A 57671-nucleotide genomic window follows, 5' to 3' on the forward strand; every position below is an offset into this window, starting at 1 on the left:
CAATCACCATAATAATGTAAGTTCTTTAGATCCTGCATTTGCCAGAGATATTCCTAATATATGGTCTACCAATCAATTATTTAATAGTCTTGTACAATTAGATGATTCTCTTCATATCATTCCTGATATTGCAAAAAAATGGGAGATTTCTAAAGACATGTTGACGTACACTTTTACCCTGCGCAACGATATAAAATTTCATAAACACAAATTATTTAATACTCAAGACAGTACTCGTACTGTAGTTGCTAAAGATTTTGCATATAGTTTTGACAGACTTATAGATCCTAAAGTAGCCTCACCAGGCAATTGGGTACTTAAAAGTGTAGAAAATTACAAGGCTATTAATGATACTCTTTTCGAGATACGTTTAAAGAAACCCTTTCCTGCCTTTTTAGGTTTAATGAGTATGCGTTACTGTTCTGTAGTACCAAAAGAAATTGTAAACTTTTATGGAAATGAGTTTCGTTCAAACCCCATAGGAACGGGTCCTTTTAAGTTTAAGCTTTGGGAAGAAAATGTAAAATTGGTATTGCGAAAAAACGAACTTTATTTTGAAAAAGATAGTAACGGAAAACAACTTCCTTACCTCGAAGCTGTAGCCATAACCTTTTTACCTGATAAACAGAGTGAATTTTTACAATTTGCGCAAGGTAAAATTGATTTATTGAATAGTCTTGATGCTTCGTATAAAGATGAATTACTAACACCGAGTGGTAAATTACGTGATCAATATAAACAACAGGTACATATTAGTAAAGGTCCTTACCTAAATTCTGAGTACCTTGGATTTTACTTAGATTCGGAAAAAGAAGAAATTCAGTCTATTTTGCTTCGCAAAGCAATCAATCATGGTTTTGATAGAGAAAAAATGATCACGTACCTTAAAAATGGTATTGGGATCCCTGCTATTAATGGTTTTATTCCTAAAGGTATTCCCGGATTTACTAATCGCTCTGGATATGAATATAATCCAGAAAAGGCTCGAAAACTTATTGATAGGTACAAAAAAGAGACTGGTAACGACACACCAATGATCAGAATTGCAACTGATGCCAATTACCAGAGTATATGCGAGTTTATTCAGAGAGAATTAGAAAAAGTAGGGCTAACAATTATAGTTGATGTGATGCCTTCTTCAACTATACGACAAAAGAAATGGGCCGGAAAACTAGAATCCTTTCGAGCGAGTTGGATCGCCGATTACCCAGATGCCGAGAATTTTTTATCACCTTACTATAGTAAAAATCATACTCCAAATGGTCCCAATTACACACATTTTAAGAACGACTATTTTGACTCCTTGTATGAAGAAAGCTTTTTAATAACAGACACCAAACTAAGAGAGCAACACTATTCTAAAATGGATTCTATTATTATTTCTGAAGCTCCAATTGTTCCTTTATACTATGACGAAGTTGTTCGCTTTACACAAAAAAATGTAAAAGGCCTTACAAATAATCCGCAAAATTTCTTGATTTTAAAACGGGTATGGAAAGAAAAGTTTAAGTAAAATTTAAAAAACAAGTGCTTCAGCTGTATTTTTTTGCTTTTTGTCGATTCATTTTTCTTATATTCGCTTTTCATTAGTTAAAATTTAACATTTAAATTAACCCAAATTTTATGAAAAAAATTAATCTAATTTTGCTCGCATCTTTATTTTTAGGAGTAATATCCTGTAGTAGTGATGACGAAAATCCAGACTCAAACCCTAATCAAGTTGATCCAAATCCTGTAGAAGATGTGGTTTTAGAAGCAAATTCGGTTTCTCAAGGCTTAACCGTTGATGGCGCCAATAGAATTACAGGTAATGCTCCTACTCCAACCGGAAATATACCTTTTGCTATTGATGAAACCAATCAATCTGGATTTTTAAATAGTGGATTTGATATCACCTTTGATGCCCCTCAAAATTTTGCAGGAGCATATCTTCAAGTAAGATCAAATGATGGAACTTTTGCTCCAGATTACCTTGATATTCCTTCATCATCTATTAGAGCAGGTAGAAATAAATCTGGAATTTTATCCAAATCCAATCAAAAGATGGATAATGAAGTAGAGATTGATGTAAACTTTGGTAATGACATTCCTCCAGGTAAATTTTGTTATTTGATTTGTATTTATGATGATCAAGGTAATATTAGTGAGCCTGTTGAAGTATGTGTTGAAATTGAAGCTTGGGGTGGAAATTCTGCTCTTGTAGGTACTTGGAATTATACTAAACAAATAGAAAACAGTGTAACCATTTTACCTGGTGAAGAAAGTGATTGTGGAGATGCTACTATAGTATGTGCAAACGAACAAGAATTAGTTATTGATAATGCATATTGCTACGTACTAGAATCTTTCGCATTAACAATTAATAGTGATGGTACTTATGAGTATCGCAGCGATGATACTGAAAAGAATTTTGACTATAGTGCTAGTGTTGAAAATTGTGAAGCTACTTTTGGAGCTGAAGGAAGTGGATACTATATATCAAAAGGTAATTGGGCTTATGACGAAGAAGAAGGTAAATTATCTTTAGTAGAATTTGAATATGTAGAAGCATCAGGAGATCAAATTTTTGACGGAACTCTAGAAGATGGTGAAGTTGATTTTGATGGTGATGTTACTATAGATGGATCTAATATGGTTGTTAAATTTTCGTATGAAGATGACATCGTATATAATGTAGAATTTTTTCTTTCTAAATAACTTTTAAAAATTAAAAAAACGCTATCTATTTATAATAGATGGCGTTTTTTTTTATGCATTATCCTATTTTTAATTTTTACGCCATTGTTTTGTCTCTTCAAAAACATGTTCTAATATTTGCTCTTCCTGTTCGTTAAATTCAAGATTTCTTCGAGACATCACCACTTTTGCTACTTCAAAAGCTTTTCTGGTTAAATAGGTTGTAAAACCAGCGCTCCCACCCCAACTATAACTTGGGATAAAATTACGCGGAAATCCACCACCAAAAATATTTGCGTTTACACCTACAACGGTTCCTGTATTAAACATTGTATTAATACCGCATTTAGAATGATCTCCCATCATTAAGCCACAAAATTGTAGCCCTGTCTTAGCAAAGCCTTCGGTTTCATAACTCCATAATCGTACTGGTGCATAATTATTTTTAAGGTTCGATGTGTTGGTATCTGCACCGAGATTACACCACTCGCCTAACACAGAATTACCTATAAAACCGTCGTGTCCTTTATTCGAAAATCCAAAAATCACAGAATTATTAACCTCTCCTCCAACTTTAGAATGTGGCCCAATAGTAGTTCCTCCATAAATTTTTGCTCCCATTTTTACGGTTGCAGATTCACATAACGCAAAAGGGCCTCTAATCATGCTACCTTCCATGATCTCTGCATTTTTTCCTATATAAATAGGTCCATTACTAGCGTTAAGTGTTGCAAATTCTACAGTAACCCCTTCTTCTAAAAATATTTGTTCTTCTCCTAATATATGATTTGAGCTTGAAAGGGGTTCGCTCTCCCTATCTTTTGTTAATAGATCAAAATCCTGACGAATTGCTTCTTCATTTTTCGAGAAAATATCCCACGTGTGCTGCACAGTCAAGGTTTCTTCTTCAAATTGTAATATATCATACTTATCAAAATCTATTTCTTGCCCTTCTTTAACATAGAAAGCAACTACTTCATCTTTGCAAAAAATAGCTTGATCCGTTTTAAGTTCTTTAATGTGAGCAACAAGTTGATTTGTTGGCAAGTAAGATGCATTAATCATTACGTTATCTTCTAACTCCACCATCGGAAATTTAGCATTAAGATAATCTTCTGTTATGGTAGATGTAGTAAAACCTAGATGCTTTTCCCATTTTTCTCTTATCGTTAAAATACCTATTCGTATTTCTGCTACTGGTCTGGTATATGTAAAAGGCAATAGTGCATTACGTGAAGCACCATCAAAAAGAATATAATTCATGATTTGATTTCAAAAAATTTATAATTCTGAACTACTGCAAAAATAAAGACGTTCATGTTAAAAAGAATACTGTTTAGCTATTTTATTTGTAAAATAAATTTTTGTAAAAAATATAAACCATAAAAAAAGCCTTTCTAAACAGAAAGGCTTTTTAAGATATTGTAAAGCTAAATTATTTTTTGAATTTAGCATATTTGTTTTTGAATTTGTCAATACGTCCTGCAGTATCGATAAGTTTAGATTTCCCAGTATAAAAAGGGTGAGAAGATCTAGATATTTCTAATTTTATCAAAGGATACTCAACACCATCAACTTCTAACGTTTCTTTTGTATCTGCTGTAGATTTTGTTAAAAAAACATCATCGTTAGACATATCTTTAAACGCTACTAATCTATAATTTCCTGGGTGTATATCTTTTTGCATGGTATTATCTTTTCATTTTTCGAGCTGCAAATTTACAATTATTTTTTTAATTGCAAAATATTTTGAAATAAAGAATGTAAAATTTTGAAGGTTATGAAGCTGCTTGAGATTCCTCACAGCCACATGCCCATTTAAAAACCGAACCAAGTGGATTACCATTACTTTCAAGTCCTCCTGAAATTTCACAACAAATACGCCCTTTATTTAGTTTAAAATTATTATCAATTCTGAGATAATCAAATTCACTAGCAATAATAGAGAATTCCTCTGAAGTAAGATTTAATTCTGCTAACTTATAATACAATTGTTGAAATTCTTGTGTTTGTTCTTTAAGAAATTCATCTACCAAAAGATCTAATTCTTCAGGCGTTAAATCACTTATATTTGACTTCCGAGATAACTCATTAATAAAAACCTTGTATTTCTTAGTCTTAACAGCGCTATTATTAAATGAAATTAGAGTCTGTTTTACTACATTCTCTTTCTCTGATAGTAAAATCTCGCTAGATTCTTCTTTTGAACAAGAAATTATGGTAAGCAAAAAAAATCCAACTATAAAAAGTAAATGTTTTTTCATAATTCATAGTTTCGTTAATAAATTTTTATATAATTCTATTTTTGGGTATTCTTAATTTAGTCTAAATTTCACATTTCGATCCAAATCTTGTAAAATCAATTAATTACAAAATTTAGTTTTTTTTAACACTAACCCGCTATTTACACAGGTTAACACCATCTATACACTACGGTTTTACCGTAATACAAAAACGAATATACGATAAAATAACGGAATAGCCCGATGAAGTGCCTTTTTTTCAGTAAAACTGTAACATTTTATTATATTTGTATACTTATCTTTACTAAACAACATAAAAAAGTAGTATGAATGAAACCAGTATACCTGTAAAAAAACATATCCTTAAATACGGATTAATTCTTGGGGTAACTTCTATTTTTTATGGTTTAATTTTATTTTTAACTAAAAATTACACCCAACAAAACTGGGTTAACACTGCTATAACTGCCTTAATTCTTGTTTTAATTGTTGTATATGGTATTTACAAATATAAATCTGCAAATGAAGGTTTTATAAAACTAATAGAAGCTTTAAAAGTAGGCATCGGAATTGCTGTAATAGGAGGTATCATTAGCATAATATCTCATATACTAATAACAAGCGCTATCGAACCAGATATAATAACTCAAACTATTGATATTCAAAAAAATGAGATGATTAAACGTAATCCTAATCTTTCTCAAGAAGAAGTCGATAAAAGTATTGCTTTAATAGAAAAATTTAACTCCCCTTCCATAACAGCAATTTTTGCTTTAATTTGGAATTTATTTGCTGGTTTTTTAATTTCATTAATCAGTGGAGCTATTATGCAGAAACAAAGAAACCCTTTTTAATACGTAATTGGTAATTCTAGTTACTTCTTTTAATCACATTCGATATTACTCTACATCCAACAAAACTTCTTCTATCTAATCAATAATATTAATTTATATTATCACATTGTAACATTTTAGTATCTTTATATACTTATGGTGTATAGATAATCAAAACAGATAACAAATGGAAAATGATCAAGCATCTACTAAGAAAATTATTATTAATTATGGCGTAATCCTAGGTGTCCTATCCGTCTTAATGGGAGTTGTAATATACATCATGGATGGATATGCCGAACAAAACTGGATACATACTGTAATTGGTTTGGCTATCATAGCAGGTGTTATTGTATATGGTATCAAAGCATTTAAAACCGTAAATGGTGGATTTCTTAAACTTGGCGAAGCTATAAAAGTAGGTATTGGTATTGCACTTATTGGAGGAATTATTGGTGTGGTTTGGACCATTCTACTAATGAACGTTATAGAACCAGGTATTGTTGACCAAATCAATGATGTACAACGTGAACAAATGTTAGAACGTTTTCCTGATATGCCAGAAGAACAGCTAAATCAAAGTTTAGAAATGGCTAAAAAATTCACTTCGCCTTATATCATTTCTGCATTTGCATTAATATGGAACCTATTTATGGGACTTATCATTTCTGTTATTGCGGGATTTGCGATGCAAAGAAAACAAGATTTACATTAAGCCCACACTTACATATCAAAATATAAAAATGGATTACAAAAAAATGTAATCCATTTTTTTTTGTAATCTTTTTACAAATCTCTCATTTGGTATATTAAAAACCAATATCGCTTTTCAGTATTTATCCAGGTTTCATTTTTTATCATATCATATCCATTTTAGCTTAATACCATCATCTACATTTTGGAGTATTATGATCACGTTACATGTTAAGTTTATCCATATATCCAACGAAATTTCCTCGTTGAAAACAAAATACAACCCCATATAAAATCAAAACTGAGTCAAAAACACAACACCTTAATAATCAATTTATTAACCAGAAAAATGCAATGTAAAAGCAAGTCTAATTTTATAAAAAACGACCTATTACTCTTGTGTTTTTGATTGTATTCCTTATACATTTGTGATGAACAAGCAACTCATTAAATTTTATATCAATTCAATAAAAGATGCTTTTCTACTATATCATTTCAAGAAGGTAAACTTAAAACTATGGCGTTAAAAAGTGAACAAGAAATCATAGACGGAATTATGTTAGGAGACGAAATTACTTTAGCCTCATTTTATCGTCAACATTTACCCTACATAAAAAATCATATTCTAAAAAAAGGAGGATCTAAAGAAGATGCCGAGGATATTTTTCAGGATGCACTATTGGTAATGTATTTAAAGTTAAAATCAAACGATACATTAATAAGTACTACTATTGGAGCCTATTTTTATGGTGTTTGCAAAAACTTATGGTTAAACCGCTTACGAAAAGAACGAAAGTGGTTAATGGCCGATATCCTTGCCGATGATTTTAAAGATCCCCAAACAGCGATAACAGATCAAATACAACAAAAAGATCGTAAAAAACTCTTCAACACCTATTTTTCTACTTTGCATACCAGTACAAAACAATTGTGGAGTCTTTTTTTTGAAGAAAAAAACAGTAAAGAAGTATCACTAGCAATGGGATATACCGAAAAATATGTACGGAAAAAGAAATGCGAAACCAAAAAAGAGCTTATTCAAACTATATCTAAAGATCCATTATATAAGGAATTGGCAGATACCTAAGAAAAATTAAATGTTTTTTAGTTTTTTAATAAAAGATGAAGGATAAATTCCTGTTTTTTTATGAAACGCTTTTGCAAAAGATTCACTGCTCTTGAACCCTATTTCTTCAGAAATACCTTTAATTGAATATAACCGAAACTTTTTATCATCTTTTAATCTCTCTATAGCATATCCAATCCTAAGGTCATGCAAATAACCAGAAAAACTTTTTTGTTTATAGATATTAATGATCTTAGAAAGATAAGTTGAATTAGTATTTAATTCTTTTGATAAAACTTGAAGACTATATTTTTTATCTAAATAACGCTTACTCTTTTCAAAATCTTTTATCCCATTTAAAATTCTTTCTATAACTTCTTCTGAGATATTTAAATCATTAAGTTGATCTTCATTATTTTTTTTAAGTTTTGTTTCGTTTTCTTTTATTTTATTCGTGTGGGAAACTATAGCCCTAAAACTTTTTTGATACCGCTTTCGATCGTTATAAAAATAAACTAAAAATGCTATAAATATAATAAACAGAAAAGTTGAAAAAACCATCAAACCTCTTAATAGCATATTTTCATCATTAAGTTCAGATAATTTAATATCCTTTTTAGTAACTATTGAAGAAGTATCATATTCTTTAAGCATCTTTGTAACCGAACTCGTATAAACAGTCTTATATGTACTATCCAGTGTAATTTTCCTTTTAGAATACCTAGATTGCCTTTCGTAGTGTTTTCTTTTTCTATAGTAATTACTCAAAATATCATAACCTTCCATCATATTTGGTAATATCTCCTTACGAATTTGAACAATAGAATCCATTTTAAGAAAGTAATTAATACTTTTCTCTTTTAAACGAATTTCTGAATATGCTTTTCCTAAATAAAAGTAAGATACTGATAAATTCAACGAGTCCTTTTCATATTTAAAAGACGGTAACACTTTTGTAATGCTATCAATAGATTGTTTATGGTTCTTTTTATAATAATTAGTTATTCCAGAATTAAGTACAAATAAATTATAAAGTTGTTTATCCTTATTATTTAATGATTCTTGAACACCTAGTTTGTTATAATACGTAGCAGAATCCAACTCACGCATATGATTAAACTCTCTAGCCAAATACAACATATCTCGACAGCTCTCTTCTAAATCATTCTCATAAGAATACATATAACATTCTTTAAAAATACGAAAGGCTTCCTTATGCTGACCAATCTTACTCCTAAGTTTCCCTATAGAATGATTACAATCATACAAGATCCTTGTATTTGATCTTTCTAATGCCAGAAAATTAGCCCTTTTATAATTATCAAATGCTACTTTAAAAAGACTTTTTTGCAAAAAATAGTCTCCTTTCATTAAATATGCTCTAGCTGGATATTCCTTGTTTTTTAATTCCTTAGTTAAATCTATAATACTATCCGCATAACTAAGAAAGATTTCATCTTTACATAAATGAGCCATCAAAAAATAACCATGCGCAACGTTCAGTTTTTCGTTTTCAATTTTTCCTTTTTCTAAGTATGCACTAGCATACATAAAGGCTTTTTCTTGATTATCATCACGATTCTGATAAAATCTTTCATATAGATGAAAATAGTTTTTCGACAACAGAGTATCTTCTAGCTTAATATCAATTTCTTGAGAACACAAACAAAAAGGTACTAGGAAAAATAATACTCTTATCATTATTTTTTAATATATGGAAGTCAGTTTTTAAGCCAATATAATAATTTAATACACTAATAAGTCAGCTAGTTTTTCTAAAGCTAAAAACAAAAAAAACAACACCTTGAATATAAGTGTTTTAAAAAACATTATTCTTTAAAGATCCTATTCACTTTTATAAGAAACAATTCGCTTTACCTATTTTTAATTAATAAATCAAAACACATTTGCAATAGTCACCTTACACAAACCAGTTAAGTAAAAACTGTAAATACAATATTAAAGACTAATTATGAAAAGGTTATTAGAATATATAAATGACCATGAAAACTTATGCGAAATTATATTTGGAGATAAAATTATTTTAGCTTCGCTACGTCATCAACACTTACTATGTACAAGAAATATTCTTGAAAAAAAAATTGTTTAAAAAAAGAATCATAATAATGAAAAAAAACAATACTTCTATAATAAAGCAAAGTACTAAACATGGAATACTTCAAGGTTTATTAATTATCATAACAACTAGTTTTAAGGACCCCTATGACCTTGACCCGCATTGGATTTTTTTTTACGTACAATTGTTTGTTCTTATTATACCAATTTCTTATAGTATATATAATTACAAAAAATTAAATAGTGGTTTCCTTAAACTAAAACAAGCCATAAAAATAGGGCTTATCATTTCTCTAATTGGTGCAATTATAGAGGTTTTTTGGACAATAATACGTTTAAATATTATTTACCCCGACTGGCTCAATTACCGTATGGATATTAATCGTGACCAAATGTTTCAAAATAATCCAGATATGTCAATTAAAAAAATTAATGAAGAAATAGAATGGGCTAAAAAAATTAGCTCTACTTATGTATATTTGGCTGTTATAATTCTGAACTTATTTCTAGGGTTCGTTATTTCCTTAGTAACTGGAGTTATTATCTATAAGAAAAAAGAAACATGAATCTTTTCTTGAATTAATGGCTAACAACAATCCTTCTATAGTAAAACAGAGTATTAAATTTGGAGTAATTCAAGCGTGCTTAAGCATTCTACATAGTATTACCCTCAACATAACAGATATTAATCTATCTAAAAAAACTAACACCCTCGTTAATTTGCTTATTCTTATCATTCCCATATTTTACGGAATTTATAAGTACAAAAACACAAATAATGGTTTTCTAAAATTAAAAGAAGCTATAAAGGTAGGATTCATTATCTCTTTAATTGGAATAATGATAACTATGATTTGGATTATTTTTGAATATAATGTACTTGAACCAGGAAAGCTTGATCAATTAATGGATAAAGAAAAAGATGAAATTCTTTTAAACAATATGGACAAGTCTTTTGAAGAAATAAATCGAAGTATTGAATTTGCTAAAAAATTCAGTGTTCCGGGATACTTAGGCTCTTCGATACTAGTTATTGCTCATATCTTTTCTGGACTTATTATCTCCTTAATAGTTGGAGCCGTAATTCATAAGAAAAAAGAGCTTTAAACAAGCAATAATAAATTAGGAAACTGTACATATCCCAACTTATAACATTTTACTATATTTGAATATTGGTTTCTTTTTTGTTTTACGTCTGTGATGTTATTCAAAATCATAGTAGTGCTAGAAAGAAGCTTATCTTAAATTTATCTATGAATATATCTGTGGTCATACCGCTGCTTAATGAGCAGGAATCACTTAGCGAATTATACAATTGGATTGCAAAAGTTATGCAATCCAATTCTTTTTCTTATGAAATTATCTTTATCGATGATGGTAGTACCGATAAATCCTGGAGTACCATCACCCAACTCTCAGAAAAAGATAACAATGTAAAAGGAATACGATTTCTTAAAAACTTTGGAAAATCTCAAGCATTACATGCAGGTTTTGACGCAGCTCAAGGTGATGTTATCATTACTATGGATGCCGATTTACAAGATAATCCAGAAGAAATCCCTGAAATGTATGATCTTATAGTTAACGAAAACTATGATCTTATTTCGGGTTGGAAAAAGAAACGATATGATTCTGTAATTGCTAAAAATTTACCCTCAAAGTTATTTAATGCAGCTGCACGAAAAACCTCGGGAGTAAAACTTAATGATTTTAATTGTGGTCTTAAAGCGTATAAAAATATTGTTGTTAAAAATATCGATGTGCATGGCGAGATGCATAGATACATCCCTGTTTTAGCAAAAAATGAAGGCTTTTCTAAAATTGGTGAAAAAGTAGTACTTCACCAAGCTCGAAAATACGGTAGTACAAAATTCGGAATGAGTCGTTTTATTAATGGCTTTCTAGACCTAGTCACCATTTGGTTTATGTCCCGCTTTGGTAAAAGACCCATGCACTTTTTTGGATTAATTGGTACCATATTGTTTATTATAGGTTTTTGCTTTGCTTTATATTTAGGAATAGACAAACTATTTATTGAAACCAAAGGTAGATTAATAGCACAAAGACCAGAATTCTATATTGCTCTTACAGCAATGATATTAGGAACACAATTTTTTCTTGCAGGATTTCTGGGAGAAATTATATTAACAAGTAAAAGAGATAAAAAAAGATATAACATCTCAGAAAAAATACATTTATAATCTCGGTAAACAAACTAAGCATTGTCAAGTAAGCATTACCCCATTTTTTTAGTATTTATCCTAGAAATTATATAGTATTTTTGCAATTTAAAACCATATAACATGCAAGTCGTAGCTTCTGAAATTAATAAAAGAGTCAGTGAATGGCAAACCGATACTTTTGATAAGAAAACTCAAGAGGAAATTGAAAATTTAAAAAACACAAACCCAGAAGAGTTAACTGAGAGTTTTTATAAAGATTTAGAATTTGGAACCGGTGGTATGCGTGGTGTAATGGGGATTGGAACCAATAGAATCAATAAATATACTTTAGGAAAAAGTACACAAGGATTAAGTAATTACTTACAAACACAATTTACTGGAGAAGAAATTAAAGCTGTTATTGCTTATGATTGTAGACATAATAGTGACACACTAGCGCAAATAGTAGCAGATGTATTTTCTGCAAACGGAATTAAGGTTTTTCTATTTTCTAGCCTACGTCCAACTCCAGAGTTATCATTTGCCGTAAAAGAACTCGATTGCCATTGTGGTATTGTATTAACAGCAAGCCATAACCCTCCAGAATATAATGGCTATAAAGTATATTGGCAAGATGGCGGGCAATTGGTACCACCCCAAGATGGAGAAATTATTACTGAAATAAATGCATTACAATATTCTGATATAAAATTTCAGGCAAATACAAGCCTTATTAAGAAAATAGATTCTGAAATAGACTCTGTTTTTATTGATCAAAGTGTTAAAAACGGGAGTTTTGCTGCAGATCAAGAAGCTAAAGACAATACAACGATTGTTTTTACCTCTTTACATGGTACATCTATTACTGCTGTTCCTGAAACATTAAAAAAAGCAGGATATCAAAACGTACATATTGTAAAAGAACAAGAAGTTCCTGATGGTAATTTTCCTACTGTAAAATCTCCAAATCCAGAAGAACCAGAGGCGTTAGCAATGGCTATGCAACTCGCCAAAGAAGTAAACGCTGATATTGTAATTGGTACAGATCCTGATTGTGATCGATTAGGAATTGCAGTTCGCAATACTAAAGGAGAGTTACAGTTGCTAAATGGTAACCAAACCATGATTGTAATGACATGGTTCTTACTAGAACATTACAAAAATAAGAAAGGATTATCCGGTAACGAGTTTGTAGCTTCTACAATTGTTTCGACTCCTATGATGAGAAGTCTTTCAAATGCATATGGTGTTGAATACAAAGAGGTATTAACTGGTTTTAAATGGATTGCAAAGCTCATAAAAGACTTTCCTGAAAAGCATTTTATTGGTGGTGGTGAAGAAAGTTTTGGCTTTATGGTCGGGGACTTTGTTAGAGATAAAGATGCTGTTACCTCTACCTTATTGGCATGTGAAATTGTTGCTTTTACCAAATCAAAAGGTAGTTCTTTCTATACCACTCTACTTGATTTATACGTTAAACATGGTTTCTATAAAGAGAACTTAGTATCCTTAGTAAAAAAAGGGATTGATGGTGCTGCAGAAATCAAAAAGACGATGATTGATTTAAGAAATAACCCACCTAAATTTATCAATGAAGAAAAGGTAGTATTAATTGAAGATTACCAAACTAGTATTGCTACAAATATTCAAGATCATACCGAAAAAAGTATCGATGTACCTAAATCAAACGTACTTATATTTTATACAGAAGAAGGGAGTAAAATAGCTGCTCGACCAAGTGGAACAGAACCAAAAATCAAATTTTACATGAGTGTTCAGGGGACATTAACGACTATCGATGACTTCGAAAATACACAACAACAATTGGATGACAAAATAGTCGCCATTAAGAAAGATTTAAATTTAACTTAACCAATGGCTTGGCCATTACAAATAATTAATGAATTACTTTAAACAAATTCTTCGCTTTGCGAGACCTTATAGAATATATGCTATACTAAATATAATTTCTAATATTTTCTATGCACTTTTTGGTACATTAGCAATGGTATCTTTATTTCCTATGCTAAATGTATTATTTGGTAATACTGTACCTGTAAAAGTAGAACCTAAATGGGAAGGTATCCTTAAGGTGAAAGAATACTCAGAAAATTACCTCAATTTTTTTGTCACTCAAAAAGCCGAAGAAGGGAATCAGGACGTACTTATTTTCATGGTAATTCTTGTTATTAGTATGTTTTTTCTGAAAAATATATTTAGCTATATGGCTATGTATTTTATAACATTTTTAAGAAATGGTGTTTTAAAAGATATTAGAGAAGAGCTTTATGAGAAAACTATGGATTTACCACTCTCCTACTTTTCTGAAAAAAGAAAAGGAGATACTATTGCAAGAATTACTACTGATGTTCTAGAAATACAACATTCATTTTTATCTATACTGGAACTTATAGTAAGGGAACCTTTAATGATTCTGTTTACCATATTTGCAATGTTATTGATAAGCCTTAAACTTACCATATTTGTATTCATATTTATACCTGTATCTGGTTTTTTAATTTCTCTTATTGGTAAAAAGTTAAAAAAACATTCAGATAATGTGCAGAAAGAGCAAGGCTATTTCTTAAGCATCATTGAAGAAACCCTAGGAGGTTTAAAGGTTATTAAAGGATTTAATGCAGAGCATATCTTTGGTGGTAAATTTAAAGAATCTACTACTAGGTTTTTTAAATATGGAAACTCATTGGCAAATCGCCAAAACTTAGCATCTCCAACTAGTGAATTTTTAGGCATTACTGTTATTGCGATATTATTATGGTACGGTGGACAAATGGTGTTAATAGAAAAATCTTTAGCTCCAGGTTTGTTTATTGTTTACATGGGACTGGCATATAATATTCTCACACCAGCCAAAGCAATTTCTAAGGCCAGTTATGGTGTGAAACGAGGTAATGCCGCGGCAGAACGTGTTCTTGAAATATTAAATGCATCTTCACCTTTAGAGGATAAACCTGATGCTACACATAAAGTAGACTTTACATCAGATATATCTTTAGAGAATATTTCGTTTAAATATGAAGATGAATATGTTCTTAATGATTTTTCTTTGGTAGTTCCTAAAGGAAGTTCTGTAGCCCTTGTTGGACAATCCGGAAGTGGTAAATCCACTATTGCCAATTTAGTTACTCGTTTTTATGATGTGAATAAAGGAAGTATTAAGATTGACAACTTTGACATTAAAAACCTTACAAAGAAATCGTTACGAGATCTAATGGGCCTTGTAACACAAGATTCAATTCTTTTTAATGATACAATTAAAAAGAATTTATTGATAGGACGTGAAAATGCAACAGATAAAGAAATAATAGAAGCTCTTAAGGTTGCTAATGCTTGGGAGTTTGTAAAAGAATTACCTAAAGGAATTGAGACCAACATTGGAGATAGTGGTAATAAATTAAGTGGTGGGCAAAAACAACGATTATCAATCGCAAGAGCAGTCCTAAAAAATCCACCTATAATGATTCTAGATGAAGCTACTTCTGCTTTAGATACAGAAAGTGAGCGATTGGTACAATCGGCTCTAGAAAACATGATGAAAAACAGAACAAGTATAGTTATTGCCCATAGACTATCTACTATACAAAATTCAAATTTAATCGTTGTATTGCAAAAAGGAAAAATAGTTGAAAAAGGAACTCATGAAGAGCTTATATCCAAAAATGGGGTCTATCAAAAATTAGTAACAATGCAATCTTTTGATCAATAAACACAGGTAAATCAATATTTACAAAACAAAAAAGAGTGCCTCCGCACTCTTTTTCTTCACACAAATCATCTTAATTTAGGGGCTTACTCTAAAAATTAAAACTCACTCTTATTAAAAGCTTTCATCTTGGGGAGAATGAAAGCGTTAATTCTTTATTACAATGTAAAGATACTATTTATTTTTAATTACACAAACAAAAAACGTATTTTATCTAAAAAAAGTAGATTTCATCTAATAAATATATCAATAAACATAATTTTTATAAGTATTTTCTTACAAATTTTAAAATTATTAAAATACTGTAAACTAAAAAAGAGTGCCTCCGCACTCTTTTTCTTCACACAAATCATCTTAATTTAGGGGCTTATTCTAAAATCAAAACTCACTCTTATTTAAACTTTTCATCTTGGGGGAAATGAAAATATTAATTCTTTATTACAATGTAAAGATACTACTTATTTTCAATTATCCAAATAAAAAATGTATTTTATCTAAAAATAACACATTTGATCTGTAAAAATTAATTTTTATTATTAATAAAAGTAATACTTTTCTTACTTATTAAAAAATATACAAAAACAAAAAAGAGTGCCTCCGCACTCTTTTTCTTCACACAAATCATCTTAATTTAGGGGCTTATTCTAAAATCAAAACTCACTCTTATTAAAACTTTTCATCTTGGGGAGAATGAAAATATTAATTCTTTATTACACTGTAAAGATACTACTTATTTTCAATTATCCAAATAAAAAATGTATTTTATCTAAAAATATCACATTTCATCTGTAAACATTAATTTTATTATTAATAAAAGTAATACTTTTCTTACTTACTTAAAAATACACGAAAACAAAAAAGAGTGCTTCCGCACTCTTTTTCTTCACACAAATCATCTTAATTTAGGGGCTTACTCTAAAAATTAAAACTCACTTTTATTAAAAACTTTTCATCTTGGGGAGAATGAAAATATTAATTCTTTATTACACTGTAAAGATACTACTTATTTTCAATTATCCAAATAAAAAATGCTTTTTATCTAAAATAAATGCGTTTTAATAAAGATTATAACCAAATATTACCAAAAATAGTAGTCTATTTCCTACTTTTAGAAAAATACAAGACTATATAACATTATGGTATAACCATAAAAAAAGAGTGCTTTCGCACTCTTTCTCTTCACACAAATCATCTTAATTTAGGGGCTTACTCTAAAATTAAAACTCACTTTTATTAAAACTTTTTCATCTTGGGGAGAATGAAAATATTAATTCTTTATTACACTGTAAAGATACTACTTATTTTTAATTATCCAAATAAAAATGCTTTTTATCTGTATAAATATTCGTTTAATCTTTATTTTTGTTTTAATTCCTACAAATTCTTACAATAATTGTGATTTAATTTATTTACTATATTCAATTAAACCTTTTTTAATTAAATTAGTCTAACCTGTACATCCTTTAAATTAATTGTATTTGGATACCGAAGAAGAAAAAATTTTACTAATTGCATTACAGTCAGATAAGGACATTGATAAGGCATTTACTAAACTAGTGACGATATATCATAAACGATTGTATTGGCACATCCGTAATATGGTCAAGAATCATGCTGACGCAGATGATATATTACAAAATGTATTTCTTAAGGTTTATAAAAGCATAAAAAAATTTAAAGGTGACAGTAAATTATATTCATGGTTATATAGGATTGCGACAAATGAATCTATATCTTTTTTGACTCAAAAAGCCAAAAGGTATAATATTAGTAATGAAGAACTAAGTCAACAACTAATTCAAAATTTGGAAACAGATGTATATTTTGAAGGAAATGTAATTCAAATGAAATTACAAATGGCTATTGCCTCTTTACCACAAAAGCAACAACAAGTTTTCAACATGAAATACTTTCAAGAATTAAAATACAAAGAAATTTCGGAAATTCTAGAAACTAGCGAAGGGGCGCTCAAAGCATCCTATCATATTGCTACAAAAAAAATTGAAGCTTTTTTAAGAGACGATTAAACCTTTTTATATCTTTTAAGTCATATATATAGTGAAAGACAAAAAAACACATAAAAACGATAGTGGATTTAAAACACCAGAAAACTATTTTGAAAGTTTCAACCATAGACTTTTAGAAAAAATAGCTCTTAGTGAAAAACAAAAAACCTCAACACTAAAAAAAATGGATTCAGGTTTTAAAGTTGCTGATGACTATTTTATATCAGCACATGATACTATTTTACAAAAAACTATTGCACCTAAACCAAAAAGCAAATTAAGGACCTTAATATCAACTAAAAATATTATATACGTATCAGGAGTAGCGGCTATGATAGCCTTAATTTTATCTATCTCTATTACTAAAAAATCACCTCTAGATTTTGATACTATTGAAATGACGGCTATTTATGAATATTTAAATGAAGAAAATATTGAATTAAGTACTACGGATATAGCAGGTTTATTAGATGAGGACATTAACTACATACAAACTTTTGAGGATGAGCTAGGTAACGATGATAACTTACTAGACTATTTATCTGAAGAAGATTTAGAAAATGAAATTATATTTACCGAATAATTGTTTAAACATGAAAAAGATACTATTACTTACATGTATTATACTTATTTCTAACATTTCCTTTGCTCAAAAGGGATCTAGAGAAAAAGTAAAAGCATTCAAAGTAGCATATATAACTGAGAAACTAGAATTATCTAGTACAGAAGCACAGGAATTCTGGCCATTATATAATGCTCATCAAGAAACGATATCAAAATTACGAATGCAAAAACGTAAAATCATAAGAGCTCTAAAAGAGGCTAATGCAAACCAGCAAGATCTTAGTGATGAAGAAGCTACAAAATATTTAGATAATCATTTCAAATTAGAAGAGCAAAAACATCTTTCTCGTAAAAAACTTCTTACAGATCTCAAAAAAGTAATTTCTAGTAAAAAGATTTTAAAATTAATAAAAGCTGAAACAGATTTTAATAAAAGAATACTCGAAAAAATTAAAGAGAAAAGAAAAAGAGGCAATTAGCCTCTTTTTCTTTTCTCTACATCAAATGCATTTAATGTTAGATCCAAAAATTAATCGAATATCAATCTAGCTATTCTTCCTTTACCAGCGGCTATCGCAGTAGTATTAGAAATAAAGCGTAATGTATAAAAGCCTTCCTTGCTTAATTCGACCCAATTCTTTCCAAAATCATTTGATACTGAAATACCGGTAAAACCGATAGCAACCAATTTTTGTCCATTACTATTAGGAATATATCGCACACTACTTTTATAACCAGGTCCATTATCCTGAGTTATCAAACTCCAAGTTTTTCCGCCATTAACAGTAATAGCTTTATTTTGTAAATTTTTAGTAGGATTTGTGTAGTCTCCGCCAAAAATTACTCCATTATCTTTATCATAAAAATGAATAGCATATCCTCCTGTTGTAGAAGTTCCTTGTATTAAAGGAGTATTATATACCTCCCAATGTTCACCTCTATCTGGTGAATAGAACACTCTTGATTTCATACCTCCTGATAGTATCCAAGTGTTATCCCCTACACTACTAATATTTCCGTTACTTGCTGCAAAAGCAGCTTCTCCTTCTTCCGTTTTTGGTAAATCATTACAAGAAATCTTTGTCCAATTTTCACCACCATCTTTAGTTATAATGATCGACAAACAATCCTCTGTGGGGTCTCCCATTGCAATTCCTTCATTTTCATTCCAAAACAGCATAGCATCATAAAACACTTTATCATGAGTTTCTGTATACACTATTTTTTCCTCTTTAGTAATCAGGTCAATTTTTCTCATCCTTGCAGGAGAGCCAATACCCAAACTAAAAAAAGATGAATTATTAAAACCTACTGCACGTTGCTCTGTAATCCAATTGTTTTCATTTTTAGTCTTCTCAGAAATTTCAAATTCTATTAATTCATGATAATTCGTTTTTAGATTAATAAATCCATATCCTTTATTATATCCAAATCCTATCAACGTATCATTATATATATCCAGTGCGCGTATACTTATTGAATCTTCAAGAATCATATCAATTTTAACCCGAGTAAAATCATGAATATTATTATTTTCTTGACTAGTACAGCACATAGAACCTAAAACCAATATAAAAATAATCGTGTATTTCATTAATTAATAATTTTAACCAAATATAATTGTATTTCCCAACAAAGACATACCTTTGCACACCTTAAAAAAAACAATACCATGCGTTTACATAGAAACCTTGTCTTTGCTGTTATAGATGGATTGAATGAAATATTCAACAAAGGAGCATATGCAGATAAAGTTGTTCAAAAACTATTAAAGAGAGATAAAAGATGGGGCGCACGTGATCGTGGTTTTGTTGCTGAAACTGTGTATGAAATTGTAAGATGGAAACGTCTGTATGCTGAAATTGCCGAAGTAAAAGAGCCTTTTAATAGAGATAACTTATGGCGGATTTTTGCTGTATGGGCCACTTTACGAGGTATTCCCCTACCCGATTGGAAACAAATTGAACCAACTCCAACTCGACGAATTAAGGGTAAATTTGATGAACTTAGTAAGATAAGAAAGTTCAAAGAATCTATTCCCGATTGGATGGATGAACTAGGAGAGCAGGAATTGAAAAAAGAATGGGATCAAGAAATCCACGCATTAAATGAACAAGCTCCTGTAATTTTACGTGCTAATACTTTAAAAATATCAAGAGATAAACTAAGAAGTATTCTTGAAGACGAGAATATTGATACCGAATTTATTAAAGGTCATAATGATGCTCTTAAACTTGTAGAAAGAACAAATGTGTTTTCTACAGAAGCTTTTAAAAACGGAATGTTTGAAGTACAAGATGCATCTTCTCAACTAGTTGCCGATTATTTAGATGTTCAACCAGGACAACGTATAGTAGATACATGTGCCGGAGCAGGAGGAAAAACACTTCATCTTGCTGCTTTAATGCAAAACAAAGGACAAATCATAGCTATGGATATTTATGAAAATAAATTAAAAGAGCTAAAAAGAAGAGCCAAAAGAGCAGGTGCACATAATATAGAACCTAGAGTAATTACGGGAACAAAAGATATCAAAAAACTTCATGGCAAAGCAGATCGTGTATTAATTGATTCTCCTTGTAGTGGTTTGGGTATACTTAGAAGAAATCCTGATGCAAAATGGAAATTACAACCTGAGTTTTTAGATAACATAAGAAAAACGCAATCAGACATACTAGAAAGTTATTCTAAAATCGTTAAATCCGGAGGAAAACTTGTTTATGCAACATGCTCTATCCTGCCCTCTGAAAATCAGGATCAAGTGAAAAAATTTCTTTCTACAGAAATTGGCCAAGATTTTACCTTAATCAAAGACAAAAAAATTCTTGCTCACAAATCTGGCTTTGATGGATTTTACATGGCATTATTAGAAAAAAAGTAACATCAAATACATTAAATTGACCTATTTACTAATTTTGAAATTGTAAATAGGCCATAATTCTTATCCTATATTTTATCGATGGACTACAAATCGGTGAATAAATTCATAATTGTTTTCTGTTTTAAGCCGTATAGCATATAGTCCTGTTTCTAAATTACCAACATGGATCAGTTCGGTAGTGCCATGGTCTTTTGTTACAGTATTTGTATATATTTTACTTCCTGTAACAGGACTAAATATAGTATACCGTAAGGTTTGCCCCATGAAATTATCTAATGCTAATTTTAATGTATTTGTAACAGGATTAGGAAATATAGTTAAACTAAATTCTTTGTTAGATTCAATATTAACATTATTTGGAGTTACGGTTGCATTTTCATCATTTTTACTAACAGATATTAAATCAAATTGTTGATTTTTATTATTTAATGTTTTTGTCCAGGTATGAACATTCGCACCATTTTCATTATTCTTATCCAGAGCTTGATCTTCGCAATGAACAGGAATTAGGAAATAACTATCATTATGTTTTTCAACATACCACTTTTGGTGGTCTGAATTTGGGCTAGTCCAAGTATTTACATTTTTTCTATTTCCGCATTCACCCTTATAAACCTCTAAAAACCTTCCTGTACCAATGTTTCGCACAGTATGTTTTCCATCTGATAGATGTTTAAATTCCCATTTGTGGTCACTAAATACTTTTGCGCTAGAATACATTCTTACATTAAAATTATCCCAACTCGGTGACATTACATTTTCATTATTAGCTCTACTTCTGATAGTATAAACCCCATTAATTAACATTCTGCCTGATGCGATAGGATTTCCGATGGTAATTGTTATTTGTTTTTCTTTTTTACCTCCTTTATTATCTTCTGCTATTGCCTTTAACTTATAAGTTCCTGACGACAAGTTTTTTAACTTAGCATCCTTATCTTCTAAATGTCCCCATTCATAAGGAGCATGAGTTTCTTGTCTAATAAAATCATTATTAATGTATAGTTTCACATTAGCAACATTTCCATCTTTATCGTCGGCTAGAATTATAGGTTTCAAATCGGTACCAACGGCAAATTGATCTCCATTTTTAAGTGTTTTAAATACTACAGTAGGAAGTTGATTATTGTTTCCATTACCTATATGTTTAATCGCATATAAAATTCCTCCTTTTGGTCTTACAGACCTAAGTACTTTAGGATTACCAAAATTGTTATAAATAAAAACTTTATCTGATCCTCCAAACTCTCCAACTTTACCCTTCACATCGGTGGTATTGTTGTATATTATATTATTTGGACCCGGAGGCTTATGACCATACTGCGCTCCCCCCGTAGCAAAGGCTCCCCAACTTCTCCAACGTTGTATGGTTATTTTGTTTTTTTCGATAAGATTATTGCCATCATCTTTATTATGGAAATTAATATCTGTATTCACAAAATTACAATCAAACACAACATTATGATCCGCTCCTTGTTGAATGGCAAAATGACGAATTCTTTTTACAGTTTCATTATAAAATAAATTATCATGTCCTCTAACGTCGTAGTATCCTTCTCCTCCTCCACCTTTATTATAAGAACCATCTATTAGATTATCTCTAAAAGTATTATAATTACCATTTACTTTAATAGGATTAGTACCGGCTTCAATAAACTCACAATTATCTACCCAATTATCATTAGAATCATTCTCTATCCGAACAAAAGTCACATATAAATTTTTAATTCCATTAGGATCATTCTCATGACATCTCCTGCACCATTTATTGGTTGGATTATTACGATCATCTTGAGGTGATGCATTGGATACGGGAAAAGTAAATTTTAAATCTTCTAACCCTGCCTTGGACACCTTATCAAAAATAATTGCATATTTATCATTAGTTCCTCTTAGAGTTACTCTAACAATACTTTGTCCTGGTATACCTCTAAGAATAACACCACTTTTCATTCTTATCTCCTTGTTAAGGATATGAATTCCTTTTTCTAAAAATACGACACCGCCTCCTTTGGTGCTCGTTCTATCAATTGCTTTTTGAATATCTGTGCCAGGACCAAGTCTTTCTATTACAGGTAACTCTGTTCTTAGCGGAATTCCTCCTCGGACTCCTACTTTTGACCATCGATCCATTTTTGAGTAATCACTATCATTTTTAGAAACGTCAAAGGTCCATCCTGGATCGCCAATCCTTTGTGCGTTAATATGAGATAAAGTAAGTAAGAATATTGAAATTAGGAATGTGATCTTAAATTTTGTGCGAAATGGGGTTTTCATATTTTTTATTGTGATTAGTATAAGTTATAAAAGTTGGTATTTAAAATAAATCAAAGATTAAAAATACTACCATAAAACATAGAGACCTTTAAAGTTCTAGTATCCGTAAGGCAATATTTTAAAATCGTTTTTTCTTATAAAGAATACGTTCATAATACTAAAATTCAAGCTTAGACAAGTAATTGTTAAAATTTGGTGGATAACTATATGTTTGAATGCTAATTTTATGCAAAACTTTGTGCAGAAAACAGTAAATTTGCTCCTTGTTTAATACAACACAATAATCCTAAAATGATTCATTTCTTCGGAAACCAAAACGAGAAGCTATTTGCAGTTCAAACAGACAAAGAAATCTCACCTGAAAATATTAAAAAATTAATCTGGTTATTTGGCAACCAACCTATACTTTCTGCGGCGTCTATTGACGCTTTTTTTGTTGGTCCACGTGCCGCGATGATTACTCCTTGGAGCACCAACGCAGTTGAAATAACGCAGAACATGGGTGTTAAAGGAATTATCAGAATAGAAGAATTTCAAGCTGTTTCTAAAGATTTTACAGATTTTGACCCAATGCTTTCTCAAAAGTATAATGGATTGGATCAAGATATTTACACTATTGCTATTAAGCCTGAGGTCATTTTAGAGATTGATGACATTGCAGCCTATAATGCTCAGGAAGGTTTAGCACTAAACGATGAAGAAATAGAATATTTAGAAAGTGTAAGTACTAAAATTGGAAGAAAACTAACAGACTCTGAAGTTTTTGGATTTTCGCAAGTAAATTCAGAACATTGTCGTCATAAAATATTCAATGGCACTTTTGTTATTGATGGAGAAGAAAAACCAACTTCTCTTTTTAAATTAATTAAAAAAACTTCAGAAACAAATCCAAATGATATTGTTTCTGCTTATAAAGATAATGTGGCCTTTATAAAAGGACCGAAAGTCACACAATTTGCACCTAAAACTGCCGATAAGCCAGATTTTTACGAAGAAAAAGAATTTGAAAGTGTTATTTCTCTTAAAGCAGAAACACATAATTTCCCTACAACTGTAGAGCCTTTTAATGGTGCAGCAACAGGATCTGGTGGTGAGATTAGAGATAGACTTGCAGGAGGTAAAGGTTCTTTGCCTTTGGCAGGAACTGCAGTTTACATGACTTCCTATTCGAGATTAGAAGATAATCGTCCATGGGAACAAGGCACAAATGAAAGAGATTGGTTATATCAAACTCCGATGGATATTTTGATAAAGGCCTCTAATGGAGCCTCTGATTTTGGGAATAAATTTGGACAACCCCTGATTACTGGATCAGTATTAACTTTTGAACATGAAGAAGAAGCTCGAAAACTAGGGTTTGATAAAGTTATTATGCAAGCAGGTGGTATCGGATATGGTAAAGCTGAACAAGCCATAAAAGCTACCCCGCAAAAAGACGATAAAATTGTAATTCTAGGTGGTGAAAACTATCGAATTGGTATGGGAGGTGCTGCCGTTTCCTCTGCAGACACAGGAGAATTTAGTAGTGGAATAGAACTAAATGCTATTCAGCGTTCAAACCCCGAAATGCAAAAAAGGGCTGCCAATGCTATACGTGGAATGGTCGAAAGTGAAGAAAACACTATTGTTTCTATTCATGATCACGGTGCAGGAGGACATCTTAATTGCCTTTCTGAACTCGTTGAAGAAACTGGTGGTAACATAGATCTTGATAAATTACCAGTAGGTGATCCTACACTATCTGCCAAAGAAATTATTGGTAATGAATCACAAGAGCGTATGGGCTTAGTGATAAGTAAAAAAAATATATCTACCCTCGAGCGTATTGCCCAACGTGAGCGTTCTCCTATGTATCAAGTTGGTGATGTAACTGGAGATCATAGATTCACGTTTACTTCTAAAACCAAAGGTGACACACCTATGGATTTAGCACTTGAAGATATGTTTGGGAGTTCTCCTAAAACTATTATGAATGATGTTACTATTGACCGTAACTACAAAGACATTTCATATGCTAATAATGATTTTTACAACTATTTAAACAAGGTGCTACAATTAGAAGCTGTAGCCTGTAAAGATTGGTTGACAAACAAAGTAGATCGTTGCGTTGGTGGTAAAGTAGCCAAACAACAATGTGTTGGACCTTTACAAATACCTCTAAATAATTGTGGTGTAATGGCATTAGACTATACTAGTTCTGAAGGTATTGCCACTAGTATTGGTCATTCCCCAATATCTGGATTAATTGATCCTAAAGCCGGAAGTAGAAACTCTATAGCAGAGGCCTTAACAAATATCATTTGGGCTCCTCTTAAAGATGGACTAGCATCAATCTCTCTATCTGCCAATTGGATGTGGCCTTGTAAAAATGAAGGTGAGGATGCCAGATTATATGAAGCTGTAAAAGCAATTTCTGATTTCGCTATAGAACTAGATATCAATGTTCCTACAGGTAAAGATTCTTTATCTATGAAACAAAAATATCCTAATGAAGAAGTCATTGCTCCTGGAACGGTAATTATATCAGCAGCTGCTAATTGTAATGATATTAATAGTGTTGTTGAACCTGTACTTCAAAAACATGGAGGATCTATTTATTACATAAATCTGTCACAAGATTCTTATAAACTAGGAGGATCTTCTTTTGCTCAAATACATAATAAAATAGGAACTGCAGCACCAACAATAAAAGACTCGGCGCGGTTTAAAAAGACATTTAATGTTATTCAGGATCTAATCCGAAATAAACATATAGTAGCTGGGCATGATGTTGCTTCTGGTGGTTTAGTCACAACATTACTAGAGCTTTGCTTTGCAGATGTTCATCTTGGAGCAGATATCGACCTTACTTCTATTCAGGAATCCGACTCTATTAAATTATTATTTGCAGAAAACTCAGGAATCGTTATCCAAAGTGCTCTCAATTCGGATATAGAATCTGTACTATCTAACCATGGCATCGAATTTTTTGCCATTGGAAAAGTAACTCAAGAAGCTGTTGTGCATCTTAAAAATTCAACTGATACTTTCACTTTAGATGTTGAAGAATTAAGAAACACTTGGTATAAAACTTCTTTTTTATTAGATCAAAAACAAACTGCCAATAATTTGGCAAAAGATAGATATCAGAACTTTGCAAAACAGCCATTGCAATATGAGTTTCCTATTCATTTTATGGGTAGAAAACCCATAATAGACACTACCAAACCAAAACCCAAAGCAGCTATCATTCGTGAAAAAGGAAGTAATTCTGAACGCGAAATGGCAAATGCAATGTACTTAGCTGGATTTGATGTTAAAGACGTACATATGACAGATTTAATATCAGGTCGTGAGACTTTAGAAGACATACAATTTATTGGCGCCGTTGGAGGTTTCTCAAATAGTGATGTATTAGGCTCTGCAAAAGGTTGGGCAGGTGCCTTTTTATATAATGAAAAAGCCAATACTGCGCTAAAGAATTTCTTTAAAAGAGAAGACACTTTATCTGTAGGTATTTGTAATGGGTGTCAATTGTTTATGGAGTTAGAAGTAATTAACCCAGATCATTCAGAACATGGTAAAATGATTCACAATGAATCCCAAAAACATGAAAGTAGTTTTACTTCAGTGAAAATACAAGATAATAATTCGGTGATGTTATCGTCTATGGTAGGTACCACACTAGGAGTATGGATTTCTCATGGAGAAGGAAAGTTTAATCTCCCTCTATCAGAAGATCAATATCAAATCGTAGCTAAATATGGATATGAAGAATACCCTTCTAATCCAAACGGCTCAGATTACAATACAGCTATGATGGCGGATAAAAGTGGACGACATTTAGTTACTATGCCACATATCGAGCGTTCAATATTTCAATGGAATTGGGCAAATTACCCAAAAGGAAGAAAAGATGAAGTTTCGCCTTGGATAGAAGCTTTTGTCAATGCTAGAAAATGGCTAGAGAATAAATAGTTTTCATGAAACATAAAAAAGCACTCTTGGTTATTGATATGCAAAAAGGTTCTTTTATATCAAAGGCTCCTAGATTTGATACCGAGGGTGTAATACTTAGGATAAATAAATTATCTAAACTTTTTAGAAACTCTGGATTTCCTGTAATTTTCATACAACACGATGGCACTAGTGCAAATGAGTTTATTCCTAACACTACGGAATGGGAAATACTAGATGCATTAAATGTTGACGCCATTGATATCTGTGTAAATAAATATGCTAATGATGCTTTTTACAAATCCAAATTACAATCGTTATTAAGCTATCATAAAGTAGATGAGTTGTATATTACAGGATGTGCTACAGATTTTTGTATTGCTTCAACAATTCAATCAAGTATTGTAAAAGATTATGATATTACAGTTGTAGAAGACGGACATACTACGGGAGAAAGACCGCATTTAAAAGCTAATAAAATTATTGAACACTATAATTGGGTGTGGAAAAACATGATCAAAACAGAAGGGAACTTGGTCGTTAAAAATTTTAAACAGATTGAAAAAGAAATGATAACTACTTAATAATAAAATATCTACAATAAAATTTAAACAAATCTTATTCTTCTAAAAAAAATACTTTCTAATACTTATCATTAAAAATTATAAAATTACCTATATTTATAAGAACCTATTTCACAAAGCATTACATTAAAAGCTTTTGAACATCAGAACAAAAAATATAGCAACAAAAACAAGAAAATATTGAAGAGTTACTAAATTAAAGCTTGTTTTTTTATATATTAGGGTTGCGTATTATCAGATTTTTTATAATTTGCGAAACTATGCACGCATAATAGTTTTTAATACCCTCAAAAACTATTAAAATATTTTAAAATAACATATGACTACAATTACTAGACTATTTGATTTTCCTCACTATCAACTAAACAAATTCAATTTAGATAAGGCCTTAATAACCAAATATGATGGCAAATGGGTAGCTACCTCTTCTGCAGAATATGTAGAAAAAGCTAACCAACTTAGTCGAGGCTTACTGCGTTTGGGTGTAAAACCAAATGATAAAGTAGCAATAATATCTTCAAATAATAGAACAGAATGGAATATAACAGATATTGGTGTTTTGCAAATTGCAGCCCAAGATGTTCCTATTTACCCTACGATATCTCAAGAAGATTACGAATACGTTTTAAATCACTCTGAATCGGTATATTGTTTTGTTTCAGACAAAGAAGTATATCAAAAAATAAAAAATATCCATGCCAATGTACCTTCACTAAAGGAAGTGTATTCTTTTGATGACATCGATGGTTGCAAAAATTGGAATGAAGTATTAGAACTTGGTAAAGATGATAGTAATCAAGACGAAGTTGAAAAAATTATGGCTTCTGTAAAAGAAGATGATCTTGCAACTTTAATCTATACATCCGGAACAACAGGAAGACCTAAAGGTGTAATGCTAAGTCATAAAAATATTGTTAGTAATGCACTAGCAAGTTCTACAAGGTTTCCGTTAGCATCTGGAACTACAAAAGCATTAAGTTTTTTACCTGTTTGCCATATTTATGAGCGAATGACCATGTATTTTTATCAATATCTTGGAGCGTCTATTTACTTTGCAGAATCTTTAGAAACTATTAGTGATAACCTAAAAGAAGTGAAACCAGATGTAATGACTGCGGTGCCTAGACTACTTGAAAAGGTATACGACAAGATCATAGCTAAAGGAACAGATTTAACAGGTATCAAAAAGAAACTATTCTTCTGGGCTGTAGAATTAGGTTTACAATATGAGCCCTATGGAGCTAATGGTTGGTGGTATGAAAAGAAACTAGGGATTGCTAGAAAATTAATTTTCAGCAAATGGCAAGAAGCTCTCGGTGGTAATATCAAAGTTATCGCATCAGGAAGTGCTGCATTACAGCCTAGACTAGCAAGAGTATTTAATGCCGCTGGACTTGCTGTTATGGAAGGTTATGGATTGACAGAAACATCACCAGTAATTTCTGTTAATGACACTAGAAATAATGGCTTCAAAATTGGAACCGTAGGAAGAATACTTCCGGATACAGAAGTAAAAATAGCAGAAGATGGTGAGATTCTAGTAAAAGGTGCTCAGGTAATGCAAGGGTACTATAAAGATGAAGAAAAAACTAGTGAAGCCTTACAAAATGGATATTTTCATACCGGTGATATCGGTGAAATTGACAGCGAAGGGTTCTTACGTATTACAGATCGTAAAAAAGAGATGTTCAAAACCTCTGGTGGTAAATACGTTGCTCCACAATTGATTGAAAATGCCATGAAACAATCTCGTTTCATAGAACAAATCATGGTTATTGGAGAAGGAGAAAAAATGCCTGCAGCCTTTGTGCAACCAAATTTTGAATTTTTAAAAGATTGGGCACAACGTAAAGGGCTAGACATAGGATCCACAACGCAAGAAATGATATCCAATCAAACTGTAATTGATCGTTATCAAGAGGAAGTTGATGAACATAATGAGAAATTTGGAAAATGGGAACGCGTAAAACGATTTGAACTTACACCAGACGAATGGAGTATAGATTCTGGTCACCTTACCCCTACAATGAAACTTAGAAGAAAAATTATAAAGGAAAAATATACAGAATTATATTCTAAAATTTATGGCTAATTCAATTCGCTGATTACAATAGAAGATGCGTACAAGCTTAACTATAAATCAGTAAACTCCTCATTTTATGAGGAGTTTTTTTATTAATTCAACAGAAAAACGTAAATTACTTCAGTTTTTCTTAAAATATTACATTATTTATTATGCGTGCATAATAAATTTTCTTACCTTTACCTTCATAATAATTTTTGAATGAGGGAAAAAACAATTGATTATGCGCTCAGGGCCACTTGGATGGCTGTAGCCAAAATGTATAATGAAGAAGCGAGTAAAAAAGGAAGCACTATGGCTACTGGATTTGCCCTACTTAGCATCGATCCAGAAACTGGTACTCCTTCAACTTCTTTAGGTCCCAAAATGGGAATGGAAGCTACAAGTCTGTCACGTACTTTGAAAACCATGGAAGAAAAAGGTTTAATCTTTAGAAAAAAGAATCCTCAAGACGGCCGTGGTGTACTCATATATTTAACTCCTTTTGGTTTAGAAATGAGAAATTTCTCAAAAGAAGTAGTATTCACTTTTGATAATGCTGTTAAAAAACATATTCCAAAAGAGAAGTTAGAAACTTTCTTAGAAGTCTTTCAATTAATCAATGATCTGATTTCTTCTAAAAAAGTATATACAAAAAACGAATCTATAACACCTTAATAACTCGAAGTTAAACAAAATGAAAAGAACCATTAAAAAAGTTGCAGTCGTAGGATCAGGAATAATGGGATCCGGTATTGCATGTCATTTCGCTAATATTGGTGTCGAAGTGCTATTATTAGATATAGTTCCTAGAGAACTAAACGACAAGGAAAAAGCAAAAGGACTTACCCTTGAAAACAAAGTGGTACGTAATCGATTGGTAAATGATTCTCTTACCGCAGCTCTTAAATCTAAACCTTCTCCTATCTATCATCAGAAATTTGCAAGTAGAATCACTACAGGTAATCTGGAAGATGATATTGCAAAAGTAGCGGATGTAGATTGGATTATCGAGGTTGTTGTAGAAAGACTTGATATTAAAAAAATAGTTTTTGAAAACTTAGAGAAACATAGAACTCCAGGGACATTAATAACTTCTAACACCTCTGGTATTCCTATAAAATTCATGAACGAAGGACGCAGTGAAGATTTTCAAAAACACTTCTGCGGCACACACTTCTTCAACCCTGCACGTTATTTAAAATTGTTTGAAATCATACCAGGACCTAATACCTCTCAAGAAGTATTAGATTTCCTAAATGGTTATGGTGAAAAATTCTTAGGAAAGACATCTGTAGTTGCCAAAGATACTCCTGCGTTTATAGGTAACAGAATAGGTATTTTTAGCATCATGAGTTTATTCCATATGGTTAAAGAGATGGGATTAACTATTGAAGAAGTAGATAAACTTTCTGGTCCTGTTATCGGTCGTCCAAAATCAGCTACTTTTCGTACAGTAGATGTAGTAGGATTAGATACATTAGTACATGTTGCAAATGGTATTGCTGAGAACTGTACAGATGATGAACGTCTTGAGTTATTTAAACTTCCTGAGTTTATTAACACCATGATGGAGAATAAATGGTTAGGAAGTAAAACGGGTCAGGGATTTTATAAAAAAAGTGTTTCTGCTGAAGGTAAAAAAGAAATCCTTTCTCTGGATCTAGACACACTAGAATATAGAACAAAAAAGAGAGCTTCTTTTGCAACTTTAGAAATGACTAAAACTATTGATAAAGTAGTAGATCGTTTTAAAGTTCTAGTTTCAGGAAAAGATAAGGCTGGTGAATTTTACAGAAAAACACTATCTGCTTTATTTGCATATGTTTCTAATCGTATCCCCGAAATCACCGATGATCTATATAAGATTGATGATGCAATGAAAGCCGGATTTGGTTGGGAGCACGGACCATTTCAAATATGGGATGCTGTTGGTGTTGAAAAAGGAATAGAAATAATGAAAGCAGAAGGTTTAGAACCTGCAGCTTGGGTAAATGATATGATCGCTTCTGGTAGTACTTCATTCTATACAGTAAAAGAAGGAGCTACTTATTTTTATGATATCCCTAAGAAAGAACAAACTAAAGTTCCTGGACAAGATGCCTTTATTATTCTTGACAATATCCGTAAATCATCAGAAGTATTTAAAAATAGTGGTGTTGTTGTAGAAGACCTTGGAGACGGCATCTTAAATGTCGAATTCCAAAGTAAAATGAATACTATTGGTGGAGATGTTTTAGCCGGTCTTAATAAAGCAATTGATATTGCTGAAAAAGATTTTCAAGGGCTGGTTGTTGGTAATCAGGCGGCAAATTTCTCTGTAGGAGCAAATATTGGAATGATATTTATGATGGCAGTAGAGCAAGAATATGATGAGCTTAATATGGCTATAAAATATTTCCAGGACTCTATGATGCGTATGCGATATTCTTCAATTCCAACAATTACAGCTCCTCATGGTATGGCTCTTGGTGGTGGTTGTGAAATCTCACTTCATGCCGATAAAGTTGTTGCAGCTGCTGAAACTTATATGGGGTTAGTAGAGTTTGGTGTTGGTGTGATCCCTGGTGGTGGTGGATCTAAAGAAATGGCACTAAGAGCTTCAGATCTTTTTAAGAAAGATGATGTTGAGCTAAATATATTACAAGAACATTTCTTAACTATTGGTATGGCTAAAGTATCAACTTCTGCCTATGAAGCATTCGACACAAATTTACTTCAAAAAGGAAAAGATATAGTTGTGGTTAACAAAGATCGCCAGATCGCAACCGCAAAAGCTCATGCTAAGTTAATGGCAGAGCAAGGATATACACAACCTCCTCGTCGTAAAGATGTTAAAGTACTTGGTAAACAAGCTTTAGGAATGTTCCTAGTGGGTACAGATTCTATGGAAGCTAGTAAGTACATCTCTGAACACGATCAAAAAATAGCCAATAAACTTGGGTTTGTAATGGCAGGTGGAGATTTATCTGAACCAACTTTAGTATCAGAACAATATCTATTAGATCTAGAACGTGAAGCTTTCTTGTCATTATGTACAGAACGCAAGACACTTGAGCGTATCGAGCATATGCTTAAAAAAGGTAAACCGCTAAGAAACTAGAAAAAGAAAAAGAAATGAAAACAGCATATATAGTAAAAGCATATAGAACAGCCGTGGGAAAAGCACCTCGCGGAGTATTTAGGTTCAAAAGAACAGATGAATTAGCAGCTGAGACCATCCAACACATGATGAAAGAGCTTCCTAATTTAGATAAAGATCGCATAGACGATGTTATCGTTGGTAACGCAATGCCAGAAGGATCTCAAGGACTAAACATGGCACGTTTAATTTCACTTATGGGATTAAATTCTATTGATGTTCCTGGAGTAACCGTAAATAGATTTTGCTCTTCAGGTATCGAAACTATTGGAATTGCAACAGCTAAAATACAAGCAGGAATGGCCGATTGTATTATCGCTGGTGGTGCAGAAAGCATGAGTTCTGTTCCTATGACAGGATATAAAACAGAATTAAATTATGATTTAGCAAAATCAGGTCATGAAGATTATTATTGGGGAATGGGAAATACCGCAGAAGCTGTTGCCCACCAATTTAAAGTATCTCGTGAGGATCAAGATGAATTTGCATATAATTCTCACATGAAAGCTTTAAAAGCTCAAGCAGAAAATCGTTTTCAAGATCAGATTGTACCAATCAATGTAGAACAAATTTATGTTGATGAAAACGGTAAAAAAGCTACAAAATCATATACTGTTAATAAAGACGAAGGTCCTCGTGCAGGAACCAGTAAAGAAGTTCTAGGTAAACTTAGACCAGTTTTTGAAGCTGGAGGTAGCGTTACTGCAGGTAACTCATCTCAAATGAGTGATGGTGCGGCTTTTGTAATGGTCATGAGTGAAGATATGGTAAAAGAGCTAAACCTTGAACCTATTGCTAGGTTAGTTAACTATGCAGCCGCTGGTGTAGAACCAAGAATAATGGGTATTGGCCCGGTAAAGGCTATTCCAAAGGCTCTGAAACAAGCTGGATTAAAACAAGATGATATTGAATTAATAGAGCTTAATGAAGCTTTTGCTTCTCAATCCCTTGCCGTAATGCGCGAATTAAATATCAACCAAGATATTGTAAATGTTAACGGAGGTGCAATTGCACTTGGTCATCCACTTGGATGCACAGGAGCTAAACTTTCGGTTCAATTATTTGATGAAATGCGCAAACGAGACATGAAAGGAAAATACGGAATGGTTACGATGTGTGTTGGAACCGGGCAAGGTGCCGCTGGTATTTTCGAATTTTTAAACTAAAAAGCTAAGAAAAAATAAAATAATGAGTACAGAAACTACAAACAAAGATATTCTTAGAGGAGGACAATTCCTTGTTAAAGAAACTAAAGCTGAAGATGTATTTACTCCAGAGGATTTCTCTGAAGAACAGAAAATGATGCGTGACAGTACCAAAGAATTTGTAGACCGCGAACTTTGGGCACATTGGGAAAAATTTGAATCAAAAGATTATGCGTATACAGAAGCATGTATGAAAAAAGCTGGTGAGCTTGGATTACTTGGTGTTTCTGTTCCAGAAGCATATGATGGATTAGGAATGGGATTCGTATCTACGATGTTAGTTTGTGATTATATTTCTGGTGCAACAGGATCTTTTAGTACCGCTTTTGGAGCACATACCGGTATTGGTACAATGCCTATCTCACTATATGGAAACGAAGAACAAAAGAAAAAGTATGTTTCTAAATTAGCTACTGGTGAATGGATGGGATCATACTGTTTAACAGAACCGGGAGCTGGATCAGATGCCAATTCTGGTAAAACAAAGGCTGTTTTATCAGATGATGGTAAACATTATTTGATTTCTGGTCAAAAAATGTGGATTTCAAATGCTGGATTCTGTAATGTTATGATCGTATTCGCTAGAATCGAAGACGACAAAAATATTACTGGGTTTATCGTAGAGTATGATCCAGAAAATGCAAATGGAATTACTTTAGGTGAAGAAGAAAAGAAATTAGGTATTCACTCATCCTCTACTCGTCAAGTATTTTTTAGTGACACTAAGGTACCTGTAGAAAATATGTTATCTGAAAGAGGTAACGGGTTTAAAATCGCCATGAATGCATTAAACGTTGGGCGTATCAAATTAGCAGCTGCTTGTTTGGATGCACAGCGTAGAGTAATTGGTGAAGCTACAAAATATGCAAACGAGCGTATCCAGTTTAAAACACCTATTATGAACTTTGGCGCTATCAAAGCTAAAATTGCTGAGATGGCTACAAACACTTATGCTGATGAATCTGCATCCTATAGAGCTGCAAAAAATATAGAAGATAGAATTGCTATCCGTCAAGCGGAAGGAAACTCTCATCAAGAGGCAGAGCTTAAAGGAGTTGAAGAATATGCAATTGAGTGCTCTATACTTAAAGTAGCTGTTTCTGAAGACGTTCAGAGTACGGCTGATGAAGGTTTACAAATTTTTGGTGGAATGGGATTCTCTGCTGATACTCCTATGGAATCTGCTTGGAGAGATGCTCGTATTTCTCGTATCTATGAAGGGACGAATGAAATCAACCGAATGCTTGCCGTTGGAATGTTAGTGAAGAAGGCCATGAAAGGTCATGTAGATCTTCTTGGACCTGCTATGAAAGTAGCCGACGAATTAACTGGAATTCCTTCTTTTGATGTACCAGATTATTCTGCTTTACTTTCTGAAGAAAAGGAAATCCTTGCTAAACTTAAAAAAGTATTTTTAATGGTAGCTGGTTCTGCAGTACAAAAATTCGGACCTAAATTGGAAGAACACCAGCAATTACTTATGGCTGCATCTGATATTTTGATCGAGATTTACATGACAGAATCTGCAATTCTTAGAACTGAGAAAAACGCTAAACGTTTCGGTGAAGATTCTCAAGAGGTTCAGGTTGCAATGACACAATTATATTTATATAATGCCGTAGATATTGCTATCAAAAAGGGTAAAGAAGCTATAGTTTCTTTTGCTGAAGGAGATGAACAAAGAATGATGCTTATGGGACTTAAGCGTTTTACTAAATATACAAACCAGCCTAATGTAGTTGCATTAAGAACTAAAATAGCTGATAAAATTGCCGAAGAAAACGGGTATTTTCTTGGGTAGTATGAGTACGCCCTCCCTATGGCTTTAAACTAGGGAGTTGTTTAATTTTGATTTAAAAAACCGCTATTTCTAACGAAATAGCGGTTTTTTCTTTTTACATAGTAATAGCATCAAAAAAATAAAATAATTACCTCAATAAAGTATAGCTTCTACTAAAAATCAAATTAGTATGCTACAAATTCTCATACAAACAAAACGAATACTAAAGGAGTCCCTGATTTCATAAATGTAATATTTACATTTATAAGCTTGTAAAATTAGACTTGGCAAAATCAATAAGGTTAATCATATTACGGCATACCTTATACATTATTTAAACACAAGTTAATCAAAGTATTATCTATCTTTTAAAAGTTTAAATATAGACAGATAATATCTTCCCAATCATATAAAACTTAACTAAACTATGAAAACTCTAAAACCAATTTTCTGTGTCGTACTACTTTTATTGGGACTACTAAAAAGTTATTCCCAAGAACACCCTTTTCTTATCGTCAAAGAAAACCAATACCCTGCATTAAGAGCAAAATGGAAAACCAACAAAAGACCCTTTAAACCTATGAAGGATAGAGCTTTTGAACGATGGAACAATGCTTATGAAAATAATAATTTTGGATCCATGAGCACTGCTTTAAATTATAATATTTTGGCATACATTCTTGAAGAAAACACTTCGAACAGAATAAAATATAAAAATAGAATGTTCGAGATTTTAAAAGCCTGGGAAAGAGGTACTGATTTCTTGAGTGGCAACCATGGTAGGTTTACAGGTGGAGCAAGTATGCAATTTAATGCTATTGTTGCTCTAGATATTATTTATAATGATTTAACCTCTTCTCAAAGAATTGCTGCCGAAAAAGGAATTATTAAAGCACATAATTTTTATAAAAATAACAGCTCTTCTTGGACTTTGGTTGATTACGGTATAAAATTGGTTTATGCAATATTTAAAAAAGATGCAAAAGAAATAGCCAAATGGAAAGGAAAATATGACAATTATTTGTTTGATAAGTCTATGATGAATGATGGTTCTTGGGGGCAATCTTCAGGATATGTGTTTGCAAGAATGCACGGAGATCGGTTAGCAAAAAACTTTCCCATAGATATATTGCATTTTACTGGTCAAGGCAACTATTATAACGATTCAAGACTTAAAGCACTTTTTGAATGGTCTAATACATTTGCCGTAACTCCATCCGGTAGTACTACAAAATTCGGTGATACAGGTCACAATAGTTTTAGACTTAATAAAAGTACAAACTGGTACTTTGCCGAAAAATATGGCGCTACTAATGGAGGCATGGCTAGATGGAATATGGGGCCCAATAACTATCCCCCATCATATGTACATTCAAATTATTTAATATATATTTTAAAAAGTGTGAACCCTCCTACTCCTGTAATGCCTGTTTCTAAACTAAGAGAACACTCTGGTGCAGCACTTTGGGACAAAACTAATTCTAGAGAAGCTTTGCAAGGTGTATTACATTGCTTAAAAAGAGACAATCCTTCTGTAAATCAATTCGGGCATACACTAGAAGAATCAAATACTTTTGATCTTTCAGGGTATGGACAACATATGATCATGAATTCTGGAGTAAATTATGTAGGTTTAAATGGTCAAGGCGGTAATTACCCTGGTTATGCTCCTGATAATGGTCGTTGGAGTAGAGCTATTCTTCATAATACCGTTTTAATCGGAAATAAAACCAAACATGATCAAAGAGATGGAAATGGTCTGATCGATGGGCTTGTTGGTGGAAACATCGAATTTGGGACCACCGATGCAGGTCTTGCTATAAAAAATGGCACCCATAAAAGAACCTTAAGTCTTATACATCCAATAGTAGGTAAGTCTAATGGATATTTTGTAATTTATGATGAAGTGAAACCCACTAAATCTTCGGATAAGGTAACCATTAACTTTCAGGTAAATACCAAAAGAGGAGGTACAAATACTATTAAAACTAATCAAGAATATGTAGCACCCATTACGGCTGCAGTGTATAAGGATTTTAACAGTCATGATACTACCGAAAAAGTAAACTTGTTTTTTGCTTCTAGTCCACAAGTTGCCATTGTAGACTCTTACAAAGGAGGGTTTGATATTACCGATGTGAAATCTGATAATGTAAGAGCACAATACAATACTGGGGCTGATGGTTTTGTAAGAGCCACAACAATTGTCTTCCCAGAAGATAAAACGCATAAAAAACCTCCAATATCTAAAATTTCAAATGTAAATTATAGCGGAGCAATTGTCTCGCATAGTACTAATTTCAAAGATTACTATATTGGTGCAAGCCCTAGCAAAACAAATACATATAGTAATATATCATTTAAAGCTAATACTACTTTTTTTAGAAAAGAATCAGGTAAGACTACAAAATTTTCTTCTACTAATGGAACTAGTTTTAGAGATACCCAAGGTGTAGACTATGGATACCAGGCTTCTCAACAGGTTAGTATTGTCTTAGAAAATAATTCAGGTCATATTTATGCAAGAAAGAACTCAAACGTTACTTTTTACAAACAAAACATTACTGGTGTCAAAATAAATGGAACTAACACTACTGTTATTTCTTCTGCTTCAAATGCAGTTACCATCACCATCCCAACCGGAAGACATAAAATAGAATTAATTATTAATGGAACTCCTCCGGTTATCACACCAAGACCTGCGGCTAATTTAGCAAATGGAGATTATTTTATCGAAAATCCTACCGGAGGGGCTAGAATCAAAAATACTAATGGTGCAAGTATTTCTGTTACTAATGGTTCTGGAGATGATGTTAAGTGGACCTTTACTAAAATTAATGGTAGTAACAGCAACTATACCTTGAAAAATGTACAAACAGGAAGATATTTAGAAGTACCATATGGGGCTTGTAACGCAGGAGACAATACTCAAAATCCTAATGTTAATTTAGGTACCTACACGCAAGTCGTTGCGGATCACTTGAGATGGAATATTACTAAAGTTGGAAATGATTATTTCTTACAACCGCTACATTGCGAAAAGGTCGCGGATAGAAATAATGGAAAAAAGATGCACCTTTGGCCTTATCAAGCAGGCAATAAAAACCAAAACTGGAAAATTGTTAGTGTCAACAAACCTATTAACAAACCACCAACACTATCATTCTTAAGACCAACTTCGACTGCCTTTGAAGTTGGTGATAATCTTACCGTAGAAGCTAAGGCAAATGATGTAGATGGATTGATTTCTAAAGTAGAATTATTCTTTGATGGAAATATTGTTAGAAAAAGTCCACAATCTAATACTCATATTTGGTGGAGTAAATATGATGCCTTAATGACTAATTTAGAACAAGGGAGTCACACTTTGAAAATTGTTGCTACCGACGACTTAGGGGCCACCACAGAAGTATTTAAGACAATATTTGTTGGAAATACTACAAACTGTAGTTGGATCAAACAATCTGGTAAAGCAAATGATATTGGAGCCAATGGATCACATGTATATCTTATCGGCACCAATGGTTACTTGTACAGATCTAATGGAAATGGTGAGTGGATTAATACAGATAGATCTAAAAAGTTAAAACGTCTTGATGTGGCTCCAAATGGTGATGTATGGGCAATTGGAGAAGATAACAAACTGTGGCAATATAAATATCCTAATGGGCCTTGGTTAGATAAAAATGGAACTGGTATTGATATTGGCGTAGGAAATAATGTATACTACATTTTGGGCTTAGATAACAGAATTAGAAAATATACTGGAAATGGAACTTATGCTACATTAAGTAGTGGTACAGGAAAAAGAATCGACATTGATGGTAATGGCAACCCTTGGATAGTAGGCATGAATAACGGACTCTACAAATGGAATGGGAGTAGCTGGAATAGAAAGGGTTCCCTAACAATCTTAGATGTTGGAATAAAACCTAATGGAGATCAAGTGATGGTAACAAGTACGGATCAAAAAGTATATCTGTATTTAGACAATGGAGTATTTACAGAGTTACCAGGCAAAGCGACACAGATTACAACAAATTCTGATCATATCTCCTGGATCATAAACAATAACAATGATATTTATAAACAAAATTGTGATTCTAATATTGATCCCAATAAAGATATAGACATCACAAATACTATTACCATTTATCCCAATCCTGTACATGATGAAGGTTTCACAATTTATCTTGGAGACTTTGGAGTGTCTAGAATTAGTATTTTAGACGCTCAAGGTAAAGTAATTTACAAAACACAAACCGACAAGAAAAGTATAGAAATAGAGCACACATTATTAAAAAATAGTGGATTGTTTTTTGTAAAAGTCGTACAAAACAAACAATTGCTTGTAAAGAAAATATTGCTTAAATAAACCTTCTTGATAATACAGAAGTTTTAGAAAAAATTTGACAAGCAAAAAACCGTCTTTTTATAATATAAGAAGACGGTTTCTTTTTACCGATACCTCATTAAAATAAACTAAAACAGAGTTCTCTTCCTATACATTTAATAACTTAAACCCTATAAAAACTACAAATTCTTTATTCAACTAGACTTTTTATAGACACTTTAAAATTTAAAGTTTTTGAGCAACTACAAATAAAAACAAATTCATAATTTAAAATTGGTAAAATAGGTAACTCCAAATATGTATTAAATCTAAATACCTATTAATTACTAAACTCACCTAAACTTACTAATTATGAAAAACAAACTTATCGTTACTATTGGAATTTCTCTAATATGTACTTTCACATTTGCACAACCTACTCCTCCTTCTGGAAAAAAATGGGTAAAAGTTGCTAGTTTATCAGATGAATTTAATACTACTTTCGACACAAACAAATGGTCAAAAGTTTTATGGGATTATCCAAACACTCCCACTAAAATGGTTGCACAAAACTCAGGAGTATCCAATGGAAATTTATGGATTAAAGCCACCTTAGATAATAATTCTCAAAGATGGTTTCAAAGTTCTAGAGTTCAATCTAAAGCTCAAATAAAATATCCCATGTATACCGAGTCTAGGATTATAACCGCGCATTTATCTGCATACAATACATTTTGGTTAAATAACGGAGATATAAACAATAGAGATGAAATAGATGTTATCGAAAATAACTCAAGACCAAGTTGTGGATGTCAGCCTAATTTTCCTTGGCAAATGAACTCTCAATATTTTCAAGTTATTAATGGAGACACTAAAAGAGCTCATGGAAATTTTGATAACAGAAACCTATCTAATACTAATCCAAAAAAAGGGGTTCGATGGAACGAGCAATATCACACTGTAGGTGTCTGGTGGAAAGATGCTAAAAATATTCAATTCTACTTAGACGGAGAACCTGCAGGTAAAGTAGTTTCTGCCAGAGATTTTACAAGAAATTTAAATCTTATTTGGGACTTATGGACAGATGATGAAAATTTTCTTGGTGGTGTAGCTGTTAAAAGCCATCTAAATGATAATAGTATCAATACCATGAAAGTTGACTGGGTACACACCTATAAATTAGAAAACACCTCTGGAGGGGGTGGTAATGATGATTCTTATGTTATTAAATCGGTAAAATCAAATAAATGGATCTCTCCTATTAATGACACTTCAAGTAATGGAGGTAAAATCGTTAATCATCAAAATGAAAATGGAGACGCTAGATTATGGAAATTTGTAAATGCAGGTAATGACTATGTGGAAATTAAAAATATTAAATCTGGAAGATGTATAGCAGTTCCAGCAGGCAATACAGACAATGGTATTAAGCTGGTTCAATGGGATTGCAAAGGATATCAAGATCAACATTGGAAGAGAGTAGATCGTGGAAACGGGCAATTCGCCTTCCAAAATAGAAAAACAGGAAAATGTATCGACCTAACAGGAGGAAATACGTCGCACAATACAGAATTTCAACAATGGGATTGTGGTACTTCTAATCAAAATCAACGTTTTTGGATTTTGAGTCCTGGTAAATTAACCTCTGATGATATTGGGTTCGATTCGTCAGGATCTGCTTCTTTAGGTTCATTTACATATCCAAACCCTACGCGCAAAGAGTTAAATATTCCCAAACTACCTAAAGGCACACATATTTTACAAGTAATAGATATGTACGGACAAGTACTCTTAACGCATAAAGTTAAATCAGGTGGTGATGACGTTGTACTTAATGTTGATGGTTTATCTCCTGGCATGTATACCCTTTTGATAAACAATAAACCTCTTAAGTTCGTAAAAGAATAAAATGATTATATAATCGCAAAGAAAGTTGTTTGATTAAATTTAGAAACCGTCTTTTGACATAGCAAATAGACGGTTTCTTACTATTTTCTGAAAATGATTCAATTAACCTCTACATCCTCTGATTACTCCAAATAAATAATCATCTGCAGCTTCTCTATATTCATCTCCGCAATTACGATCAATAGGATTTGTACTTCCGCCTAACACTCTGCCACATTGATCATGATCTAAACAATCCTTTGTCCATGCACTAGCGATTGTAAATACTCCCGGACATCCTGAACCACATCTTCCTAAACAACGATCTCCGTTCACCAATTTACGATCTCTGTAATTTCTTCCACTTGCATCATCATATTCTGCCGTAACAAAAGTATTTTTTCTTATACAAGTAATACCCTCATTTCTACTTTTTAAATTAGTATTGGATGATTTTGAAGCTTTCACTTTTAATTTTGAGTATTTGTAACCATTAGGAGATTTAGCCCAATACTCAAGTAAACGCAACAGCGTATACTCTGTCATAGTAAAGTTATCAACTGATTTCTCTTTGAATAAAAAAAGAGAAATCTCTTCACCAAGTTTTAACAAGATTTTTTTCTGATCAAATGTTAAAACAGCATTCTTTCCATCAAAATCAATAGTCTCATTATCATAAGCTATTGCTGCATTAAGTACATGATCATCTATTTGCACTTCAACAACAAAATACAACTCACTCTTAGAAGATACTTTATACGAAACATTATGTCCTTCGATAATTGTTTGCCCTTTAAACAAATCTTCTTGTTGCATTTCTAATCCAATAACCTCTGAACCCTGATCAGTATCAGGATCACTACAACCAATTAATAACGTTGATAACAAAATAAACAGCAGTCCAAATTTCAATTCAATTTTCATGATATGTATATATTTTAAGTTAGTGAAGTAAAAATAAATCACGCTTGCTATCTTATATAAACCTAAATGTTATAAAATAATTAAGCATAATTTGACATAATCGCTATTTATAGCTTTTGAAAAGTAAGTTTCATCAAAAAATTACCGATTTATCAACACGAAAACGTTGTAGTACAAGACTTATCCAATAGAATTAAGCATTTCATAATAACTTAGTAGAAAGTTAACACAAAACATACTTTTATAAACGAAAAATTACTTTTTATGAAATTGAAATCTTTTAAACCGAAAACATCTTATTTATTTTCGATATTTCTAAAAACCAGAATCCATAACCTTTACTAGGGAAAATAACACTTCGGGGCAGCAATTATTTACTACCAAATTTTCGTAAACACCATTAAAACGAACAAAAGCCACATATTCAAAATTGTACTGACTCATATACATCTTTACTGTAAAGGATAGTGAAAACACAAACTCATAATTGATTACCAAAAAAAAATAAAATGAAAAACACAAACTTAATGCGCTTTCTAACACTCCTGTTATTCTGCTTACCACTATTAAATGCAAATGCCCAGGATGAGGATGTTCTATTTCAAGCTTTTGATTGGAATGTTCAGAACCAACCAGCGGGTCAAACTTGGTATGACGTAGTATCTCAAAATAGAAATGCCATAAACGATGCCGGTATTGATTTAATATGGATGCCACCACCAAGTAACTCTGCAGCTCCTCAGGGGTATCTACCTCGAGAGCTAAATAATCTAAACAGTGCTTACGGAACAGAAGCTCAATTAAAAGATCTAATCAATCAATATCATTCACTTGGAATTAAAGTAATCAGTGATATAGTTATTAATCATAGAGTTGGTACTAATGACGCTGTTACATTTACTAATCCAGCATGGCCTACGTTTTATATTACTGCAGATGATGAAGGAAGAAATTTTGTAAATGGCCCCGTAGAATTTAGTATTAATGGAGATTTTGTACCTGGATTTAGCCTTAAAGCAGATGGTTCTAACGGAACATTTGCGGCAGCAAGAGATTTAGATCATAAAAACCCTGCTGTAAGAGCTGAAATCATAAAATGGATGAGATTTCTTAAAAACGATATTGGTTTTGATGGCTGGAGGTATGATTTTGTACATGGATATGATCCTATTTATAATAAAGAATACAACGATGCAACCAATCCATATTTTGCCGTTGGAGAACTCTTAGAAAGTAGCAGAGTACAAACTAATAATTTTGTGAATAGAACACAGCAATCATCGTCTGCATTTGATTTTAATACAAAAGTTAGTTTACAAAATGCAATAAGAGCTAATAACTTATCTTTCCTTAGAGACTTTCAAGGAAGACCTTCTGGAATGATTGGAATAAATCCTGCTAAATCTGTAACGTTCTTAGATAATCATGATACAGGTTTTGCTCAACAATGCTGTGGATCAGATTTCGTTTTCCCTGGAGGAGAAAGCAACCTAAGAAAAGGATATGCCTATATTTTAACACACCCAGGAAACCCAATGGTCTTTTGGACTCACTTCTTCGATACAGGTTCGGGCGTACGCAATGCCATTACCGATCTTATAGCCATACGAAAAAGTGTTAGAGTTTTTGCAGGTTCATCAATAAACATTGCTGAAGCAAGAAATGATTTGTATGCAGCATATATAGATGGTAGAGATGGAACTATAGCAATGAAATTGGGATCAGGCAATTGGTCACCTAATGGAACCGGATGGGTATTAAGAACATCAGGAAATGATTATGCGGTCTGGACACAGGGAGGAAACAATAATGGAGGTGGAAATGAAACTGTTGCTCCATTTACTGTAAATTTCAAAAAACCTTCTGGATGGGGTAACACTATTAATGCTTATTTCTTTGATGCATCAGCAAACTCCACATTGCCCGGAACTTCAAATTGGCCTGGACAACAAGCTACAAACTTATCCGGAACGCAGTGGTACTCTTATACGGTAACTCCGCAAGCAGGCATATCTGCTGATGATATTAGAGTTATTTTTAATGATGGGGGAAGTAATCAAACCGGAAACTTATCTCGAAATACTACAGGTTGGTATACTGATGGCACATGGACAAATACTTGTCCTTCTGGATGCCCAGGAGAAACAAATCCCCCTACTAATACTTTGGTAACTCTAAATTTCTTAAAACCAAATAGCGGATGGGGAAATACTGCCAATGTATATCTTTACAACAAAGCTACGAATCAGGTTCTATCAGGGACACCGCAATGGCCCGGAACCGCAATGAATAATTTAAATGGAACTTCTTGGAGTAGAAATACATTTACACTACCAAATGGTATAAATGCAAACAGTGTTGGTGTTGTCTTTAACAATGGAGGTAATGATCAACAAACCATCGATCTCACAAGAGGAACCGATGGATGGTTTAGGGTTACAGGCAGTAGTAATGGAAAAAGAACTGGAGTATGGTCTAATAACTGTCCAACAAATTGTCCATCTCAAAATGCAAGAACTTTTATCGATGATTCTCCTATAATTGAATCAAAAGTTGCAATAGCTCCTAACCCAATTACAGATCAAACTAAATTGTATGTCACAACTGTTAATAAAGGTATGTTGGATATTACCGTGTCAAATTTAATTGGTCAATCAAAAACGATTTATAATCAACCTATCCAAGCAGGTACACATGCGATTGATATAAAAAATAATACAACACAACCTAAAGGAATATATTTTTATACCATAAAATTAAATGGAAAAATTTTGGATCAAGTAAAGGGGATCCAAGAATAAGCCCAATTTTTATCTTAACCTAGCTATCGTATTATTATTGAGAGAGATTAGCGGTTGTTACTTATTCTAGTAAGTAGCAACCGCTTTTTAAATTTTGTTTATTACTTTTAACCTAAATTATATTCTATATACTATTTTGATTATACACTTATAGCATGTCGAATATTTAGTATTAACCGCAAAACCATAAGAATACTAGATGAAACAAATACTCATCGCTTATATTTTAATAATTGTATTAAGCTGTAAAACAGAGAAAAAAAATGCTATCGCAAATACTTCAACCAGTATTGAACCAACTACAACGACGCGTATATCAACAAAAAAAGATCATCAGATAAGAGAAATCAAAAAAGCTACAATTGTACCTAAACTTGATGGAATTATGGACGATCCTATATGGAAAGAAGTAAAATGGTATGGGTTGGATCAACGATGGTTAGGTGAAGAATATACTGTTGATGACTTTTTTGGACGTTACAAAATGGCTTGGACACCAGAAGCCATTTATATACTTGTAGAAATTAAAGATGATAAAATATACGACCAATATAAAGATCCACTTACACTATGGTGGGATGATGATTGTGTAGAAATATTTATTGACGCAGATAATTCTGGTGGAAACCATCAGTTTACAAACAATGCTTTTGCTTACCATGTGGCACTTGATGGTAATGTCGTTGATTTAGGAAAAGATGAAAAACCTCTTTTATATAACAATCATATTACGACTAAAAGAGTAACTAAAGGTGATGTTACTGTATGGGAATTTGAGATGATTGTTTATGATGATTCATATGAAGAAGGAAAAGTTAACGATCCTGTAATACTTAGTAAGGATCAAAAGCTTGGTTTTGCAATTGCTTATAATGATAATGATGGCAGCAAAGAAAGAGAAAACTTCATTGGTTCGGTATTTATACCTGGTGAAGAAAAAAATTTAGGTTGGATTAACGCAGACGTATTTGGTACAATTGTTTTAAAAGAATAACATCTTAATTTCACAAGAACATAGAGAAGCTTTTCTCTATGTTCTTGTGAATACTACTTATATGAAATTAATTTTGTTAGTTAACGATAACCGATACCAATTACTTTTAAAATATTAAAATTAGCTAACCGATTTACATTCTAAAACTTCCCTCTATCTTTTGTCGTATTATTTTCTTAATTTACTTCTATTAAATTTGTAGTAAATATAGAAGTTGAAAAACCTTATCATAATAACCGTCGGCATAAAGGTTTTCATTACTTTTGAGTAGCGCACTAAATTAACCTTATTAAAAAAATATTCTGAAACCAAAGTTTTACATACTTCCGGTAATCATTATTTCACAATTTTTTTGCACATCCTTATGGTTTGCAGGTAACGCAGTAATTGATGACCTTGCTACACAATTTACGGTTGATTTTGATATTTTGGGATATCTATTATCTTTTGTACAATTCGGTTTTATAATTGGCACACTTACTTTTGCCCTATTTACTATTGCCGATCGGTACTCACCATCACGAATATTCATGATTTGCGCTATATTAGGAGGTATTTGTAATTTATTATTATTAGTACCAAATATTACGGTATTTAATTTATTGACTGCGCGTTTTGGTACCGGATTCTTTCTTGCGGGGATATATCCTATAGGAATGAAAATAGCTTCTGATTATTATAAAGGTGGATTAGGAAAAGCTTTAGGTTATTTGGTAGGAGCATTAGTATTAGGAACCGCTTTTCCACATTTTATAAATGAATTTTCATGGAGTAGTGATTACAAAGCTGTTATAATAAGTACTTCGGCATTAGCCTTTATTGGCGGAATCAGTATGTGGTTGTTTGTAGCTGATGGCCCATATAGAAAGCCTGTTTCTAAACTACAATTAGGAGTGATTACGCAACTTTTTACTATTCCAAATTTCAAAAAATCTGCATTTGGCTATTTTGGTCATATGTGGGAATTATATGCTTTTTGGGGATTTGTTCCTGTAATCTTAAAAACCTACGCCAGTATTCATCCTGTTAGAATTCAAATATCATTTTGGTCTTTTATTGTTATTGGTATAGGCGCAATATCTTGCATAATCGGAGGGTTAATTTCTTTAAAAAAAGGCAGTAAAAAAGTAGCTTATAATTCTATACTCATTTCAGGAGTATTTTGTTTAGTTTCTCCTCTATTATTTAAATTACCTCCTGATTGGTTTATTATAGCATTATGTATATGGGGCATGGTAGTGATTTCGGATTCACCACAATTCTCAACAATGGTAGCTGCTTCTTCCCCTCCAGAACTAAGAGGTACTGCTCTAACAATTACAAATAGTATAGGTTTTGCCATAACTATTATCAGTATTCAGTTGCTATCATTTTTAATGAATATAATAGACCCTACTCTACTTTATGTATTCTTATGTATTGGACCAATCTTTGGGTTATACGCTTTAAGAAAATAATGGTATACCCTATGAATTTCTATGCAGTACTATATAGAATTAAGACCTTCTTTAATTCTTGACATAGCTTTAGACATATGTGTCTCTACAGTCTTAATCGAAATATCCAACTGTTCAGCAATTTCTCTATACTTAAAACCTTGTATTTTGTTTAATATAAAAATTTCTTTACACTTAGGAGGAAGCTTTTCGATTTCTATATTTACTAAGCGTATGCGATTTTTGATATAATTACTATCTTCTTCTACAAAAAAATCTAAAGTTTCTTTTTTTATACGTTCTATATAGCTTAGTTCTTTTTTATTTTTTTTATAACTATCGATCAACTCATTATAACATGATTTATACAGATAGTTTTTAACAGATGTGTTGATATTTAGTTTTTCTTTATTCTTCCAAACATTGAGCATAACATTTTGCACAATATCTTCAGCTTGCTGTTTATTTCTTGACAAACTAAAAATATAAGCACATAATTCGTTATAGTGCATTTCATATATACGCCTATAAACGAACTCATTCCCTTTTTTGAGCTCTTCTATTTGAATTTTATTCTCTATAACAATTCCTTTTTAACCCACTTTTAACTCTATTCCCGAAACAATTAACAAAAAAATTACATAAATAATAAAAAAAACAGTTTCAGGAGTAAGGGTTTTTTAATTTTTTGGAGTCTTTCATATAAATAAGCCAATAATTAGGATGAAAAGTACTACAGATTTGGAAACAAATCAAATTTTAAAATACTTAAATAACGAGATTTCCGAAATTGATACAATTGAGATCGAAGAGTTATTAAAAGATGAAAAAAATCTTCGATTATTTAAGGAGTGTATTCTTGCTGATCATTATGTCCAGTTAAGCAAAAAGGATTTTGATGATGAAAAGGCTTATTTGTTATTTAAAAAACATATCCAGAATAAAAAACCACTTCCTAAACCAGTTAAAAAAAGAAAAACCAATTATTTAAGATATGCTGCTGTTTTTGTTGGTTTATTGGTTGGGATAACTGCATTCTTAAACCGAGATTTTTTTACTACAAAAGATACCACTACTCTAATTACTTTACAAAAAGATAATGGTAATGTCGAAATTTTAAAGGCAGATGAACTATTCAAAGAGATTGAAAACAAAGAAGGAACTACTATAGCTTTTCAAGAAAAGAATAAAATTGTTTATGAAAATAAAAATAATGATACTTCTAAAGAAGAAATTAGCTACAATACTCTTAAAATCCCTTACGGTAAAAAATTTCAATTAGTGTTATCTGACGGAACAATCGTGCATCTTAACGCTGGCTCAACTCTTAAATTTCCGTCACAATTTATTTCTGGAAAGATTCGAGAAGTTCAATTATCTGGTGAGGCATATTTTGAAGTTGCAAGAAATGAAAAAGATCCTTTTATTGTTTCAACCAATGGAATTCGTACAGAAGTGCTTGGCACAAAATTTAATGTTTCATCTTATGCCAATGATTCTTTTTCTGAAGTTGTTCTTGTAGAAGGTAGTGTTGGTATTTTTAAAGATAAAAACAGATTTGATCATAAAACTGATAAGATTTTAGCTCCTAATCAAAAAGCAAGCTTATCAAAATCTTCACAAAATCTAGATATTTCTAATGTAAACACACAACATTATATCGCTTGGGTAGATGGAATACTTCTTTTCAAAAATGAAAGTTTTGAAACTGTTATGAAGAAACTCGAGAGACACTATGATAAAAAAATCACAATAAATTATTCAAAAATAAAGTCAGAAAAATTCACCGGAAGATTTGATATCGAAGGTATTGAAGATGTATTAAAAACTTTTAAAAGCAATACATTTTTCAATTATACAATCAGAAAAAATGAAATAATTATTAATCCCTAAACAAAAAAAGAATGGTAATGGAATGACCCCAAAAATGAAAATCGAGAAATGCTGGAACATCTCCCGATTTTAGAATAAGCGTAATTTAACAATGGTTCAATCATTAAATCATATTAAAAATATGAAAAAAATTAAACAGAACCGCACTTGTGGTGCGGCAAAATTAATATTTAATTTAAAAATGAGACTAACAATACTTCTAATTTTACTGTCTCTCTTTAGAATAAATGCAAATACCTACTCCCAAAACACTAAAATAAGTTTGGATGTAAAAAATTCAACTATTGAAAATGTTTTCGATTTAATTCAGAAAAAAACAGAATTTAAAGTATTTTTTAAGGTATCAGACGTAAATACAAACAGAAAAGTTTCTCTTAAAGTTTACAATAAAAGAGTTGAATTTATTCTAGACAAAATTTTCAGAAATACAGATGTTTCCTACAAAATAGTAGACAAACAAATTGTATTAATAAAAAAACTTACCAATGCTAAAAAAACTACAATAAAACCTAAACGTCAAGCAAATACTACAGTAAAACCTCAAACAGGTTTTGAAATTACTGGACAAGTTCTTGACAATAGAGGATTACCCATTCCCGGTACTACAGTATCCATCAGAGGTACTAATATTGGAGCTGTTACAGATTTTGATGGAAATTTTACATTAACAGTTTCGTTAACTAATGTATTACTAGTCGAAAATTTAGGATTTCAAAATCAATTAATAACCATTTCTGATCGTAACAAGAAAAATTATGTTGTTACACTTGTAGAATCTGTAGAATCTTTAGAAGAAGTTGTTATTAGTAACGGTTTTCAAAAAATAGATCGTCGTTTATTTGCCGGTGTAGCAACTAAATTGAACACTGAAGATATAAAAATTGATGGTGTTTCTGATGCTTCAAGATTACTTGAAGGACGAGATGCCGGTGTAGTTGTTGATAATGTTTCTGGGTCTTTTGGAGCGTCACCAAGAATTAGAATAAGGGGTAATACCTCTTTAAATGGTAATAACAATCCTATATGGGTTGTAGATGGAGTAATTTTAGAAGATAATGTAGAGCTAGCTCAAGATGACTTATCTTCTGGAGATATTAACTCATTAATAGGTTCTTCTGTTGCTGGATTAAACCCAGATGACATTAAGAGTTTTTCTATCCTAAAGGATGCTTCTGCAACCGCGTTATATGGAGCAAGAGCTAAAAATGGTGTAATTGTAATTACAACCAAAACAGGTAAAAAAGGTAAACTTAGAATAAACTACAACAATAACTTCTCTTACAGACTAAGACCTAGATATACTAATTTTAATGTATTAAATTCTCAACAAGAATTATCTGTATACTCCGAATTAGTTCAAAAAGGATTAATTGATTTAACCACGGCCCAACGTGCAGAGTCTTTTGGTGTTTTAGGGCAATATTTCAATCTTAGAAGAACAAATGATGTTGAAATAGGAGCTAATGGACAGTTAGCCGATAGTTTTTTCGATAGGTTTCAAGTAGCCAATACAGATTGGTTCAGAACATTATTTAAAGATTTTTCTTTACAACAAAATCATTCCTTAAGTATTTCTGGTGGTAGTGATGATGCTGTTTATTACTTTTCTGCAAGTTACTTAAATGATGAAGGTCAGACTATTGGTGATGAAGCGCAGCGTTATACTACAAAATTGAATACCAAGTTTAGAATTTCTGATAACTTTTCTATCGGAACTTCACTTATAGGTAGTTTTAGAGATCAAGTTGCCCCAGGAACCAATGATAGAACTTTAAACCCTTTAAATGGTAATTTTGAACGTGAGTTCGATATCAACCCATATAGTTTTTCTCTAACTAATAGTAGAAGTATCACTCCATTTGATGAAAATGGTAACTTAGAATTTTTTAGAAAGAATTATGCCCCATTCAATATTATACATGAATTAGATAATAACTTCATTAATATTGATGTAACCGATATTACATTTCAAACTGATTTAGATTATAAGATTTCTAAAAACCTTACTGCCAATTCAACGTTTAACTATCGTAAAGCTATTACGCAAAGAGAGCATGTTATTGGAGACAATTCTAACCAAGCAGAAGCTTTTAGAGCAGATGAAGGGGTATTGGCAGGTGTAAACCCATTTTTGTACCAAGATAGAGATAACCCAACTAGACCACCATTTTCTATATTACCAGAAGGAGGTATTAATATCTACAATGAAGATGTTTTAGATTATTTATACTGGAGAAACTCAATTTCTTGGAATCCAAGAATTAACGAAAACAATGAGTTTACATTTTTATTAGGACAAGAAATCAAATCTACCAATAGACAAAGAAGAGAATATAATGGTATAGGTATTTCTTATGAAAACGGTTTCTTAATTAATACTGACCCAGATGCAATAGATCAATTAATAGATGGAAACGATCAATATTTCGATATTGAAAATTTCAGAGATCGTTTTGTAGGATTCTTTTTTAATGGTGGTTACACTCTAAATAATAAATATACCGTTAATGGTACATTAAGATATGACGGTTCTAACTTACAAGGCTCTAGTCCTAAAGCAAGATACTTAACTAACTATAATATTAGTGGAGCCTGGAATATTGGAAGAGAAGATTTCATGAAAGCTGATTGGATAAATGCATTAAAGTTAAAAGCTACTTATGGATTATCTGGTGGAAGAGGTCCTTTGACAAGTGCATCTCTAGACTTAAGAGGACAACTTCCTTTAAGACCTCAAGATATAGAGAGTATTATCAGAATTAATTCATTAGAAAACAATGATCTTACTTTTGAAAAATTAAAAGAATTTAGTACTGGATTAGAATTCGGATTGTTTGGAAACAAAGTGTTAGGTGAGATAGGATATTACAAACGTAACTCTTTTGATTTAATTGGAACTATAAAAACCAGTGGTGTTGGTGGAGAAGCATTTAAGACTGGTAATTTTGCCGATCTAAGTGTTGAAGGTTATGAATTTGCTTTAACTACTACAAATATAAAAACTGGTAATTTTGAGTGGACGAGTAATATAAATGTAGGGTATAATACTGAAGAAGTTGAAGAACTTCAATTTAATCCACGTTTGGTAGATTTAATATCTCCAACTGGATCTCCATTTACAGGTCGTGAAATATCTGCATTATACTCAGTACGTTTTGCTGGACTTAATGAATTTGGTATTCCAACATTTTTTGATGCTGACAATAACATTGTTACTGATATTAATCTCCAAAGTAGAGAGGATATTGAACGTATATTAAAATATGAAGGCCCTACACAGCCAAGAGGAGCTGGAGGTTTTAATAACACTTTTACTTATAAAGGATTTACACTTTCTGCTAATGTTTCTTTTAAATTTGATTATAAAATTCGTTTAAACAGTAACTTTTCTGGTTCTTATACTGATTTTAACTCTTTACCTGGTGAGCTAATCAATAGATGGGCAATTCCTGGAGATGAAAATATCACTAACATACCTGCAATTTTAGATCGTAGAATTCTAATTTCAGAACTTAATGCTACGGTAAATAATGGTGTTTTAGTTGGAGGAGATAATGCATATCAATTGTATAACAATAGTGACTTAAGAGTTGTTGATGGTACCTATGCTCGTATGAGATCTTTAGCACTAGGATATACAATACCTGATTCTTATGCAAAAAGACTTGGAATTAGTTCTGCAAAAATCAGAATGCAAGGAGAAAATTTATTCTTATTATATTCTGATAAAGGTTTGAACGGTCAGGATCCTGAATTTTTCAATTCTGGTGGTGCTGCATTACCTGTACCTAAGACAGTAACACTTTCACTTAATGTTGGATTTTAAAAAAAGGAAAAATTATGAAGAACAATAAAATACAATCCTATATACTCTTATTTCTTCTTGCAACTATAGTAGGAAGTTGTGACAGTTATTTAGATGAATCACCAGATGACAGGTTAAACCTAGATACTGTAGACAAAGCAGCAAAGGTAGTTGCTGATGCATATTCGCAAGGAAGTTATGTTTTTACCGATACATATACTGATTTAGTAGGCCCAACAGGAAATCCAGATGGTGCTGGTGTAATACAAAATTCTGGAGGAAATACTATTCGTATACAAGATGTACAAACTTATACTTGGGCTGATGTTGATGCTATTTTTCAAGAAACGCCAACCTATTTTTGGGATAATACGTATGAAGCAATTGCACAGGCTAATGAAGTTTTAGCAGTAATTGATAACCTACCTGGTGATGACAAACAAAGAGAAGCTGTAAAAGGTGAAGCTCTTTTAACACGTGCATACAACCATTTCATGTTAGTAAATGTATTTGGTTTGCATTTTGATGCTAACGCATCTTCAAATCTTGGTGTACCTTATGTTTTAAAGCCTGAGACCGAGTTCTTACCTAGCTATACTAGAAATACAGTAGCGGAAGTTTATGAACTAGCTGAAAAAGATTTATTAGAAGGATTAGCCCTGATCAATGATAATTTCTTTTCAGGAACTGGCAAATATCATTTTACGAAAAAAGCTGCTCAGGCTTTTGCATCAAGATTTTATTTATGGAAAGGAGATTATGCAAATTGTAAGAAGTATAGTGATCTTTTCTTAGATGGTGCTCCGCAAATTTATGTAAAAGACTATGCAGATCTTCAAGGGTCAGGTTATAATGACATTGCAGATAAATATAGTAATCCAGAAGACGAAAGTAACGTCCTTGTGATATCTAAAATTAGTAATTTCCAACGTAGAGGTACTGGTTTTAGATTGAACATCAATGGTATCAATCAATTATTTAGAAACGCATTAGGTGTAAATGATCAAAGAACATCTACTGGGATATGGAATGTAGGTACTGATGCAAGATATTTATCAAGACTAAGAGAATTCTTTTTTAGAGAAAATTTATCTTCTAATTCAGGATTACCTTACCATATCGCACAAGAGTTAAAAGGTGAAGAAGTACTACTTAATAGAGCTGAGGCTAATTTATTTCTTGGAGATCAACCAGCTGCATTAAACGATGTAAACGTTTTAGCGAGATTACGATATAATGGTAACGAATATACGGATGTTGCAGCCATTGTAACTTTTTATGGAGCAGCTAATGAACAAGATGGAGTTTTAGAACTTATCCTTGATGAAAGAAAGAAAGAATTTCTTGATCATGGTCTACGTTGGTTCGATATCAAACGTTTCAATATTCCAGTAACTCATGTACTTCCTGAAAGTCAAGGTGGGGGAACTTTTGAACTCTTAGCTAACGACCCTAGAAAAGCTGTACAAATTCCTAGTGATGCAATTTCATTTGGATTAACTCCAAACCCTAGATAAAATATAAACTATGAAAACGCCAAAAACAATAATTAAAAATATAGTATTGCTCGCATTTTGTTTAGTAGTTGTTGCTGCTTGTGAAAGAGAAGAAACAATACAACCTACTGCTATATTCGAAAATGGAGATGCAGAATCTACTGCAGAACTAGATCAATTTCTTAAACGAGAGTTTAGAGATCCTTATGGAAGCTTAATTCTCTATAAGTTCGTTGATCGATATATTGACCCTAGAAGATCCGCTACCCCACCACGTCTTGAAGTGGTTAAGCCGATTGCTGAACTTATTAAGCAAGCATGGATACAACCATACAACAAAGCATCTGATCGTGGAGAAGATTTCTTAAGAGATTTCTTTCCTGGAGAAATTGTGATTTTAGGATCTCCACTATTTAATGGTGATGGAACAATTACTTTAGGGATTGCAGATTCTGGAGTTAGAGTAACACTTACTCAAGCTAATGACTATTTTCCTGGTAATGACGCATGGATTCTTCAAACATTTAGAACATTACATCATGAATTTGCCCATATAGTGGATCAAAACTTCAATTTTGATGTAGATGCGTTCTTTAAAATTTCTGGTGATGATTATACCTCTCCAGGAACTTGGACACAAGAAAATTTAAATAGTGCAATTGAAAGAGGAATGGTTACCCCTTACGGTACTTCTGCAGTAGGTGAAGATTTCGCAGAATTAATCGCCTATATAATTACTACTGATCCAGACGAATTTGCAGCAACATATATCACTCCAGAGGATTGTACAGGTCTTGGACAAGATTGTTTAGATAGAAATATCGGTAGAGCTCGTATTCAAGAAAAATACGATGTTGTTGTAAAATATATGAAAGAAGATGTTGGGATTGATCTTTTAACATTAAGAGATGAATTCTTGAACAGTGTTAATTAATAAAATTTAGAATATGATGTTAAAAAATATTAAACTATATATAGTACTTTTTATTACTCTAGGTTTTATAGCTTGTAGTAGTGATAATGAAGTAGAACCCTTATTTGATGGAGACATTGATAGTCGTGTAAATGAGCGATTACAAAGTTATACAAACACACTTGTTAGCTCTGAATTTGGGTGGAAAGCAGACTATCGACCTCAAGATGATAGCGGTGTATATAATTTTTACTTAAAGTTCAATGCTGATAATACAGTAGAAATAGTTTCAGATTTTAATAATGGAACTGATGATTTACCAACTACCTACAGAATAGGTAAGAGTCAATTCCCCGAATTAGTTTTTGAAAACTTTTCTACTTTTCATAGATTATTTGAGCTAGAAGGGTTTAGACTAGGTGCTGAGTTTGAATTTCTATTTGAAGAAGTTACCAGTGATATGGTTACTTTCAAAAGTAAAACTGATGCAGGCGATAATAAATCAACTTTAACCTTAGTCAAAGCTACTGCTGCCGATAAAGAAGCTGTAGAAAATCTTCAAGGTCTAGACACACGTATTGAGGATGGTCATATGACAACACTTCCTTTTAGAGGAATCACTGTAGCTAATACAGCTGCCGAAATTGTATTTTCAGGATCACTAGCATACGATGATCTTGAAAGAGTAGCAACTGTAATTTCTGAAGGAGACGACAGCAGTGAAGTAGTTACTGAAATCCCTATAGAAGTAACAGAAGGTGGTTTAAATTTTGTAGAACCAGTTACATTAGCTGGAACAGCTTTTCAAGAATTTACATATGATGTTACAAATAATAATTTCACTTCTGTAGTAGATGGAAACACGGCAGTTATAGCACATGCAAGTTTACCTTTATATATCAATAATGATATATTTGGTATAGGAACTAGTCCTTCTGGTAGTAGATTTTTATATCGTCCTTCTTTAGGAGCTAACCCATTAACTTCTGCAGGGTTTGATGCCATAGTTGCTCAAATCAATACCGATCTTGCTGCTTTTGGTTTGGTTTTTGAACAATTTATTTTCACTACAGACCCAAGTGCTACAGGAATAAACACAACGCTTACTATTGGTTTCACAAGGCCTTCTGATGGTGGTTTCTTTACAGGAATTTATGATTTTGAAGGGTCTATTGTAGACAAAAAATTAGTACTTACTTATCAAGGTCCAAATCCAACTGAAGGAAACCCTGGTAATAGCGGATTCTTTGAGGCATCATCTTTAAATATGATCAACTTT

At 32.0% G+C, this 57671-nt stretch carries 39 protein-coding genes (2 of these 39 running past the window's edge); 31 read left to right on the forward strand and 8 right to left on the reverse strand.

Translation table 11 applies throughout. From position 1 onward, the window contains the following. On the forward strand, window positions 1-1513 hold the 3' portion of the coding sequence (locus D1816_RS07370; protein ID WP_233565252.1) for an ABC transporter substrate-binding protein. The gene continues 119 nt to the left of window position 1, outside the view; 1513 of the gene's 1632 nt are visible here — the last part of the coding sequence; the start codon falls outside the window, past its left edge; the stop codon is at window positions 1511-1513. A gap of 110 nt (window positions 1514-1623) precedes the next feature. After that, a complete protein-coding gene (locus tag D1816_RS07375; RefSeq protein WP_118501912.1) occupies window positions 1624-2697 on the forward strand; it encodes a hypothetical protein in 1074 nt (357 codons plus the stop codon). A gap of 69 nt (window positions 2698-2766) precedes the next feature. On the opposite strand, the gene D1816_RS07380 is transcribed toward D1816_RS07375, so the two are convergent. The 3 genes from D1816_RS07380 to D1816_RS07390 form a co-directional block, all read right to left on the reverse strand. Further along, window positions 2767-3939 carry a GlmU family protein gene (locus tag D1816_RS07380; protein ID WP_118501915.1) on the reverse strand — a complete coding sequence of 391 codons (1173 nt, stop codon included), beginning with the start codon at window positions 3937-3939 and terminating at the stop codon, window positions 2767-2769. Between the two features lie 172 nt (window positions 3940-4111). Beyond that, entirely contained in the window at window positions 4112-4363 is a 252-nt protein-coding gene (locus D1816_RS07385) for a type B 50S ribosomal protein L31 (RefSeq protein WP_066318090.1), read from the reverse strand. Between the two features lie 91 nt (window positions 4364-4454). Beyond that, window positions 4455-4940 carry a hypothetical protein gene (locus D1816_RS07390; RefSeq protein ID WP_118501917.1) on the reverse strand — a complete coding sequence of 162 codons (486 nt, stop codon included), beginning with the start codon at window positions 4938-4940 and terminating at the stop codon, window positions 4455-4457. Window positions 4941-5245: 305 nt separating this feature from the next. Here D1816_RS07390 and D1816_RS07395 point away from each other — a divergent pair, with 305 nt between their 5' ends. The 3 genes from D1816_RS07395 (at window position 5246) to D1816_RS07405 (ending at window position 7532) form a co-directional block, all read left to right on the forward strand. Then, entirely contained in the window at window positions 5246-5773 is a 528-nt protein-coding gene (locus tag D1816_RS07395) for a DUF4199 domain-containing protein (protein ID WP_118501919.1), read from the forward strand. A gap of 166 nt (window positions 5774-5939) precedes the next feature. Next, window positions 5940-6467, forward strand: a complete 528-nt coding sequence (locus D1816_RS07400; protein ID WP_118501921.1) for a DUF4199 domain-containing protein — start codon at window positions 5940-5942, stop codon at window positions 6465-6467. A 495-nt stretch (window positions 6468-6962) separates the two neighbouring features. Continuing rightward, window positions 6963-7532: an RNA polymerase sigma factor gene (locus D1816_RS07405; RefSeq protein WP_118501923.1), complete on the forward strand. Its 570-nt coding sequence runs from the start codon at window positions 6963-6965 to the stop codon at window positions 7530-7532. Between the two features lie 6 nt (window positions 7533-7538). Here the strand turns inward: D1816_RS07405 and D1816_RS07410 are convergent, their stop codons facing one another. Continuing rightward, a complete protein-coding gene (locus D1816_RS07410) occupies window positions 7539-9212 on the reverse strand; it encodes an AraC family transcriptional regulator (protein ID WP_118501925.1) in 1674 nt (557 codons plus the stop codon). A 425-nt stretch (window positions 9213-9637) separates the two neighbouring features. Here D1816_RS07410 and D1816_RS07415 point away from each other — a divergent pair, with 425 nt between their 5' ends. From D1816_RS07415 to D1816_RS07450, 8 genes are all read left to right on the forward strand, one after another. Beyond that, entirely contained in the window at window positions 9638-10153 is a 516-nt protein-coding gene (locus tag D1816_RS07415) for a DUF4199 domain-containing protein (RefSeq protein WP_118501927.1), read from the forward strand. Between the two features lie 16 nt (window positions 10154-10169). Then, window positions 10170-10694 (forward strand): DUF4199 domain-containing protein, encoded by a 525-nt coding sequence (locus D1816_RS07420; protein ID WP_118501929.1) that lies wholly within the window; start codon window positions 10170-10172, stop codon window positions 10692-10694. A 146-nt stretch (window positions 10695-10840) separates the two neighbouring features. Next, entirely contained in the window at window positions 10841-11788 is a 948-nt protein-coding gene (locus D1816_RS07425; protein ID WP_066318101.1) for a glycosyltransferase family 2 protein, read from the forward strand. Window positions 11789-11890: 102 nt separating this feature from the next. Beyond that, entirely contained in the window at window positions 11891-13621 is a 1731-nt protein-coding gene (locus D1816_RS07430) for a phospho-sugar mutase (protein ID WP_118501931.1), read from the forward strand. A 28-nt stretch (window positions 13622-13649) separates the two neighbouring features. Continuing rightward, window positions 13650-15476, forward strand: coding sequence for an ABC transporter ATP-binding protein (locus D1816_RS07435; RefSeq protein WP_118501933.1), 1827 nt, complete (start codon window positions 13650-13652; stop codon window positions 15474-15476). A gap of 1475 nt (window positions 15477-16951) precedes the next feature. Then, on the forward strand, window positions 16952-17500 hold the full coding sequence (locus tag D1816_RS07440; protein ID WP_066318109.1) for an RNA polymerase sigma factor: 549 nt from the start codon (window positions 16952-16954) through the stop codon (window positions 17498-17500). A 31-nt stretch (window positions 17501-17531) separates the two neighbouring features. Continuing rightward, complete coding sequence (locus tag D1816_RS07445) at window positions 17532-18062, forward strand: hypothetical protein (RefSeq protein WP_118501936.1); 531 nt, start codon at window positions 17532-17534, stop codon at window positions 18060-18062. A 10-nt stretch (window positions 18063-18072) separates the two neighbouring features. Continuing rightward, window positions 18073-18522 (forward strand): sensor of ECF-type sigma factor, encoded by a 450-nt coding sequence (locus D1816_RS07450; RefSeq protein WP_118506227.1) that lies wholly within the window; start codon window positions 18073-18075, stop codon window positions 18520-18522. Window positions 18523-18572: 50 nt separating this feature from the next. On the opposite strand, the gene D1816_RS07455 is transcribed toward D1816_RS07450, so the two are convergent. Beyond that, window positions 18573-19637, reverse strand: coding sequence for a sialidase family protein (locus tag D1816_RS07455; protein ID WP_118501938.1), 1065 nt, complete (start codon window positions 19635-19637; stop codon window positions 18573-18575). Window positions 19638-19715: 78 nt separating this feature from the next. Here D1816_RS07455 and D1816_RS07460 point away from each other — a divergent pair, with 78 nt between their 5' ends. Further along, window positions 19716-20924, forward strand: a complete 1209-nt coding sequence (locus tag D1816_RS07460; RefSeq protein ID WP_118501940.1) for an RsmB/NOP family class I SAM-dependent RNA methyltransferase — start codon at window positions 19716-19718, stop codon at window positions 20922-20924. A gap of 72 nt (window positions 20925-20996) precedes the next feature. On the opposite strand, the gene D1816_RS07465 is transcribed toward D1816_RS07460, so the two are convergent. Next, a complete protein-coding gene (locus tag D1816_RS07465; RefSeq protein ID WP_118501942.1) occupies window positions 20997-23201 on the reverse strand; it encodes an RICIN domain-containing protein in 2205 nt (734 codons plus the stop codon). Between the two features lie 291 nt (window positions 23202-23492). Between D1816_RS07465 and purL the strand changes: the two genes are divergently transcribed. The 9 genes from purL (at window position 23493) to D1816_RS07510 (ending at window position 42151) form a co-directional block, all read left to right on the forward strand. Further along, window positions 23493-27158: a phosphoribosylformylglycinamidine synthase gene (purL, locus tag D1816_RS07470; RefSeq protein WP_118501944.1), complete on the forward strand. Its 3666-nt coding sequence runs from the start codon at window positions 23493-23495 to the stop codon at window positions 27156-27158. A gap of 5 nt (window positions 27159-27163) precedes the next feature. Beyond that, the gene (locus D1816_RS07475; protein WP_118501946.1) at window positions 27164-27721 is read left to right on the forward strand and encodes an isochorismatase family protein; all 558 of its coding nucleotides are present in this window, start codon (window positions 27164-27166) and stop codon (window positions 27719-27721) included. A gap of 319 nt (window positions 27722-28040) precedes the next feature. Further along, the gene (locus D1816_RS07480; protein WP_118501948.1) at window positions 28041-29813 is read left to right on the forward strand and encodes a long-chain fatty acid--CoA ligase; all 1773 of its coding nucleotides are present in this window, start codon (window positions 28041-28043) and stop codon (window positions 29811-29813) included. A gap of 192 nt (window positions 29814-30005) precedes the next feature. Beyond that, a complete protein-coding gene (locus D1816_RS07485) occupies window positions 30006-30461 on the forward strand; it encodes a MarR family winged helix-turn-helix transcriptional regulator (protein WP_066318131.1) in 456 nt (151 codons plus the stop codon). A 19-nt stretch (window positions 30462-30480) separates the two neighbouring features. Further along, window positions 30481-32886: a 3-hydroxyacyl-CoA dehydrogenase/enoyl-CoA hydratase family protein gene (locus D1816_RS07490; RefSeq protein WP_118501958.1), complete on the forward strand. Its 2406-nt coding sequence runs from the start codon at window positions 30481-30483 to the stop codon at window positions 32884-32886. Between the two features lie 14 nt (window positions 32887-32900). After that, the gene (locus D1816_RS07495; RefSeq protein ID WP_066318135.1) at window positions 32901-34091 is read left to right on the forward strand and encodes an acetyl-CoA C-acyltransferase; all 1191 of its coding nucleotides are present in this window, start codon (window positions 32901-32903) and stop codon (window positions 34089-34091) included. Window positions 34092-34113: 22 nt separating this feature from the next. Continuing rightward, window positions 34114-35931, forward strand: a complete 1818-nt coding sequence (locus tag D1816_RS07500; RefSeq protein ID WP_118501960.1) for an acyl-CoA dehydrogenase family protein — start codon at window positions 34114-34116, stop codon at window positions 35929-35931. Window positions 35932-36337: 406 nt separating this feature from the next. Then, window positions 36338-40285: a T9SS type A sorting domain-containing protein gene (locus tag D1816_RS07505; RefSeq protein WP_118501962.1), complete on the forward strand. Its 3948-nt coding sequence runs from the start codon at window positions 36338-36340 to the stop codon at window positions 40283-40285. Window positions 40286-40615: 330 nt separating this feature from the next. Beyond that, window positions 40616-42151 (forward strand): RICIN domain-containing protein, encoded by a 1536-nt coding sequence (locus tag D1816_RS07510; RefSeq protein ID WP_118501964.1) that lies wholly within the window; start codon window positions 40616-40618, stop codon window positions 42149-42151. 102 nt (window positions 42152-42253) lie between these two features. On the opposite strand, the gene D1816_RS07515 is transcribed toward D1816_RS07510, so the two are convergent. Further along, window positions 42254-43054, reverse strand: a complete 801-nt coding sequence (locus D1816_RS07515; protein ID WP_118501966.1) for a hypothetical protein — start codon at window positions 43052-43054, stop codon at window positions 42254-42256. Window positions 43055-43563: 509 nt separating this feature from the next. Here D1816_RS07515 and D1816_RS07520 point away from each other — a divergent pair. From D1816_RS07520 to D1816_RS07530, 3 genes are all read left to right on the forward strand, one after another. Beyond that, window positions 43564-45855 (forward strand): starch-binding protein, encoded by a 2292-nt coding sequence (locus D1816_RS07520; protein ID WP_118501968.1) that lies wholly within the window; start codon window positions 43564-43566, stop codon window positions 45853-45855. A gap of 199 nt (window positions 45856-46054) precedes the next feature. Continuing rightward, window positions 46055-46849 carry a sugar-binding protein gene (locus tag D1816_RS07525; protein ID WP_118501970.1) on the forward strand — a complete coding sequence of 265 codons (795 nt, stop codon included), beginning with the start codon at window positions 46055-46057 and terminating at the stop codon, window positions 46847-46849. Between the two features lie 338 nt (window positions 46850-47187). Beyond that, window positions 47188-48306, forward strand: coding sequence for an MFS transporter (locus D1816_RS07530; protein ID WP_369887308.1), 1119 nt, complete (start codon window positions 47188-47190; stop codon window positions 48304-48306). Window positions 48307-48335: 29 nt separating this feature from the next. Here the strand turns inward: D1816_RS07530 and D1816_RS07535 are convergent, their stop codons facing one another. After that, window positions 48336-48761 (reverse strand): RNA polymerase sigma factor, encoded by a 426-nt coding sequence (locus tag D1816_RS07535; RefSeq protein ID WP_232517428.1) that lies wholly within the window; start codon window positions 48759-48761, stop codon window positions 48336-48338. A 247-nt stretch (window positions 48762-49008) separates the two neighbouring features. Here D1816_RS07535 and D1816_RS07540 point away from each other — a divergent pair, with 247 nt between their 5' ends. The 5 genes from D1816_RS07540 to D1816_RS07560 all read left to right on the forward strand — a co-directional run. After that, complete coding sequence (locus D1816_RS07540; protein WP_118501975.1) at window positions 49009-50178, forward strand: FecR family protein; 1170 nt, start codon at window positions 49009-49011, stop codon at window positions 50176-50178. Window positions 50179-50299: 121 nt separating this feature from the next. After that, window positions 50300-54004, forward strand: coding sequence for a SusC/RagA family TonB-linked outer membrane protein (locus D1816_RS07545; RefSeq protein ID WP_158597792.1), 3705 nt, complete (start codon window positions 50300-50302; stop codon window positions 54002-54004). 14 nt (window positions 54005-54018) lie between these two features. After that, window positions 54019-55500, forward strand: a complete 1482-nt coding sequence (locus D1816_RS07550) for a RagB/SusD family nutrient uptake outer membrane protein (RefSeq protein WP_066318155.1) — start codon at window positions 54019-54021, stop codon at window positions 55498-55500. Window positions 55501-55510: 10 nt separating this feature from the next. After that, a complete protein-coding gene (locus tag D1816_RS07555) occupies window positions 55511-56413 on the forward strand; it encodes a substrate import-associated zinc metallohydrolase lipoprotein (RefSeq protein WP_066318158.1) in 903 nt (300 codons plus the stop codon). A 13-nt stretch (window positions 56414-56426) separates the two neighbouring features. Next, window positions 56427-57671: the 5' portion of a DUF4302 domain-containing protein gene (locus tag D1816_RS07560; protein WP_118501979.1), read on the forward strand. It continues 135 nt past the right edge of the window; 1245 of the gene's 1380 nt are visible here — the first part of the coding sequence; its start codon is at window positions 56427-56429; the stop codon falls past the right edge of the window.

Source organism: Aquimarina sp. AD10 (genome assembly GCF_003443715.1).
GTDB lineage: Bacteria > Bacteroidota > Bacteroidia > Flavobacteriales > Flavobacteriaceae > Aquimarina > Aquimarina aggregata.

What these genes read in the sequence shown, in the direction of transcription:
- D1816_RS07375 (WP_118501912.1), top strand. Translation starts at nt 1,624, where the DNA reads ATGAAAAAAATTAATCTAATTTTGCTCGCATCTTTATTTTTAGGAGTA.
- D1816_RS07380 (WP_118501915.1), bottom strand. Translation starts at nt 3,939, where the DNA reads ATGAATTATATTCTTTTTGATGGTGCTTCACGTAATGCACTATTGCCT.
- D1816_RS07385 (WP_066318090.1), bottom strand. Translation starts at nt 4,363, where the DNA reads ATGCAAAAAGATATACACCCAGGAAATTATAGATTAGTAGCGTTTAAA.
- D1816_RS07390 (WP_118501917.1), bottom strand. Translation starts at nt 4,940, where the DNA reads ATGAAAAAACATTTACTTTTTATAGTTGGATTTTTTTTGCTTACCATA.
- D1816_RS07395 (WP_118501919.1), top strand. Translation starts at nt 5,246, where the DNA reads ATGAATGAAACCAGTATACCTGTAAAAAAACATATCCTTAAATACGGA.
- D1816_RS07400 (WP_118501921.1), top strand. Translation starts at nt 5,940, where the DNA reads ATGGAAAATGATCAAGCATCTACTAAGAAAATTATTATTAATTATGGC.
- D1816_RS07405 (WP_118501923.1), top strand. Translation starts at nt 6,963, where the DNA reads ATGGCGTTAAAAAGTGAACAAGAAATCATAGACGGAATTATGTTAGGA.
- D1816_RS07410 (WP_118501925.1), bottom strand. Translation starts at nt 9,212, where the DNA reads ATGATAAGAGTATTATTTTTCCTAGTACCTTTTTGTTTGTGTTCTCAA.
- D1816_RS07415 (WP_118501927.1), top strand. Translation starts at nt 9,638, where the DNA reads ATGAAAAAAAACAATACTTCTATAATAAAGCAAAGTACTAAACATGGA.
- D1816_RS07420 (WP_118501929.1), top strand. Translation starts at nt 10,170, where the DNA reads ATGGCTAACAACAATCCTTCTATAGTAAAACAGAGTATTAAATTTGGA.
- D1816_RS07425 (WP_066318101.1), top strand. Translation starts at nt 10,841, where the DNA reads ATGAATATATCTGTGGTCATACCGCTGCTTAATGAGCAGGAATCACTT.
- D1816_RS07430 (WP_118501931.1), top strand. Translation starts at nt 11,891, where the DNA reads ATGCAAGTCGTAGCTTCTGAAATTAATAAAAGAGTCAGTGAATGGCAA.
- D1816_RS07435 (WP_118501933.1), top strand. Translation starts at nt 13,650, where the DNA reads ATGAATTACTTTAAACAAATTCTTCGCTTTGCGAGACCTTATAGAATA.
- D1816_RS07450 (WP_118506227.1), top strand. Translation starts at nt 18,073, where the DNA reads ATGAAAAAGATACTATTACTTACATGTATTATACTTATTTCTAACATT.
- D1816_RS07455 (WP_118501938.1), bottom strand. Translation starts at nt 19,637, where the DNA reads ATGAAATACACGATTATTTTTATATTGGTTTTAGGTTCTATGTGCTGT.
- D1816_RS07460 (WP_118501940.1), top strand. Translation starts at nt 19,716, where the DNA reads ATGCGTTTACATAGAAACCTTGTCTTTGCTGTTATAGATGGATTGAAT.
- D1816_RS07465 (WP_118501942.1), bottom strand. Translation starts at nt 23,201, where the DNA reads ATGAAAACCCCATTTCGCACAAAATTTAAGATCACATTCCTAATTTCA.
- purL (WP_118501944.1), top strand. Translation starts at nt 23,493, where the DNA reads ATGATTCATTTCTTCGGAAACCAAAACGAGAAGCTATTTGCAGTTCAA.
- D1816_RS07475 (WP_118501946.1), top strand. Translation starts at nt 27,164, where the DNA reads ATGAAACATAAAAAAGCACTCTTGGTTATTGATATGCAAAAAGGTTCT.
- D1816_RS07480 (WP_118501948.1), top strand. Translation starts at nt 28,041, where the DNA reads ATGACTACAATTACTAGACTATTTGATTTTCCTCACTATCAACTAAAC.
- D1816_RS07485 (WP_066318131.1), top strand. Translation starts at nt 30,006, where the DNA reads ATGAGGGAAAAAACAATTGATTATGCGCTCAGGGCCACTTGGATGGCT.
- D1816_RS07490 (WP_118501958.1), top strand. Translation starts at nt 30,481, where the DNA reads ATGAAAAGAACCATTAAAAAAGTTGCAGTCGTAGGATCAGGAATAATG.
- D1816_RS07495 (WP_066318135.1), top strand. Translation starts at nt 32,901, where the DNA reads ATGAAAACAGCATATATAGTAAAAGCATATAGAACAGCCGTGGGAAAA.
- D1816_RS07500 (WP_118501960.1), top strand. Translation starts at nt 34,114, where the DNA reads ATGAGTACAGAAACTACAAACAAAGATATTCTTAGAGGAGGACAATTC.
- D1816_RS07505 (WP_118501962.1), top strand. Translation starts at nt 36,338, where the DNA reads ATGAAAACTCTAAAACCAATTTTCTGTGTCGTACTACTTTTATTGGGA.
- D1816_RS07510 (WP_118501964.1), top strand. Translation starts at nt 40,616, where the DNA reads ATGAAAAACAAACTTATCGTTACTATTGGAATTTCTCTAATATGTACT.
- D1816_RS07515 (WP_118501966.1), bottom strand. Translation starts at nt 43,054, where the DNA reads ATGAAAATTGAATTGAAATTTGGACTGCTGTTTATTTTGTTATCAACG.
- D1816_RS07520 (WP_118501968.1), top strand. Translation starts at nt 43,564, where the DNA reads ATGAAAAACACAAACTTAATGCGCTTTCTAACACTCCTGTTATTCTGC.
- D1816_RS07525 (WP_118501970.1), top strand. Translation starts at nt 46,055, where the DNA reads ATGAAACAAATACTCATCGCTTATATTTTAATAATTGTATTAAGCTGT.
- D1816_RS07540 (WP_118501975.1), top strand. Translation starts at nt 49,009, where the DNA reads ATGAAAAGTACTACAGATTTGGAAACAAATCAAATTTTAAAATACTTA.
- D1816_RS07545 (WP_158597792.1), top strand. Translation starts at nt 50,300, where the DNA reads ATGAAAAAAATTAAACAGAACCGCACTTGTGGTGCGGCAAAATTAATA.
- D1816_RS07550 (WP_066318155.1), top strand. Translation starts at nt 54,019, where the DNA reads ATGAAGAACAATAAAATACAATCCTATATACTCTTATTTCTTCTTGCA.
- D1816_RS07555 (WP_066318158.1), top strand. Translation starts at nt 55,511, where the DNA reads ATGAAAACGCCAAAAACAATAATTAAAAATATAGTATTGCTCGCATTT.